Origin of the sequence: Anaerococcus obesiensis ph10 (assembly GCF_000311745.1) — a bacterium.
In the GTDB taxonomy this organism is placed as follows: Bacteria; Bacillota; Clostridia; order Tissierellales; family Peptoniphilaceae; genus Anaerococcus; species Anaerococcus vaginalis.
In genome coordinates this window covers 1-57671 of the sequence record NZ_HE978531.1, presented here as the reverse complement: position 1 = coordinate 57671, position 57671 = coordinate 1, and the positions used below count along the sequence as shown (strand labels likewise).

Genomic DNA, 57671 nt, shown 5'->3' with positions numbered 1-57671 from the left:
TAATTGAACTGGATAGTGTTTCATTCCCAAAACCCTATCACTTGCTTCTCTTACTGTTGCAAATGCCTCTACCAATAAATCATCAAGACTTTCGCCCTTATTTAATCTTTCTTTAAATTCATTAGTTTTATCTTGTAACTGTTTATCTGTTAATTTTTGCATATCTTCATCTAGTGCTAAAATTTTATCAACCAATTTTTGGTTGTTATCAATTTCTTTTTGACTAAATGATTTAAATATATTTAATAACGCCAAATCTTTCACCTCTAATTCTCTGTATATCCTACCCTTTTTATAAGCTTTTGGCAATAAGTTAGGATTAAACTATCACAAATATAATATTAAATGAAAATCAACAAATTGTAAAATAAATTTACAAATTTATTTATCATAATTTTCTTTTAAAAAATCAATCGCTTCTATATAACCATCAAATCCCTTGCCTTTAATAGTTTTTTTGGCAAAATATGAAACGTAAGATATTTTTCTAAAATCTTCTCTTTTATCTACATCTGTCAAATGCACTTCAACTGTTGGAATATTTACAGCTTTTAGTGCATCCAAAATTGCAATTGATGTATGAGTATAAGCTGCTGGATTTATTACAATTCCATCGTACAAATTATAAGCTTCTTGAATTTTATTTATAATTTGTCCTTCAGAATTTGATTGGTAAATTTCAATTTCAATGTCCTTATCTTCAGTGTATTCTTTTATATATTTTATTAAATCTTTATAATTTTTTGAGCCATAAATATTTTTTTCTCTAATTCCAAGCATATTTATATTTGGTCCGTTAATTATCAATATTCTCATAAAATTTCACCTCAATTTCCTTAGCACATTCCAGCAAATTATTATTTTCCACCTCAAAATCTTTAAAACTGTCATATAATTTTTTTCTCTTTTTATACAAGTCAAATAAATTATATTTTTTTGAAATAGGTCTTCCCTCCACTTCTAAATCTTCTAAATTTCTTTTTACTTCTACTATTAGAGAATTTTCTTTTAGGAAATAATAATTTTCTTTCCTTTCAACAACTCCTCCGCCACAGCTTATAATAAGAGAAGTTTTTTTTGAAATTTCTTTTATTATTTGGCTTTCTTTTCTTCTAAATTCATCTTCCCCATATTTATTAAAAAATTCTTCAATATTGCCATATTTTTTTACAAATTCTAAATCAATATCGACAAGTTTTCTATTCATATTTTTTGCCAAAATTTTTCCAAGACTGGTTTTGCCTACTGCTGGCATACCTATTAGGGCTATATTTATTTTTTCTTTATAAATAGATTTTTTTATTTTTTCAATCAGTGATTCATCAATTTTTTTATCCAAAAACAATTCGCTTGCTTTTACTGCTTGGGCAAGCAACATATCAAAACCTGTTGCATATTTTATATTTTTTTCTTTGGCACAAGCTATAATTTTTGTCATATATGGATTGTAAATTAAATCTACAACTGCCTCTAAATTTTTAAAATCATAGAGCTTAATTTCTTTTAAATATTTTCCATTATTTGGATACATTCCAACAGGAGTTGTATTTACTATAATATCAAAATCAAAATAATCTTTTACATCTTTAAAATAAGGTTTATATTTTCTTGACAAAAATACTATTTTTTTTGCCCCCTCATCTTTTAAAACTTGGCTTACAGTTTCTGATGAAGCACCCTTTCCTAAAATTAAGCATTTTTTATCTTTTACATTTATTTTATTTTTTCTCAAATTATAAGAAAATCCATAATAATCAGTATTGTAACCGTAAAGTTTTCCATTTTTATTTACAATTGTATTTACTGCTCCAATTTTTTCTGCTTTTTTTGAAACAAAATCTAGGTATTTCATTACTGTTTTTTTATAGGGAATTGTTACATTTATTCCTTTAAAATCTCTTCTTTCAAAAAAATAATCTAATTCTTCTTCGTTTTTTTCAAAATATTGGTAATCATAAAAGGCTATTTTTTCGTGAATTATTTTTGAATAAGAATGAGCTAAACTTTTTCCTAAAAGTCCATATTTTTCTTCTTCTTTTTGTAAATTTTTCGATTGATCCATAATTTCTTGAAAAATAGGAAGAAAATATTCGCCGTATTCAGGACTTTTCTCTTTTATTTTTTTTAAAATTTCTCGCTCTCTTTTTGGATCGTAAATTTTTTTATTGTGGGAAATTTTGTAGGCTCTAACTTTTTTTGAAAGGTCAAATCTTTTTTTCAATAAATTTATAATTTCTTCATCAATTTTATTAATTTGATTTCTAATCTCTTTTAAATCTTCCATTTAAGCTCCTAAATACTCAATTTTTCCTCCTAATTTTTCAAAAGTTTTAAAAAATGAAGGATAGGATTTGTTTACTGCCTTATAATTTTTTATAATAATATCATCTTTTGCCATTAAGGAAGCGATGCTTGCTGCCATTACAATTCTGTGATCATTAAAAGAATCGACTGTTCCAGATTTTATTTTCCCTGAAATTTTTAGATTATCTCCAATAATTTCGCATTTCGCTCCCAAATCATTTAGCATTTTTGAAGTTGATTCAAGCCTATCGCTTTCTTTAAGCCTCAATCTTTTTCCATTTGTAATATAAGACGTTTTATCTAAATATGTTAAAAGAAGAGCAAGTATTGGACAAAGATCTGGAATTTGAGAAATATCTATTTCAAGTGTCTTATTTTCATTTTTGCAATTTTTAATTTTTTTATAATATCTACAATTTCCCTATCTTTTTGCAAGGAATCTTCTTTCAAGTTGTTGATTTTTATTTTAGAATTTATAAGATTTGCCCCATAAAAAAAGGCAGCATTTGACCAATCGCCTTCAACATAATAATTATTAGGCGATTTTATTTGTGGATTTTTTATAAAATAAGAATTATTTTCTTCTTTTACATCTACATTAAAATCTTTCAAAACTTCTCTGCTTATATCAATATAGCCAAGCGATTCGGGTTTTTCTTTTAATTTTATCGAAGTTTTTCCAGATGATTTGCTTGACGCAAGCATAATTGCGGTAATATATTGACTGGATTTGTTTTCAAAAAATTCAAAATTTCCGCCAAATAAATTTCCCTTTATCGTATAAGGAATTTTATTAGATGAAATTTCAAGACCATGCTTTCTCAAATTTTTTATTAATTCATAATTTGGTCTTTGACTTAATCTTTCTTTTCCAATAATTTTTACTTCTTTGGCAAAATGATTTGCTACAGCTGTAAAAAAATCTTAGTGAAGAACCCGACTCGTACATATCTATTGTGGCTTTTTCTATTTTTTCTTTTGGAGGAGTAACTTTTACAAAATTTTCAAATTTTTCAATCCCAACTCCCAAATTTATTAAAGCATCAATAGTTACATTTATATCTTTTGAAAATTCATTAATATAAATATTTGTAGGATTTTCGCAAAGACCTGCCAAAATCAAAGCCCTATGTCCATAAGATTTTGAGGAAATGGCGTCAATTTCTCCTTCAAGCCTTGATGGATGAATTAAAATATTATCTGTTTTCATAAATTTTCCTCAAATCCTTTAAATCTATATTTAAAATTTCGCAAGTTCCAAGATTTCTCACAACAATTATATTTATCCTGTCATTTCTTGATTTTTTATCAACCATACAAACTTTTAATATTTTTTCTGTATCAAAATCAATTTTTTTATCAAGATTATATTTTTTCAACACTTTTATAAAATCATCGTAAAAACTTTCGTAAAAATTTTTAACCATAATTTTCATACCAAGAGCAACCGCATGGCCATGGCTTATTTCAAAATTTGAATTTTTCTCTATAGCATGAGCAAATGTGTGGCCATAATTTAAAATTTGCCTAATACCAAAATCTTTTTCATCATCTTTAACCACATCTTTTTTTATATCCAAGCATTTTTTTATAATTGATGGGAGATTTTCGTAAGTTTTACTTACATTTTCTTTTGAAATTTCATCAAAAATAGACTTATCTTTTATAATTCCATATTTTATAGCCTCAGCCAAACCATCATTAAAATAATAATCCGAAAGAGTTTTTAAAAAATCTGTATCAATAAAAACTTTTTTGGGTTGGTAAAAAGTTCCACACAAATTTTTTCCTGCCTTTAAATTTACGGCTGTTTTTCCTCCAACTGATGAATCAATTGCTGATAAAAAAGTAGTTGGAATTGAAATATAATCAATTCCTCTAAGATATAAAGATGCAACAAGCCCAGAAATATCTCCTACAACTCCTCCACCAAAAGCAATAATTAAATCATTTCTTCTGTATTGATTTTCAGCAGCAAATTCTAGAAGTTTTATCAGATTTTCTGTTGATTTTGAACTTTCTCCATTTTTTATTATAAATTCTTTATAAAAAAATCCATCAAGCTCTTTAATTAATTTTTCTTTGTGGATTTTATAAACTAAGTCATCGCTTATAATTAAAATTTTTGAATTTTTATAATTTTCTTTTAAATATGTATTTAATTTTTTTATAATATTTGAGCCTATTTCTATTTCATAGGGATTTATTAAATCTACACTTAATTTCATTACCACATCTTCTTTCTTATGTCATTTCCTTTTTTTAGTTGGGCTTTTAATCTATCTACGTCATTATTTTTCAAATCATTTTTTAATTCTTCCAAGTTTTCTATCATTGTATTTATGTCTTCAATCAAAAAATCCTTGTTTAATAAAAATAATTCTGACCATAAGTTTTCATCAATCTTTGAAACTCTTGTCATATCTTTTAAACTCCCAGCAGAAAATCCATCATGGTAAATGCTTTTTTGATTTAATACATAAGCATTAGAAATCACATGACATAGTTGAGATGTAAAAGAAATCATTTCATCGTGTTTTTTGGGACTTGCCTTTACAAATTTATTAAATCCAATTTTTTTAAATAAAGAAATTTCCTCATCATCTAAATCATCAACATAAATCATCGAAGCATTTTTGTATAAATCTTTTAAAGAAGATTCAAAGCCATAAACTTCTCTACCAGCCATAGGATGAATTGATTTATATACGAAAGAATATTTTTCTGATAATTTTTTTATATATGGATGCAAATTATTTTTTACTCCAGAAATTTCCATAACAGTTTTGGATAAGTATTTATAATTTTTTCCAACAAAATTTTTTATGGTTAATGGATTTAAACAAATAATTGTAAGATCCATTTTTTTTAATTCATTCTTATCTTCAATTATTTTTATACCAAAATTCTTGGCCGATTTTTTTGTTTTTTCATCAATATCATAGCCATAAACTATATTATCACTATACTCTATAAAAGCCTTAGCAAAAGAACCGCCCATTAATCCTAAACCAACTATAGCAATTTTTTTCATTATTTATCCCTCATATTTAAATATTTTTATTTATATTATATCAAAAAAATTTTAGTGAACACAAAAATACTGCTGCAAAATAATTTGCAGCAGCTAATTTATTTTATTCGGGAATAATTAATCCGTAATGTCCATCTTTTCTTTTATATACAAGTCTTGTTTTCATTTCTTCATCATCTAAGTATATAAAGAAATCATGGTTTAATAATTCCATTTGCATACAAGCTTCTTCATCGCTCATAGGTCTTAGAACTATTTCTTTTTGTCTTTTGATCTTTGGAATATTTTCCTCTTTTCCTTCTTCAATGTTATCAAAGGATTCAAATTTAATTGATTCACCATTTCTTCTATTTCTTTGTAATTTTGTTTTTTGTTTTCTAATTTGACGAACCAAAGCATCTATTACCTTATCAATTCCTGTTGAGAAATTATCATTTACTTCCTCAGCTCTTAAAATTGTTCCGCCTTTAAGAAAAATGGTTGATTCAACTTTTTTTAAATTACCTTCGGTAGAAAATTTGAGGTCCATTTCTTCTTCCTTGTTGAAATATTTGTCAAGCCTATCAAATTTTTCCTTAGCTTCTTCTTTTAAGCTTTCATAAACATTGATGTTTTTACCTTTAATATTTAATTTCATATTGAACCTCCGTCCTTTTGATATTATATATATACCCCCCTAAGTTTAATGTAAACCTTTAGTTTTTTCTTTATTAAAATTTATTGTATAATGAGATAAATGCAAGGAGGAGAAATGGAAAAAACAAAAATTAATGATATTTTAACTTATGATTTTTATTCAAGTCTTGAAATATCTAATGACGAAAAATATTTGGCTTTTTTAAAAACAAATGCCGATTTAGACGAAAATAAATACAATTCTTATCTTTATCTTTTTGATATAGAAAAAAATAAAAAATATAAAGTTTCTGACAATAAAAATATTGGAATCTTTATTTTTGATGAAAATGATAATTTAATTTACAAGGAAAAATCCGACGATAAATTTGATTATTTTTATAAAAAAGATAGGTCAATGGGAGTTGGAAGTTTAGAATTTAAAATTGATAAGAATGTTTCATATATCAAAGATTTAAAAAATGGATATTATTTGATAAAAGCTAGCGACAAATTAAAAGAGGACGAAAGGAAAAAACAAAAGGAAAATTCTTTTTATAAGGAAGTTAGCAAATTGCCTTTTTGGTTTAATGGCACAGGTTATATAAATAATCAAAAACAAAGTCTTTACCTTTTCAAAAAAGAAGATAAAAGTCTTCAAAAAATTAGAGATTTTGAAAATGAAAGTCTAAATGCTTTTGCAATAAATAAAAACGCAAATAAATTAGCTCTAGTTTTGGGAAAAAATGATAATAAAGTTTCAAGACTTAGAGATGATTTAGTAATTTTAGATTTAGAAAATAAGGAAGAAAAATTATAATCGAAAATAAATTTGCCTATTATGATTTATTTTTTAATGACAAAGATGAAATTATTTTTGTGGCAAGTGATATGAAAAAAGGCGGAATAAATGAAGATGCCTTTATCTACAAAAGCAATTTAACTGGAGAATATAAAAAAATAAGTCCTGATGATTTTGATAAATCTTTTGGCAATTCTATTGGTAGCGATGCAAGATACGAAGCTTATAGGACTTTTTTTTACAAAAACAATAAATTTTATTTTGTAGTTACAGAAAAAGAAGAATCAAAACTTTATTCCTTAGATGAAAATGAAAATATAAAACTGGAAATTTCTGGTTGCGTTGAAGATTTTGCAATAGCAAATGACAATATTTATTATTTTGCAATGACAGAAGATAGAATTTCCCACTTAAAAGAAAAGAAAAATAACAAAATTTTACTTGATAATAAAATAAATTCATCACTTGGAAAAATCGAAGAGTTTTTCTATGAATCAAACGGCGATAAAATTAGAGGATTTGTTCTTTTGCCAGTAGATTTTGATAAAAACAAAAAATATCCTACCATTTTATCAATCCACGGCGGACCAAAAACAGAATTTTCAAATATTTTCCACCACGAGCACCAAGTTTTTGCAAATGATGGATATATAATTATTTATACAAATCCACACGGTTCAAGTGGAAATGGCGTAAAATATTCTGATATTAGAGGAAAATATGGAACTATTGACTATGAAGATTTGATGAATTTTACAGATTTTGCTATAAAAAAATATCCACAAATTGATGAAAATAATATGGGAGTTTATGGCGGATCTTATGGTGGATTTATGACAAATTGGATTGTTTCACACACAAATAGATTTAAGGCTGCAAATTCTCAAAGGTCAATTTCAAATTGGACTTCATTCTATGGAGTTTCTGATATAGGATATTATTTTGCGCCTGACCAAACAGGAGCAAATCCTTGGGATAATTTAGAAAAAATGTGGGAGCAATCTCCTATTAAACACGCGAAAAATGTAAAAACTCCAACAATGTTTATTCATTCTGACGAAGATTATAGATGTCCATTAGAGCAAGGTCTTCAAATGTATACAAGAATAAAAGAAAATGGCGTTGATACAAAAATGTATATTTTTCACGGAGAAAATCACGAATTGTCAAGATCAGGAAAGCCAAAAGCAAGAATAAAAAGAATAGAAAAAATTAAAGATTGGTTTGATGGGTACTTAAAATGAAAGGAAAAATAAAATCAAAAAAACAAAAAAATTTATTTTTACCCTAATTGAAAGAGCAAAGTCCCACGATATTATGACCTTGGCGTCTTCTCTTTCCTATTATTTTTTGTCAGCAGCAATTCCCATGCTTTTGGTTTTGTTAAATCTTGTCACAAAATATATGAAAGGTAACGAAGATGTAATTGTAGAATTTATTGAGCTTTTGCCAGAAACAATAAGAGGTGTAATTTTGATGCTTGTAAAATCAATTATTAATTCATCATCAGTTTCAACACTTTCTACAATCACATTGATATTTGCCCTTTGGTCAGCATCAAAAGGAGTTTCAAAAATAATTCTTGCAATAAATGTAGCCTACGGACTTGAAGACGATCATTCCATGATAAAAAATAAAATATTTGGATTTTTGTATACATTTATCCTTATTTTTATCCTAATATTTTTATTTTTGCTAAGAATTTATTCAAATGGAATTTTAAATTTAATAGAAAATGTATTGCAACTTGTAAATTCGTCATTTTCTCTTGAAAAATTTACCTGGCTAATCAATTTAGTTTCAGGAATACTTCCGCCAATAATTTTAATTCTTGGTCTAAGCCTTTTATACAAGTGTGCGCCTTACAATAATTCAATAAAAATAAGCTTCAAAGACGCCTTTGTCGGCTCAATTTCTACAACAATTATGATTACCATAACAAGCTTTGCCTATTCATTTTTCTTAAATAATATGAGCAATATGTCTGTTATTTACGGAGCTTTGGCAGGAATTATAGCCTTATTAGTTTGGATGCTTTTATTTTCATTGACAATAATTTTGGGCGCAGAAATCATTGCAGCCTATATGAAAACAAAAAATAAATTTACAGGATTAAATTAAGAAAAAAATTTTAAAATTATTGAATCATAATATAAAAGCTTTTGGAGTGATTTAATGAAGAAAGAACTAAGACGTTATTTTATAAATAACAGAAAAAAAATCCCAAAAAACGATAAAAAAATTTGGGATGAAAAAATAAAAAATAAACTTATAAAAAGCGAATACTATAGAATTGCCAAGTCGATTTTTATTTATTATTCAACAGAAGATGAAATTAATACAAAAAAATAATAGAACAAGCATTTTTAGATAAAAAGGAAGTTTATATACCAAAAATTATAAAAAAATCTGAAATGATTCCAGTTTTGCTCACTTCATTTGACGATCTTATAGATGGAGCATATAAAATAAAAACATCAAAACTTGAAAAAAGTTTGGAAAAAATAGACCTTACCATAGTCCCAGGACTTTCCTTTGACAAAAATAAATTTAGACTTGGCTACGGCGGAGGATATTATGATTATTACATAAAAAATCATAAATCCTTTTACATCGGTTTATTTTATCAAATAAATAAATCTTACAAATTAAATTTTGATAATTTTGATCAAAAATTAGATTTAATAATTACAGATAAAAATATATTCTAAAGAAAAAACTCTAAAGTTTTAAATAAAGCTTTAGAGTTTTTGTTTATATTTTAAAAAATTATAGTTATTATAGAAAAAAAAGAAGCACAGATTATAAGTAAATTCCAAAATAAAGATTTGTTTTTATATACCAAAACAAAATTTACAAAAAATATAATATAAAAAACAAGCATAATGAACTTAGCTAAATTTTCAGGCACATTATATCCAAAATAAGAACTAACTATAATGAAAATCATAGCTATAGCGAAAATCGCCCTTATAGTTTTATAGTATAAATTATCCTTTAACTTTTCAAAATTCATATTATTTCCCCTCGTTATGAAAAATTTTTGAGTTTTTATTCTTGATTTATATTGTAATTTTATTATAAAGAAAATCGTAATCATTATCAATAGCTTTTTTAAAAATTTCTATTTAACTTCTAATAAAATTTTTTATTTAATTTCTAGTAAAAAATTTTTTTTAATTCAAAATAAAAAAAGACAGCAAAGATAAATTTTATACTTAACTATACTGCCTTTTTAATTTAAAATCTTAATATTTATTTTTTATTTTTTGGAACAAGTTTTTCCATTCCGCCCATATACATTTGAAGTGGTTTTGGAATTTTAACTGATCCGTCTTCTTGTAATAAGTTTTCTAAAAATGCAATTAACATTCTTGGAGGAGCTACTACTGTGTTATTTAATGTGTGAGCAAAATAATTTCCTTTTTCTCCTCTTAATCTTATTTTAAGTCTTCTTGCTTGTGCATCTCCAAGATTTGAACATGAACCTACTTCAAAATATTTTCCTTGTCTTGGGCTCCATGCTTCAACATCGCAAGATTTTACTTTTAAATCTGCCAAGTCTCCTGAACAACATTCGAGTGTTCTTACAGGAATTTCTAATGATCTAAAAAATTCTACTGTATTTTTCCATAATTCATCGTAAAATTTCTTTGAATCTTCAGGCTTACAAATTATAACCATTTCTTGCTTTTCAAATTGGTGGATTCTATAAACTCCACGCTCTTCAATTCCGTGAGCTCCAACTTCTTTTCTAAAACAAGGAGAATATGATGTCATTCTTAGTGGCATTTCATTTTCATCTGTGATTGAATTTATAAATTTACCAATCATTGAGTGCTCACTTGTTCCGATTAAATATAAATCTTCGCCTTCGATTTTATACATCATATCTTCCATTTCAGCAAAGCTCATAACGCCTGTAACAACGTCAGATCTAATCATAAATGGTGGAATGTGATATTCATATCCCTTGTCTATCATAAAATCCCTTGCATAAGAAAGAATTGCTGAATGAAGTCTTGCAATATCTCCTTTTAAATAATAAAAACCTGCTCCTGATGTATCTCTTGCAGAATCTAAATCAATTCCATTAAAACTTTCCATAATATCAACGTGATAAGGAACTTCAAAATCTGGAGTTACATTTTCGCCAAATCTTTCAATTTCTACATTTTCGCTGTCATCTTTTCCTATTGGAACTGAATCGTCAATTATTTGTGGGATAACTTGCATTTTTTCTTTTAATTGGTCTTGGAATTTTCTTGTATCTTCTTCGATTTGAACAAGTCTATCATTTATATCTGAAACTTCTTCTTTTACTTTTTCAGCTTCATCTTTTTTTCCTTGGCCCATAAGAGCACCAATTTGTTTTGAAGTTTTATTTCTTTTTGCTCTTAAATTGTCTCCTTCAGTTTTTACATCTCTTAATTTTTCATCAAGCTCAATTACTTCATCAACCAAAACTAATTTTTCATCTTGAAATTTTTTCTTGATATTTTCTTTTACAAAATCTGGGTTTTCTCTTACAAATTTTATGTCTAACATATTTCCTCCTAATTTTTTTACAATAAAAAAATCTCATCCCAAAAGGGACGAGATTATCGCGGTACCACCCAATTTAATGAAATAAATTCATTCACTTTAAATTTATAAGCTCAAAGACGGATTCATTAACTTTCGCCAAAGATTTTCACCAACCATCTTCTCTCTAAAGGTTATTTTTAATTACTACTTCTCATCACAGCTTTATTCAATTAATAGTAATATACTTTTATTTTTATTTTTTTCAAACATTAACAAATTTTTCAATAGCAATTTGAGGAAGTCCAATATCACAAACTACAGTTTTATCCCTAAAATAATTATCTTCATAAAGACCTTTTTTTAAAATTTGCATACAAACAATTAAGTCGCTATCAACATAAGATCCATAATTATTTTCCCCATTTGCATCAAAACCTGATGGCAAATCAATTGAAATCGTGTAGATATTTTTTTCATTTATCAAATCAATTATATTTGCATAAATTCCAGAAACAGGTCTATTCAAACCCGTTCCAAATATCCCATCAACAATCGTATTTACCCTATCAAGATTTTTTCTCAAAAAATTCATATCTTCAATTGTTTCAATCGAATAAATATTTTCTGTAAGATTTTTACAAGCATTATAATTTATTATAAAATCTTTGCTTGCCTTGTTTTTATTTCCAATAATATAAATATCACAATCTTTAGAAATGGCAAGTAAATTTCTAGCAAGAGCAAGTCCATCTGCTCCATTGTTTCCACAAGAAACAATAAGAGCAAAAGAGTGTCTTATATCAAGATTAATATTTTCCATTACAGAAAGTGCTGCTCTTTCAACCAAACACAAAGATGGAATTTTAATTTCATTTATTGCATAGCTGTCAATATTTTGCATGGTTTCACGATCTACTAAAAGCATATTTTACTCCTAAAATAAAAGTCTTAAATCTTCTCCAAAAATTTCCATTACATGGCTTGAACCAATAATTCTTGAAAAAATCCTATCTCCATAAAACTCCATTAGCTCATCTTCAGAATAATTTGATGAAAAAATAATTGGTTTTTTGTTAATCATCCTATCATTAACAATTTCAAATAAATTTGATTCATTAGAATTTCTATCATTTTCGCTTCCCAAATCATCAATAATTAAAAGGTCTGATTCAAAAATCAAATCATATCTTTCTTTTAATTCCTCTTTTCTTTCAGAAAAAGCATACAAATAATCATTCATAAAAGAAAATAATTTTGTAGCTGTAAGATAAAGAACTGAATAATTTCTATCCAAAATTTCCTTGGCAATAGAATTTATCAAAAAAGTTTTGCCCCTTCCTACATCTCCAAATATATAAAGATTTTTATAATTTTTTGAGAAATTTTCAACATACATTTTTGCATCATTTTGAATTCTAATTATGTTCTCGTAGGGACTAATTGGATAATCTTTGTAAAGATTTTTAGAATATAAATTTGCGTTAAATGTTCTAAAGTTTTCTCTTTGAACAAGCCTACTAATATTTGATTGGGAATATTTTTTCTCTATTATAAGTTTTTTTCTACACCTACAAATTTGAGTATTTACAAAACCTGTATCCTTACATATATCACAATGATAATGGATTTTTAAATAGTCTTTTGGGTAAGAATTTTCAAGTAAAATTTCTTCCTTTTGCCTATCAAGCTCTTTTAATTTTTTCTTTAATTCATCTACATTAATTCCTTCTTGAGCCTTTGTTATTGCCATTTGCCCAAGCGATGCAATAGTTTTGTCAATAACTTTAATTCTTGGAAATTTTTCATATATTTCTTTTTTTCTTTTTTCTTGTTCTTCTTTATTTTTTATTCTTCTTTTTTCAATTATTCTTGAAATATTGTCATTGGGACTCATCTTATATCCCCTCCTTCAAGAATTTTTTTAAATCTTTCTTCCCTTGCCTTTTGGGCATAAGATTTTTCATTTGGATTTTTATTTTTTGACCTATAAACTTTTTTTGCACTCTTATATTTTCTTGGAGATTTTTCTCTCATTAATTTCGCTCTTTCTTCTTTTATTTTTAAGTCATTTAAGGAAAAAATACTTTGATCTCTCCAAGTTTTTAAAAATCCCATTACATATTTTACATCAACATTATTTACTTCTTTTGCTTGCCTAAAAGCTTCTGTAACAAGCTCAGGATCTTGTTTATATTCATCTAAAGTTTCGTGAATTCTTCTAATATCTTGTGGAGTAAGCTGTCTTTGAATAATTCTTTCAACCTGATTAAACATTACAGATTTTCTTTTTGATGTATCAAGCATATTTTCGCTTGCATTTGCCTTTGAATTTCCAAAATAAGCTTGTCTTAGAGAAATTATTTCAAGATAAAAAGTCCCATCACCCCTATCTTTTTTCCTAAATACTCCCATATTTGTCCAATATGAAATTATTTCGTTCATTTTTTCATCATCAAAGGCAAGTTGTCTTTTTATTTTTTCTAAATCAACTTCTCCACTAGATTTTAAATCCTTATATAAAAGCAAAAAAACTTTTAGGCTATCTCCGTCTGCCATGGGTACGTATGTATTTAAAAACATATTTTCAAATGATGTTTCTCCCATATCCAAACTTAAATTTTGAATTTTAAATTCCAAATTATTACCTTCCATTTTTTCTTATTCTCATTTTTGTAATAAAACTATAAATTTTGCCATTTTTCATTAAAAAATATTGGTCGTCAGGATATATTTCTTGATTTTCAAAAATTTCTATTGTATCGCCACATTTTTTAAATCCTAATTTTTCATACAAAGAAATCGCTCTTTTATTAAAATTATTTACATCAAGATAAAGTTCATTAAATTTTAAATCCTCAAAATAATAATCAAGTAAGATTTTCATAGCCTTAAAACCATAACCTCTTGAAGTATATTGTGGATCAAAAACAATTCCCAATTCACTTTTTCTTAAAATCGGATTATAATTTTTTAGACCTATAAAGGCAATAAAACTATCATCGTCAATTTTTCTTACCGCAAAATATCTTTTCCTATAAATATTTACATTCATAAACCAAACTTCGCAATCAATTTGAGAAAAATTTCCATAATTATAGCCTTTTAATCTTTCATCCTCATTCATTGACCATTTTCTTAAATCATAAGCATCATCTAAGGCTAATTTTTTTAAATATATCTTATCGTCTTTTCCAATTATTTTCATTTTATTTTTCATCATGACTTAGGTCTTTAAAAGTTGTGCATTGTTTGTGGAAAAATAATTCCATAAGACCTGTTGGCCCATTTCTGTGTTTTGCCAAAATTACTTTTGCTACATTAGGATTATCATCTACGTCGTAATAATCTTCCCTATACAAAAGCATAACAACATCAGCATCTTGCTCGATTGCTCCTGATTCACGAAGATCTGATAAAATAGGCTTGTGATCAGATCTTTTGTCAGCCTCACGAGATAGTTGGGCAAGTGATAAAACTGGGCAATTTATTTCTTTTGATAAAGATTTTAAACCTCTAGAAATTTGTGCAATTTCTTGTTGCCTATTATCAAATCTTCCTTCCCCAGTCATAAGTTGCAAATAATCGATTACAATTAAATCAAGTCCTTCTTCTGCCTTTAATCTTTTACATTTACTTCTAAGCTCTGACAAAGTAATTCCTGCAGTTTCATCTACATATATTTCTTTTTCTTTTATTTTTGTAATTGCATTTATAATTTCAATCCACTCGTCAGCTTCCAAATTTCCTGTAATTATTTTTTCAAGATCAATCATTGAAACCATAGAAATTAATCTTTGATTTAATTGATAAGTTGACATTTCTAATGAAAAAAACGCAACAGATTTGCCAGCGTTTGCTGCATTCCATGCCATAGTAAGACCAAGAGCAGTTTTTCCCATTGCAGGTCTTGCTGCAAGTAAAATTAATTGGGAATTTTGAAGACCTGATAGTTTATCATCAACACTTGAAATTCCTGTCGTAACGCCAGTTATTTTTCCTTCATTTAAACTTAAAAGTTCAAGTTGTTTTATTGTTTCATCCATAGTTTCAGAAACTCTTACAAGACCCTTTTCAAGATTTTTTTGGCTTATTTCAAAAATTTTTGATTCTGCCATTTCTATAACTTCTTTAGCATCTTTTTTTTGTTCGTAAGATTTTCCAACTATTTCATCACACGCACCGATTAATGCTCTAAGGAGAGCTTTTTCTTTGACATTCTCACAGTATTGATCCATATTTGGAGTATAAAATGAGGAGAGTGTTATCTCTACAATAAACTGCTCTCCTCCAACTTCCTCCAAGATGTTTTCTGATTTTAATTTTGATATAAGACTTACTTCATCTATTTTTATATCTTTTTGATACATATTAACTAAAGTCTTATAAATTCTTTGGCATCTTGAATCATAAAACTCATAAGGCTTTACTAATTGTATAGCCTGATCTATGGTTTCACTTTTTGTAATTATACAACCAATTATAGCCATCTCTGAAGAAATATCACTAGGCATTTGCCTAAGATTTTCTTCCATTATTCTGCCTCAACCTTCACTTTTAATTTTGCAGAAACTTGTTGGTAAAGCTTAATTGTAACTTCATAATCTCCAAGTGAATCAATGTCAGCCTTGTCGATTTTTTTCTTATCTACTTCAATATTTTTTTCATCAAGAGCTTTTTTAATATCCATATTTGTAATTGAACCAAATAATTTTCCATTTTCTCCAGCTTTTACCTTGATTATAACTTCTGTTTTTTCAATTTTTTCTTTATTTTCCATTGCAGCTTTTATATTTTCATCTTCTTCTTTTTTTAGTTGTTTAAGATGTTCATCAAGCTTTGCTAAATTTTCTTTATTTGCTTCTACTCCAAGATTATTTGGTAAAATATAATTTCTAAAATAACCTTGCTTTACATTTACAACTTCGCCTTTTTTGCCGATTTTTTTAACATCTTCAGTTAATATTATCTTCATTTTTTTCAACTTCCTCCTCTAAATATTCTTTTATAGCTTTTTTAAGCATAATTTCTGCTTCTTCTATACTCATATCAAGTTGGGTTGCAGCTGAAGTTAAATGTCCACCTCCGCCAATTCTTTCTAAAATTAATTGAACTGAAATATCTCCCAAACTTCTTCCTGATATATGGATTTTATCATTTGATCTTGTCAAAACAAAACTTGCTTTAACACCTTTTATATTTAATAAATCATCAGCAGCTTGACTTGCTATTAAAGTTGAGCCATCCATTTCTCTATTAAAATGACCTATTGCAATAAAATCATTTACAACTGTCGAATCAGCTATTACTTCTGATTTGTATTTTACTATTTCAAAATCATCTTTGAACATTCTTTTTATTATAATTGAATCTGCTCCCCATCTTTTTAAAATTGATGCGGCTTCGAAAGTTCTTACTCCTGTTTGATAAACGAAATTTTTTGTATCAACAGTAAGTCCTGCAAGTAAAGCCTCCGCAACTGGAACTCTTGCCTTAAATGATTCATCAAAATAATTTAAAATTTCTGTTACAAGCTCGCTTGCACTTGAGGCATAAGGCTCAATATAAGAAATTGTTGCATTTCTTATATAATCATTTCCCCTTCTATGATGATCAATTATTACAATTTGTTCTGTCCTATCTATTAATGATGGAGCTTCTGTAGAATTTTTTCTGTGATTGTCTGTCACAATTACCAAAGAGCCTTGATCCATCAATTCCAAAGCTTTTATTTCTGTAACAACATTTTCTCTAAATCCTTCCAAATCTTCAACAGTTCTATTGTAAATATTTTCTATTGGTTTGTTTACTTCATTTAAAACAAAATAACATTCCTTGCCAATACTTTTTATTCCTTCATAAATTCCAAGAGCTGACCCAAAAGAATCCATGTCTGGATTATTATGTCCCATTACAAAAACTTTTGATGATGTTTCTACCATTCTTTTTAAAGCTTGTGATATAACACGACTTCTTACTTTTGAAATTTTTTCTGTTGCTTTTGATTTGCCACCAAAATATTCGTAATTATCGCCTTCTTTTATTACAACTTGATCGCCACCACGCGAAAGAGCAATATCTATTGAAATTCTAGATTCCTCATAAACATCAATAGGCTTTGAACCTGATAAACCTACACCAACAGAAAGAGTTGGTTGAATAGAATTTCCTTTTTTTACATCTCTTACCAAATCCAAAATTTTAAATTTACTATCATAAATTTTTTTGTAATCATCATAATGAATCATTACCATGTACCTATCATTTTCATATTTTCTTACCATGGCACCATATTTTTCAAAATAATTCATTATAATTCTATCAATTTCTCCAGTTAAAGATGATCTATCACTTGCCTTTGTAGATTGTCTTAAATCATCAAAGTTGTCAATATACATTGTCAAAACAACAAGGCGTCTGTCTTTAAATATCTTTTTGATATTCTCATCAGATGTATTATCAATTCCATAAACAAAAGTAAGCTCATCATCAAATTTTTCTCTTTTTATTGTAGAATAATAAAATTCATAAACCTTATCGTAAATATCAACAGTTATAGGATCCGTTGATTGTTTAGAAAAATCTATTTGGCTAAAATCTGTTATAAAATTATTTACACTTTTCCCTATTAAATTTTTCGCCTCAAACAATTCCTTAAAATTAGAATTATGCCACTTAATTGTTTTTCCATCTTCCAAAATAACAATAGGAAATGGCATTTGAAATACAACATTTTTAGTTATTTCATCAAAAGAATAATCCAACTCATCAATATATGCTTGGAAAAAATCCTCATTATTATCATCTATTTTTTTAATATAAAAATATAATAAAACTACAAGGATAAGTCCTATAGTTGCAAAAATTTTCTCATAAAAAAACAAGATTATCGAAATAATTAGAGGTAAGATTAGTATAAAAATATAATTTTCTTTCGTAAAATACCTTAATTTTTCCTTCATGCTATCCTCACTTTTTTTCTTAAATTCAAAAATATATCAATAAAACCTATTGTTGCTATAATATCTGATATGTAAGCAAAGAATATAAATAATAAAAACCAATTAATTATTCTTGCTACTTTGTTTTTCTTTAGTGATACAAAATAATCAATAAGCAAAACTCCATTTAGAAAAAATAATAATTTAAAAGCCATAATTGAATTTAACAAAATAAATTCATTTGAAAAAGATAAAATTTTACATAATATTACTGAAATAATTAGGCAAATAAAAATATCTCTTAAATCTTTTATATCAATTCTAATTGTGTTAATTCTTCTTAAATCCCTTATATTTTCATTTTTATAATTCAAATAATTTCTAACAAGTTTTAGTGAAATCATACTGTAAATCAAAGAAAAGAAAATAAAAACCAAAGGTATTGCTTTAAGACTTTTTCTTATTATTACTTTATTTATTTTGAAATTTTGATCTTTAAATATTTTTTCTGTTGCATCTACTAAAAAATTAAAATTAATATCTGACTTAGAGTAAAGATACCCAATAATTGTCAAAGATAAAACCGAAAAAATTATAGTAAGTACTTTCAAACTATACTTATCAGTTTTATTTTTCTTAATTAAATCATATAAAACATTTCCAAAAATTATCATAGGAGACATTAGAAAAATAGTCATCCTAATATTTAAAATTGCAGAAAATAAACCTGTCGTAAACAAAAATATCATTTTATTTTTATCATTTAATTCCCACAATTTTATGGCAGTAAAAATTGGAATAAAAAACGCAAATACCAAAAAACGAGTTGATAAAAATGCTAAAACAACATTTATTAAACCAAAAATTATTGCTCCTAATTTTTTATTTTTCTTTAAATAATCATTCATAAAAATCCTTTCTATTTTTTTAGGATGTTTATCACATAGATTATACGATTTTTAGCAAAAAAAAGCTAACCCAAAAAAATCAAAACAAAAAAATTAAATAATTTAAATTATTAATTAGCCTTTTCCATTAAAAATTCTATATTTCTCCTTATTTTTATTTTTTACTTATGGTATATTAAAATTAAGAAAAAGGAAATGATAGTATGGAAAATAATAAAAAAATAAGCCTCAGCATTCTTTCTGATATTCATATTTTGGCAAGATCTTTGATGGCTAATAATAAAGAATTTAATATGGCTATCAAATATGACAGAAAATTTTTGGTTGAAGGCGAAGGGCTTTTAAAAAAAGCATTAGAGCTTGCAAGTCTTAATGATAGCAAATATATAATAATTCCTGGCGATTTGACAAAAGATGGAGAAAAAAAATCACATCTAGAAGTTATGGAAATTTTAAAATCTTGGACCTATGAAAATCCACAAAGAAAAATATTTTTAATTCCAGGAAATCATGATATAAATAACAAGCAGGCTTTTGATTATAAAAACCTCAAAAAGACTGATTATATTGAACCTAGAGATTTTTTTGAAATATATGATTTTTTGTACAAAGATAAGGTTTTGGAATTTTATAAAAATTCTAATATTTTCAAATCTCATCTAGATTTTGTAAATAAAAAATTTAACAGAGATTTTAAATATTCTTATTATTGCCAAGGATATGGCTCTTATCTTGCAAGAATTGATAATAATTTAGAAAATAAAAATTCTCTAACTTTACTTTTTATTGACACTTCAATTTATTCTTGTGATTATGAACAAAATCATAAGGATGGCAAAACAAATGTGGTTGGAGCTCTTGATAAAAATGTTATGAAATGGGCGATTGAAAAAATTGATGAGGCAAAAGGTAGAAAAGATATGATTTTTGTAATATCTCATCATGCTTTTATTCCAAATTTTAGAGATCAAAGACTCGTCTTGGGACCTTTTATAATAAAAAATTGGAATGAAAAATATATTGACGATGATCCTAGAATAAATGATAAGCTTCCAATTGAAGTTTTGGCAGATATGGGGGTAAAATTTTTATTTACAGGTCACCTGCATGAAAATGGAACTGCAAAATATAAATCTGTTTTTGGAAATGAAATATTTAATATTCAAACTGGCTCAACTGTAACCTATCCTCTTCCAATAAGACACATTAATGTTTTGGATGATATAGAAGAATTTAATGGATTTTCTGTTGATTTAAAAACTCAATTAATCAAATCTTTTTCTTACGAAAATTTATCAGGAGAAACCATAAAAATAGAAAATTCAATTGCCTACGCTCTAGAAAATCAATTATCACTAAAAGATGTTTTGTTTAATTACGTTCATTCCATGGCAAAAAATCCTATGATTTCTGAAATGAATATTAAAAAATTTTTAATTGATAGGATAAACACAGCTTTAAAAATAAATCTTCCAAAAGAAGGATATATAGGAGAAATTTTAAAATTTTACAAGGATAAATTCCCAATTCATATTGAAAAATTAGGTTTTATAAATATTTTTGATGCAGATGGGGAAATGTTTATAAAAATTGATTCATACAGGTCTCACGCCATAATAAAAGCAAAAGACTTAGAAGAATGCCTAGAAATTTTGATTGAGCAATTTGAAGAAAAAATAATTACAACAGACAATATAATTTATTATTATGATAAGCTTATGAAAAAAGGTATTTCTATGCCAATTTCAAAAGATGGTCATAGCTTATATGATTTTTCAAATTATATTTATCAATACAAGGCGCTTGATGAAAAGACAACTCCATCTTATGTAGTTGAATTTATGGCAAAATTAAATAATCCAAATTATTCAATCACAGACCAAATAATTGATTATTGCCAAGATGAAATTAATGAAATTTTTGAATTTTTAACAAAAAATATAAGATTTGAAATTGATGGTTCAAAAGATAAATTTTTTGATAAATTAGTTTCTATAAAGGGAATATTTTTTAATAGTTTAATTAAATATTTAAAAAGAAAATCAAATAATTTGTTCGACCTTCTAACTTTTATTTCAAAATTTATTTTGAAAAAAAGAAGAGTTGAAGGAGTCGACCTTGCAAAATATATAGTAAATTATAAAAAAATCACAAATATAAAACAAAATTTAGGTAAAAAAATGCTAGGAAGAGCAAATCTTAGATCATATATAATAGATTTAGTAAAATCAATCAACAACGAAGTAATTGAAACTTACGAAAATGAAGATTTAAATGAAAGAGATCATTATTTTTCTTACGTAGAATACGAAGATGAATAAAAAACGGTGCTTTTGTAGAAATAATTTAATTCTACAAAAGCACCTATTTTTTTAATTAAAAATCAGATAAATCTGCTTTTCTTTTTTCAAGGAAAGCTGTCATGCCTTCTTTTTTGTCGTGAGTTTCAAAAGTTGATGCGAAAGTATTTGCTTCTAATTGAATTCCTGTGTGAAGATCAGATTCTACTCCAAGATTTATAACTTGTTTTGCAAGAGTAACTGCATAAGATGCTTTTGAAATAATTTTTTCTGCCATTTTTGTACAATAATCAATTAATTCTTCTTTTTCAACAACATGATTTACAAGACCAATTCTGTAAGCTTCGTCAGCTTTTATAGAATCTGTTGTAAAAATTAATTCTTTTGCAATTCCTTTTCCAACAAGTCTTGGAAGTCTTTGAGTTCCACCAAATCCTGGAATTATTCCAAGACCAACTTCTGGTTGACCAAATAGAGCATTCTTAGATGCAACTCTAATATCACAAGCCATAGAAATTTCACAACCACCGCCAAGTGCAAATCCATTTACAGCTGCAATCGTAACTTGTGGCATTTCTTCAAGCATATTAAAAGTTTCATAAGCAAGCATACTCATTGCTCTACCTTCTTGAGGTGTAGCATTTACCATTTCAGAAATATCAGCACCAGCTACAAAAGATTTTTCTCCGCCACCAGTAAGAATTAAAACTTTTACATCTTTTCTATCTCTTATATCTGAAAAAGTTTCATTTAATTCTTTTAAAGTTTCTGAATTTAAAGCATTTAAAGCTTTTGGTCTATCAATAGTTACATAAGCAATTTCATTTTTTACATCTACTTTTACGTTATTCATATTTTCTCCTTTAAGATTTTTTTAAAAACGCTTTCTATAAATTCATCTTATAACATTGATTAATTTTTGTCAAGCAAATATAGTAAATAGAATTATAAATTAATTCGAATTTTTTTAAAAATTTGCAAATAAAAAATTCCCTCATCGGGGAATTTTTTAAATATTTAAATATCCTTGTGATAACACTGGATCTTGGGTGAAATTAAAGTGCATTTTTAAAAGAGTTTTTTTGTCGCTGTCGTTTAAAATTATTGTTGAGTGAGCATCAAGTCCTTTTAGCTTATTTAAATTTTCTAGTGCCAAATGACTTACTGGATTGGTTGTTGCTGATATTGAAAGAGCTATCAATACATCGTCAACTGATAAGGACTCCTCTTTTTGTTTTAAAATATCTTCTTTTAATTTCAAAACCGGCTCTAATATATGTGGAGATATTAATGGAATTTCATCATTTATTCCAGAAATTTCTTTTAAGGCATTTAAAATACAAGCTGCTGGAGATGACATTAATTTTGATTTTTTGCCTGTAACAATTTTTCCACCACCAAGCTCAATTGCAAAAATTTCTGAATTTTTTCTTTTTGTTTTTCTCTAGCTTTTATGGCAACTATCCTATCTGATGATTCTAAATTTAGTCCGCTCATCAAAATTTCTATTTTTTCTACAGGTTTAAAGTCGGATTTTGCAAGTTTAAAATCTACTAGGGCATTGTAATATCTTCTTATTATTTCATTTTCACAGGCCTTTATTGTTTCTTTCTCATCGTCGATGCAAAAACCAACCATATTTACTCCCATATCAGTTGGAGATTTGTAAGGGCAAACTCCTGAAATTTTTTCAAACATTTGTTTTAAAATAGGAAAAGCTTCAACGTCTCTATTATAATTTACTGTTGTTTTTCCATAAGCTTCAAGATGATATGGATCAATCATATTTACATCATTTAAATCGGCTGTAGCTGCTTCATAGGCAATATTTACTGGGTGTTTTAAAGGAAGGTTCCACACCGGAAAAGTTTCAAATTTTGCATAGCCTGCGTTTATTCCTCTCTCATTTTCCAAATACATTTGTGAAAGACAAGTTGCAAGCTTTCCACTTCCAGGTCCTGGTCCTGTTATAACTACCAAGTCCCTACTTGTTTGTATATAATCATTTTTTCCAAAACCATCTTTGCTTATAATATGAGGAATATTATTTGGATAACCCTCAATATCATAAGTCTTATAATTTTTTATATTTAAACTATCAAGATATTTTCCATATTTTATAGCTGATGGTTGGTTATCGAATTGAGTTATTACTATTGAATTTACAAAAAATCCCAAATCCTCAAAAGAAGTTTTTAGCCTTAAAACTTCTGTGTCATAACCTATATCAAGATCTGATCTGATTTTATTTGATTCAATATCATTTGCGTTTATTACGATTACAATTTCTGTAATATCTTTTAATTTTTTTAACATTTGTAATTTAGAATCAGGCAAAAATCCTGGCAAAACTCTTGATGCGTGAGAATCATCAAATAACTTTCCGCCAAATTCAAGATACAACTTATCAAATTCTTTTATTCTTTCCTCTATTTTTTCCGACTGGATTTTTATATATTTATCATTATTAAAAGCTTTTTTTATCATTCCTACCTCCTAAATACAGATTATATTATATACTAGATGAAAAAATTTTTGAATATTTTTATAAAAAAAGATGCGAAATATCGCATCAATTTTTTAAAAAATTTTATTTTTCTTTTACTTCGTATTTGTCCCAATTTTCAGTTTTAAATGTATTGCCATCTTTGTCAATCCAGTAAGCTTCTGCATTAAATTTTTTGACTAATTCTTTTCCTTCTTCCAAATCTTTTATAAAAAGAGCTGTTGAAAGAGCATCTGCATAGGCAATATTATCTGTTATTACTGAAACAGATTTAAATTTTGTTGATGGATAATTTGTATCTGGATCTATAATGTGATGATATTTTTTTCCGTCAATTTCAAAATATCTTTCATAATCTCCACTTGTTACAACTGATGTCTTATTTACAGAAACTACTGAAGCATAAGGATGATCTTCTGATAGTGATGGATCTTTTATTGCAATTTTAAATTTCCCCGATGGTCTTGTAGGATTTTTTCCAATTATTGCAACATCTCCACCAACTGATAAAATTCCAGTTTGAAGTCCTTTTTCCATCAATTCTTTTTTTATTAATTCAGTTGCGTAGCCTTTTCCAATTCCACCAATATCAATTTGAACATTTTTATCATTAATGTATGCTGTTTGATTTTTTTCATCTATTTCTATGGCATCTATATTTCTATATTTTCCTGCTTCTTCGAGCTGTTTGTCTGATGGAAGCTTTATATTTTCTGGATCTTTTTCACTTTTTTCTCTTAAATCAAGCCATATTTTTAAAACTCTGCCGTATGCAATGTTTATATCGCCATCAGTTTCCTTGTACCATTTTTTTCCTTCTTTTAAAATATCAATTATTTTTTTGTCAACTTTGACTTTTTCTTTTCCAGCATTTTCGTTTATAGTGGAAAAATTATTTACCTTATCAAATTTATCATAATTATTAAATAATTTATGATATTCTGCCATTCTTTGTTCAACTAAATCTTTGTATTTGTTGAATTCTTCTTCATTTTTGCAATAAGCAGTAAAAGTTGTTATTGTGTCAAAGTATTCATAAATTGTTGCCTCAAATTTTTTCAATTGATTTTCGTCAACATTATTTGAATTGTTTGAAGAAATTTTCTTATCATCACTCAATTCACTTTTAATATTGCTTTTTGCTTCTGGTTTAACTTTTTCAATTTTTTTATTACATGATGAAAGTGCTAAACATAAGCCTAGCACTGCACAAGTCATTTTTATTTTTTATTTTTCAAAATCTAATCCCTATTATATAAATCTATTACTACCATATCTTTATTTACTTTAATATCTTCTTCATTTGCCCAATTTAATAAAATAGCTCCAGCAATTTTTTCTCTAAATTCTTGGAGTTTATTTTCAAGTCCTAGCTCATAAATCAAATCCAAAAATTCCTCGTCAGCTGAGTATTCATTATAATTTTCAAAAAGCCTGTCCCTATCGACGCTTCCCAAATAATCCATAAAAACTTCTCTTGCAAGTTTTTTATTTACAGCTTCGCGACCTGGCATACAAACAAATTCGTCCATATTATTTTCAATATCAATATAAGATTCTTCTATATCGTCATTGTTATCCATATCATCATTTATTCTTATCAAATCCAAAGTGTCAAGATTTAACCAAATATTTTTTAAATATGAATTATCCCAAATTGTCCATTTTTCTACCAACCAAGAAAGATTGATAGCCTCTTTGTTTCTACTCATTTTCTTTTATTTCAAAAACTACAGCCTCATATTCCCAAAGCTCTAGCTCAAGATTTTCCCCCTTATTAATTTTTATATTTTCTCTTTTATATTTATCTCCACCATATTTTTCAGAAAGACTATTAATTTTTTCAACAAAAATCAAATTTTCATCATAAAAAATCGGATAAGATTTTTTATAAGTATTAGTCATATTTAATACTACCAAAAATCTTTTATCATCTGCAAGTCTTTCGTAGGCAAAAACAGAATTTATATTGTCATCAACAACTTTCCACAAAAATCCTTTTTCATCAAAATCATTTTTGTAAAAACTTGGATTGTCCTTGTAAAGGAAATTTAAATCTTTCACAAAATTTTTAAAATCTGAATGTATTGGAAATTTTAAAATATCCCAATTTAAAGATTCATTTTCATTCCATTCATCAAAAGTTGCAAATTCATTGCCCATAAAATTTAATTTTTTGCCAGGATGAGTCATTTGATAAGTATTTAATAATTTTAATTGTTTAAACCTATCTTCATAAAAACCGTTCATTTTATTTATCATTGGTTTTTTTAGATGAACTACCTCGTCATGGCTTAAAGGTAGAAGAAAATTTTCTCTGTAAAAATAAAACATAGAAAAATTAATTTTTCCTTGATATATATGCCTGTTTATTGAATCAACCTCAAAATATTTGCAAGTATCATTCATCCATCCCAAATCCCACTTGTAATCAAAACCAAGACTATCTTGTGAATTTTTTCCTGTTACAAATTCATAAGATGATGAATCTTCTGCAATTTTCATGAAATTTGGATAATCATTTGAAAGATCTCTGTTCAATTCTTTTAAAAATTTAATATTATTAGGATTTACTCCCCTATTTTTATTTCCATCATAATAAATCATATTAGAAACTGCATCAATTCTTATTCCATCGAAATGACAATTTTCTATCCAAAAATTAATAGCAGATTTCATAAAACTTCTCACATGACCTTTTGAATAATCAAAATTCAAACTTCCCCATTCAGAATATTGCAAATCTTTATAATCAGATTCGTAAAGACTAGTTCCATCAAAATATTTTAGGGCATAATAATCTTCTGCAAAATGAACAATTACAAAATCAAAAATTACTCCAATATCATTTTGGTGGCAAATCTCTACAAATTTTTGCAAATCTTTTATAGAACCATATCTTGATGACATAGCAAAAAATCCTGAAACTTGATAGCCCCAAGAAGGATAATAAGGGTGTTCTGTAACTGGCATAAGTTCTATGTGAGTATAGCCCATATCTTTTACGTAAGAAATTAATTTATCAACTATATCCAAAATATTTGGCATAGAATTATATCTTAACCAGCTTCCCAAATGAATTTCATAAATATTTACTGGTTTATCCAAATTTTTTTCTCTTTTTTCCATCCATTTTTCATCAGAAAAATCATAAGATGTATCTATAATTTTTGTGGCAAATTCTGGAGACATATCAAAATATTTTCCATAAGGATCAAATTTTTCAAATCTATTTCCTTGACTTTCTATAACATATTTATAGTAATCGCCCTCTTTTGCCTTAATAAATTTATAAAAATATCCATACTTTTCATTTTTAAACATAGGAATTTCTTGCCAATTTGAAAAATCTCCTTTGATTAAAACCCTATCAGCTTTTGGAGCATATAATCTAAAAACATATCCATCATCTTTTTTTATTGATCCAAAAATTTTATGGCCCAACTTGGAATCGCCATTTAAGTAGGATTCTATTTTTTTATAATCTACATCAAGTAACTTCACTTCCATTTTATTCCTCAATCAAATCTTCGATATGCTTAATTAAAATATCTATTCCTCTAGTATTTTTTGCTCCTCTTGGAATTATTATATCTGCATATTTTTTTGTTGGCTCAACATATTTTTCGTGCATTGGCTTTACTTGTTTTATATATTGAGTCAAAACCGATTCCAAACTCCTAGATCTTTCTTTAGTATCTCTTAAAATTCTTCTTTGAAGTCTTACGTCACTATCCGCATCAATAAAAACGCAAGTATCCAAAATATTTCTTATTCTCTCATCATACAAAACCAAAATTCCTTCAATAAGAATTATCTTTTTTGGAACAACATGAATAGTTTCTTTGCTTCTAGTATGAATATTATAATCATAGGTTGGCATATCAATTTCTTTTCCAGCCTTTAAAGCCAAAAGATCCCTTAAAAACATTTCATTGTCAAAAGATTCAGGTTTATCATAATTTAATTTTTCCCTATCTTCAAAACTAAGATCATCATGTGATTTATAATAATTGTCATGTCCAATTACATACAAATCTTTAGAAAAATAATTTTTTATATATTCAACAATAGAAGATTTTCCACTAGCAGATCCGCCTGCTATCGCTATAATTTTTGTATCCATAATTAATTTACTTTATTTACGATTTTGCCATCAAGAAACTTATATAAATTATCAAAAACAATTTCACATCTAATATCCATAGCTTCTTGAGTTAAAAATCCTACATGATTTGTAAGCACTGTGTTTTTTGCATTTCTAAGCGGATAATTTTTATCAATCGGAGGTTCCATATCAAAAACATCAATGCCAGCTCTTAACTTATCTTCATTTAATAATTTTGCCAAATAATCATTGTCAACAATTGGTCCCCTTGCACAATTTATCAAAATTGCCTTATCTTTCATAAGATCAAGTTCATTTTTTCCAATAAAACCACAAGTTTCTTTGTTTTGAGGAAGATGAATTGTAACAATATCAGAATTTTTCAAAAGCTCATCAAGGCTAACATACTTTGCACCAAGATTTTTCACTTCATCTTTTTCACTTCGACTATATGCCAAAATATTTGCACCAAAAGCCTTAAATAATTCAATAACTCTTATTCCAATTTTTCCTGTGCCAACAACTCCAACAGTTTTTCCTTTTATAATTTGACCAATGACCTTAAAAGATTCATATTCATACATATTTTTTCTGTTTTCATTAAATTTTCTCATAAGAGAAATTGTAAGACCAAGCACTAGCTCAGCGACAGAATCATCAGAATATCCGCTGGCATTTTCTACAATAATATTTTTTTCATTGCATGCTTCAATATCAACATGATTAAAACCAGTAAATGCCACATCAATTAATTTTAAATTTGTATTTTCAATTACATTTTTTGAAAATTTATTATTTGTAATTATAGCCACATCGCTGTCTTTTAATCTTTCAATTATTTTTTCATCATCAGATGCGCTTTTTTTGAAATATTGAAATTCATGACCAAGTTTTTCTATTTTTTCCTTATGACTTTCAATTATTTTATCATCAACGAGCAAAGGATCTATTAAAGAAATCTTCATTTACGCCCCCTTTATATTTTATTAATAATTTTTTATCTTGATATTATTATACTATTATGTTAAATTTAATTAAAGAAAGGAATTTAATATGGCAGTTGGTATATCATTTAAAAATGGAAAATGCTTGGAGGCTATTGAATATTATTGCGATATGTTTGACCTTGATCCGCCTGAAAAAATAATCAGATATTCTGACTTTGAACAGTATAACTTTCCCGAAGAAATCCGAGATCGAATTTATAATTCAAAATTAGAAATTTATGGAAATAATGTATATTTATTTGACACAACTGATGATAAGCATTGGACAAGTGGAAATAATGGAAGGGTTGTTATTGAAACAAACAGCGAAAATTTATATAAAGCTTATTCAAAACTTGAAAAGGAATCAAAGGTATTAATGCAACCCCAAACAATTAATAAGAAATTATTTACAACCTTGATCGATAAATACAAGGTATTTTGGCAAATTATTGCTACAATTTAATTTATTTTAAAAAAGATTCTTACCCTTATTGGCAAGAATCTTTTTTCTTTTTATTTCTCAATTTTTTAAAAAAATTTTGCAAAAGCTCTAGGCTTTCTTCTTTCATCAAACCAAATTCTGCATCTAAATAATGCAATTGGCTTCTGTCTCCTGTAATATTTGTGTTTGAACCGCAAGCTCCTCTTTTTACATCGGCAAGACCTATAACTAATCTTTTTATTCTTGAATTTATTATTGCTCCAGCACACATGGAACAAGGCTCCATTGTTACATACATTGTGCAATCTTCTAATCTAAAATCTCCAACATACTTGCTCGCCTTATCAATCGCAAGAATTTCTGCGTGTTTCAATGCAGATTTTCCTTTGTATGTATAGTTGTGACTTCTTGCAATTATTTTTTCATCTTTTACAATCACACAACCAATTGGAACTTCGTCTTCTAATCTTGCAAGCTTTGCCTCATTTATGGCTTCTTTCATATAAAAAATATCATCCATTTATTTCTCCACAATTTTAAATTATTTTAAAGTTTTTTTCAACAAAAAAAGCTATCGCTCATTTTTTTAAAATTTGCAATAGCTAAAAATATTTGGCGTCCTGAAGAGGATTCGAACCTCCGACACCCGCCTTAGGAGGGCGGTGCTCTATCCAGCTGAGCTACCAGGACCTACCCCAATAGTATAGCAGAAAAGATAGAAAAAGTAAAACTTTTTCTATCTAGCTATAATACATTCTACCAAAAAATTGCAAGCATCTGATACTGTTCTTTTTACTCTAGTAAAGTTTGATGCCTTTTGTTGATCTTTTTTGCTTATCAAATTAACTTCGTATGCTTTGTCCTTATATTTTATGTAAGCCTTGCCGAGTTTTTCATTTTTTTTGATTGGTGCTTTTATATCTTTATTAATTTTAATTTTCACACTTGGCATTGCTTTGTCTTTAATTATAAAGCCAACTGTTTTTTCTGGATATAATTCTACATATCCTTCTTTTACGGAATTAACTTTTATTGAATCGCTAGGCAAATCTTTATCTGTAAGTTTTTTATAATTAAAATATCTTGAAACGTAATAGATTAAATCGGTCATAGCTGAATTTCTAAATTCATTTTCTTCAGCTCCCATCACGATTCCTATTGCCCTAAATTCATTTTTTGGATCAAATTTGTTCATATCGATGGTTGTTGTTAAACAATGACCTGCTTCTTCTGTTGTTCCTGTTTTTAATCCATCAACGCCTTTTATTTCGTCCCTAAGTGGAATAGTTGATTTTTTGTGAATATCTTTTTTGTTATCATTAATCTCATTTATTTTTGAATATTCTAAAACATCTGGATACTTGTCAACAATTATTCTTGTAAGTTCAAATAAATCTTTTGCAGATGATGAATTTTGTTTATCATCTTCTGTATTTATTCCTGATGCATTGTAATATTTTTGACTTTTCAAATTTAATTCTTGAGCTTTTTTATTCATATCATTGGCAAAATTAGCTTCACTTCCTGAAATTGTACTTGCCAAAAGATTTGCACAATCATTGCCACTAACTACCATAAGACCTGTGAGCAATTCTTTTATTGTGTACTGTTCGCCTTCTTTAATTCCCATTGCAGAATATTCTGGCCCTGTTAAGTCTTCGGCTTCCTTAGTCCCCTTAACCTTTGTATCAAAAGAAATTTTTCCACTTTCGATTGCATCTCTTGCAAGTAAAAATGTCATAAGCTTACTCATTGATGCTATTGGATAAGTTTGATCTGCATTTTTTTGATAAAAAATATCTCCACTTTCTTGATTTCCAATCAAGTACGCTTTTACAAATTTATCAGCACCAACAATATTATCTCCGTCTTTTGCTACCGTATCATCAGCAAAAGTTTTGATTGGAGAAAATATAAACAAAAACGCCAATAAAAATGCTATAATTTTTTTCCTTTTCATTCATCCCCCTATACTTGTAGCGATTCCATTTTTTTGTAATTTTTTCTCAAAAGCTTTAGTGTATAAACATCATCTTTTTTTGGATAAGAAAAATCGAATTTTTCAGAAAGTTGCATACCAATTTTTCTAAACAATTGGCAAGCTGCAAAAATTGCCCCATAAATTTCAGTAATATCATTTGTTTTAAAGGTCAATAACAATTCTTCCTTAATATCAGCTTCCAAAGTATGAATTAAATTTTGTCCATACTCCCCAGCATCTTTGCCCTTATTAAATTTATCAATTATATACCAATTTAATAATTTATATAGATAATCCCTTACACTTTGCATTCTATAACCTGCACTAATAAGATCTCTTGACATAAGATTAAAAGAAACATCCAAACAGCTTGAAAAAAAGTTCTTACAACACTCATCAAATTCAAATTCACGAGCAAGACTATAAACAATATTTTTCTCACCAATTTCTTCTTCTAAATTCATTTTATCACAAATAAATTCAATACTTCCCGGACACAATTTTATAAAATCATTTGCCTTATCTTCCAAAATTAAATTTATGGAAATTTTTGTAGAATCATTAGTATAAAGTTCGAACTTTGTAAATTGTTGATTTTTTTTATCAAGCTCAAAAGAATCTTTTCTTTTATTAATCATTGCATAATCATCAAAAATATTTTCCAAATCTTCTTTGATTTTTGAAATAATAATATCACTCAAAACAAGATAAATATTTGCAAAATATTCATTATTATTATCTTCCTTTACAAAAAAAATCGCCTTGACTTTTTCATTAGATTTGGAATAATCTTTTAATTTTTCTATAATATAACTTTTCATAACCACATCTTTCTTTCTTACAAACAATTCTCCTATAAACTAATTTTACCACAAATTATAAATCTTTATAAGAAATAATTATTTATAAAATTTTAAAAAATCTTTCAAAACATTTGCAGTCATTCCCCATATAACAGGTTTTGTATTATAAAAATAAAAAGTATGGTATCTTTGCCAAAAATTATAATTTTTTCCATTAGGAATTTTTTCAAAAGGAAAATCATCTGGCAAATCCATTTTGAGTTTTGCCGTATATTTTTCTGGAGGATTTTTTTTCAAATAATCAATAGAAACCGTAAAAATAGAATCAACTTCCATATTATAAGAAATATTTTCAAAATTTTTATTAATTCTTCCATAATAAGCTTTGATTAGCCTATTTGAAGAAGACAAAATCATAGAAGAATAACCAATCAAAGAAACATCTTTTTCATCTAAATTTAATTCTTCCCTACATTCCCTAATGGCAGCCATCTCAAATTTTTCTCCTTCATTTACTCCACCACCAGGAAAAGAAACTTCGCCAGCTTGAGAAATGAGATTACTCCTAACTTCAAATAAAATATGGTCTTTCCCATCAATATTAATTATAGGAATAAAAACAGCATATTTAGATAATTTTTTATAAAATTCATCATCAACTTGTAAATTTTTCATAAATTTTTTCTCCTTATAATCACTATACTATTTTTAAAATATTTTCTATCCTACACATTTATAAAAATATGAGTATAATGAAGACAAATAAGAAATAAGGAGATATTATGTGGAAAGAATTTAAAGAATTTATTTCAAAGGGAAATGTAGTTGACTTGGCAATAGGTCTTATCATGGGCTCTGCTTTCACTGCAATTGTAACTGCTGTTGTAGATGGAATTTTGATGCCAATTATTTCAGGACTTACAGCAGGAGTTGATTACGAAGATTTGGCAGTTAATTTTTTTGGAGCAAAATTACAAATAGGTAGCGTTATTAATGCAATTATTACATTTTTAATTATTTCATTATTCCTATTTTTAATTGTAAAAGCATTGAACAAGGCAAAAAAAGAAGAAGTTGTAGAAGCTACAACAAAAATTTGCCCTCATTGTAAATCAGAAATTAATATAGAAGCAACAAGATGTCCTCATTGTACATCAAAGCTTGAAGGGTTTTCTGAAGAAATTAAATAATTTTAAAAAAATAAAGCAGGCTCAAAGCCTGCTTAAATTATTAACAAAGTATACAAATCCTTATGCTAAGAATATCATACGTAAAAAATTGATTTGATTTCAAATTATAAAATTCGTCAAAAATCGCACTCTAAAATTTAAAGCAATGATAATTTATTAAATAAAATAAATTCAATTAAATTTCTATTCTTCGTTATATTCCGAGGGATAAATATTAAAATCGTGCCACTGGCACAATTTTAAGCTATTTATCTGTTCTCGCGTTAGCGAGTTTGCGATTTTAGAATTTTGAAATTTAGAAATCAACAATTTTTGGAGTCAGATATTCGTGCTTGAGGGTTTGTCTACGCTATTAGCAGGCATAAAGCCTGCTTTTTTAATAAAAAATTTTATCTTCTTTTTTCTTTAACGTAATCACAAGAATTACATTTTATTTCATCAGTTGATCTATTTTTTTTGTGGACTAAAAGGTCTCCGCATTTTGGACATTTCTCTCCTGTTGGTGGATCCCATGTTGCGTAATCACATTTTGGAAAATTTGAACAGCCGTAAAATCTTTTGCCCTTCTTAGAAACTTTTTCTATTATTTCTCCATTTTCACATTCTGGACATTTTACTCCTGTTGTTTTTATAATTGATTTTGTAAAATCGCATTCTGGGAAATTTGTACATCCAATAAATTTTCCATTTCTTCCGTGTTTTTCTGCAAGCGGATGGCCACACTTTGGACATTTTTCATCCAAAACTTTATCTTTTACCTTATAATCTGTCCTATCTTTTGAAACTTGTTTTAAATCTTTTTCAAATCCTTCATAAAAAGATTTTAAGACATCTTTCCAATAAACTTCATCTTGAGCAATTTTATCAAGTTCATCTTCCATTTTCGCTGTGAATTCTACATTTATTATGTCGTCAAAACTTTCTTGTAAAAAATCATTTACTCTTATTCCAAGTTTTGTCGGAAGAATTTTTCTTTGTTCAAATTCTACATAATTTCTTGAAATAATTGAAGCTATTGTTGATGAATAGGTTGATGGTCTTCCTATTCCATATTCTTCCAAAGTTTTTACAAGACTTGCCTCTGTGTAATTTGCTGGTGGCTTAGTAAAATGTTGGTCTTTTTTAATGTCAAGTGCTTTTATAATATCTCCCTTTTTTAAATCTGGTAGGATATTTTCATTTTCTTTTGCATTTGAAACTTTCATAAACCCATCAAACAAGGTTATTTTTCCATTTGTTTTAAAAATCACTCCATTTGAATCAAAAGAAAGAGATGTTGACAAATATTCGTAATCTGTCATTTGACTTGCAACAACTCTTGTCCAAATTAATTTGTAGAGTTTATATTGTTGGTCTGTTAAATATTCTTTTACACTTATTGGATCATTGTAAATTGAAGTAGGCCTTATTGCCTCATGAGCATCTTGACTTGTTTTTGATTTTTTTGAATAAGAATTTCCTTTTGATGCGTATTTTTCTCCAAATTTTTCCTTAATATATGATAAACTTTCTCCAATAATTTCATTTGAAAGTCTTGTGGCATCTGTTCTCATATAAGTAATTAGACCGACTCTTCCCTTTTCTCCTAAATCAATTCCTTCAAATAATTGTTGGGCAAGAGACATTGTATATTTTGTAGAAAATCCTAATTTATTTGAGGCGTCTTGTTGTAAAGTTGAAGTTGTATATGGCTTTTGTGGTTTTCTTTTCTTTTTTGTTTTTTGAATATCTACAACTTCAAACTTGTCCTTATCAATCCTATTTAGGATTTTTTCTGCCCCATTTTCATTTGAAATTTTCATTTTTTTGGATTTTGATCCATAAAATTCTGATTCAAATTCAATTTTATCTTCTTTGTGCTTGGCTGTAATTGTCCAATATTCTTCAGGAACAAAAGAATCAATTTCTCTTTGCTTATCTACAATTAGTTTTAAAGCAACTGATTGGACTCTTCCTGCAGATAGACCAGATTTTACTCTTTTCCACAAAATTGGAGAAATTTCATAACCTACTATCCTGTCCATAATTCTTCTTGCTTGTTGGCTATCTACCAAATTTTGGTCGATTTTTCTTGGATTTTTTGATAGCATTTTTTTACATTATTTTTTGTTATCTCATGAAATTCTACTCTGTTTAATTCATTTTTATCAAGTCCCAAAAGATATTGCAAATGCCAGCTTATTGCCTCGCCTTCCCTATCAGGGTCTGTTGCAAGATAAACTTTGTCTACGCTTTCTGCTTCTTTTTTTAAGGCATTGATTGTTTTTGCCTTTCCACGAACTTTTATATATTTTGGTTCAAAATTATTTTCTATATCCACTCCAAGTTTAGACTTTGGCAAATCTCTAAGATGACCATAAGTTGCTCTTACCTTATAATTTGAGCCCAACATCCTAGTGATTGACTTAGCCTTTGTTGGAGATTCTACTATTACTAAATTTTTTGCCATTTAATCCCCTTTACACACATACTCATTGTTTCCCATATTTTCTATATAATCATTTAATTCCAAAAATATCAAAATATAATTTACATCCTCAATCGAAATGGATAGATTTTGCGAAATCTCATCTGCATTTGAAGATGGCTTGTCGATTATATACTTTACTACATTTGCCGCATCTTTATCAAGTCCATCAAGATTAATTTTGTTTTTCTTATTATTTATATTTTTAAAATCTTCAATTTCATCTATTATATCACTTGCATCCATTACAAGTTTGGATCCTTCTTGAATTAATTTGTTGCATCCCTTTGAATAAATCGAATTTATATTTCCTGGAAGACAAAACACTTCCCTTCCCTGTTCAAGGGCAAAATTTGTTGTAATCATAGTTCCAGATTTCTCCTTTGCCTCAATCACACAAACTCCCTTGCTAAGTCCAGAAATTATCCTATTTCTTCTTGGAAAATTGTAGGCATTTGGCGGAGTTTCTAAGGGAAATTCCGAAATTATTACTCCCTTTTCTTGGATTTTTTCATACAAATATTTATTTGCCTTGGGATAAATTATATCAAGACCTGAGCCAATTACTCCAATAGTTTTAATATTATTTTCAAGACTTACCTTATGGCTAATTGCATCAATTCCATAAGCAAGACCTGATACAGTCCTAATATTTGTATCCTTAAAACCTTCTACGATTTTTTTACAAGCCCATTTCCCATAATCAGTACATTTTCTTGCACCAACAAAGGCTATGGCGTTTTTGTCCTCTTTTTCCAACTTTCCCTTGTAATAAAAAAGAGCAGGCCTGTCATCTATGTAGGATAAATTTACCGGATAATTATCATCGTATATGGTAGAAATTTTATAAGGACCATTAAAAACTTTTTGTCTATAAGCTTTAAAATTTTCTAAATTCTTAGAAGAAAATATCTTTTCCTTATTTATCTTAGATAAATTTTCAAAAATTTTCCTATCAAGGTCAAAAAAATTATCCATATCAAGATTTTCACAAAAATCCAAAATTATTTTGTTTTGTAAATTTATAAAATTAAAATATAATAACAAATCTTTTTTGTCCATCTAATCACCAAAAGCGTTTTTTATGTAATGAATTGTTTTATTTTCAAGATAAACTTCGCACACATCAAAAGAGATCAAAAATTCGCCCAAATCTTTTTCCATAATATAGGCTTGGGCTGTTTTTTTGATTCTTTCTTGTTTATAATAATCAACATCCAAACTTGCAGGCTTAAATTCATCATTTTTTCTTGTTTTAACTTCCACAAAGGTCAAAATATCATCTTTTATTGCAATAATATCAATTTCTCCGTAGGGTTTTATGAAATTTCTATCCAAAATTTGGTAACCTTTTTTCTCCAAATATTTTAAGGCTATATCCTCCCCAAAATCTCCTATTGTTCTTTTTTTGCTTTTCATAGAAAAGATAATTGCCTTTCATAAAATTTTCTTAAAAAAGTTTTTCTATGAATTGGACATTCCCCATATTTTTCAAGACCATCGTAGTGTTTTTTTGTTCCATAGCCTGCGTTTGTTTCAAATGAATAATGAGGATAAATTTTTGAGAAATTTTCCATTATTTTATCCCTTCTAACCTTAGCAAGAATTGATGCACATGAAATAGAATATTCATACAAGTCGCCCTTTACTATATTTAATTGTTTAATATCCGTATCAATTCTTTCAGCATCAATCAAAACAATTTGAGGCTTTTTTTTAAGACCTTCTAGGGCATCTTTCATAGCAAGTTTCGTTGCCTCTTTTATATTAATTTTATCAATAAGGATATTATTTGCATAACCAAAAGAATAGGAAATCGTATCATCTATAATTTTTTGGTAGAGTTCTTTCATTTTCTTTTTTGATAATTTTTTGGAATCTGTGACTCCTTTAATATGAGAATCTTTTTTCATTATAACTGCACAAGCCACAACAGGTCCTGCCAAAGGCCCCCTTCCAACTTCATCTATTCCTGCAATCAATTCATATTTTTCATGAATTTCATTTTTTATTTTATCATTAAATTCAGAATATCTAGGCTTTTTCAATTGTTATCCTTCCAAGTTTTCCACTTCTAAAATCATTAAAAATTAAATTTGCACATCTTGTATAATCAACTTCGCCTTTTCTAATAATTGCCCCTCTTTTTATCCCGATTTCTTCATAAATTTCAAGAGCAGTTTTATTAGAATCTATCTTATACCTTTCTTCCAAATTTTTTGGATAAAATTCTTTCATAAATTCAATAAATTTAAGGCACAATTCCTCAATATTTAAAATTTCATCCTTAATTGCATTTGTAAAAGACAAATTAAGTCCTGTTTGCCCATCAAATTTTGGCCACAAAACACCAGGTGTATCCAAAAGCAAAATATTTTCTTTTGTTTTTATCCATTGTTTTTGTTGAGTAACTCCAGGTCTATTTCCAACCCTTGCTCCCTTTCTTTTTGCAATATTATTTATAAAAGTAGATTTCCCAGAATTTGGAATTCCTACAACCATCATCCTAATATTTTCATTTTCAATATTTTTTTCTTCATTTTTTTTAAATTTTTCAAAAAGAATTTCTTTTGCAATATTATAAATTTCTTTTGTATTTATTTTTTCTTTTGCATTCATTTTTATCGCTTTTATTCCATCATCAGCAAATTTTTTTATCCATTTTTCATTTTCAACTGGATCTGAAAGATCAGTTTTATTCATTATAATAATTCTATCTTTTTTTTCAGTTATTTCAGTAATCAATGGATTTCTTGAAGATTTTGGAATTCTTGCATCTATTACTTCTAAAACTATATCAACAAGTTTTAAAGAATTTTTAATTTCTTCTTTGGTCTTTTTCATATGACCCGGATACCAATTTATATTCATATATCCTCCTAATCTTTATCTTATATTTTATCACAAATATTTGTGTTTATATAAAATAAAAAAGAGCCTTTCGGCCCTTATTTTTAATAATTTGTTTTTTCTTTAACTTTTGCAGCCTTACCTTGACGTCCTCTTAGGTAATTTAGTTTTGCACGTCTTACCTTACCACGTCTAACGATTTTGAATGCTTCAAGTCTTGGTGAGTGATAAAGGAATGTTCTTTCTACTCCTACACCATAAGAAAGTCTTCTAAGTGTGAAAGTTTTTCCAAGATTTCCTTCATTTATTTTGATTACTACTCCTTCAAAGTCTTGGAGTCTTGTTTTGTCTCCTTCTTTGATTCTGTAGCTTACTCTTACAGTATCTCCAACTCTAAAGTCTGGATTATCTTCACGTAGTTGTTCATTTTCTATTTTTTTGATTAATTCCATCGTGATCCTCCTTGATATATCTATCGTATAAATCTCTTCTTACTCTTTTGGTTTTTTGAAGAGATGATTTCTTTTGCCACTCTTCTACTAATTTATGATTTCCACTATAAAGTTCTTTTGGAACCATATATCCATTAAAATTTCTAGGCTTCGTGTACTCATCATATTGTAGTAGACCATTGTAGTGTGAATCTGTAACTAATGATTCTTTTTTCCCAACAACTCCCCCAATAAATCTTGAAAGAGAATCTATTAACACCATGGCAGGGATTTCGCCACCGGTTAAAACATAATCTCCAATTGAAACTTCATAATCAACATAGTGATTGGTAATTCTTGCATCTATTCCTTCGTAATGACCGCAAATTATTACCAAGTCTTCAAAATCTGCAAATTTGATTGCTAATTTTTGGTTTAGGATTTCTCCTGCTGCAGACATGTAGACTACTTTTGATTTTGAACTTTTATTTGCTATTAGAGCATCATAAATCGGTTGAGGCCTCATAAGCATTCCTGCTGCCCCACCAAAAACTGTATCATCAACCCTGTTGTGTTTGTCTTTGCTATAATCTCTTATATCAACAAGATTAATTTCAATAAGTCCTTTTTCAATTGCCTTTCCTATAACTCCATAGCTTTTTAGAAATTCGAATGATTCGGGAAAAAGTGTAAGTATAGTTATTTTATTCATAATCTTTGAAGTTTTCTACTTCTATTTTTTTATTTTCTAAGTCAACATTTTTTACTGTAGCATTTAAGGCTGGAAAATAAATTTCTTTTCCGTCTTTTTCTATTACATAGATATCATTTGGATAAACTCCAGTGATGACATCTTTTATAAAACCAAGTTCTTGATTTTTTTCATAAACTTTTAGGCCAATCAAATCAAATAAATAATATTCTCCATCATTTAATTTTTCTAAGTCCTTATCCTCAATAGTAAGTTCGTGTCCAATAAACTTTTCTACCTCATTAATATCATCATATTCCTTGAGTTTTATGATGATACTACCCTTATGCTTAAAAGATGATTCGATTGTAACTAAATTTCCATCAAGTAAAAGTTTTGATCCTTTTTCAAATCTTTTTTCATTATCTGAATAAGATTTTATTTTTAGATTTCCTTTTATCCCGTGTGTTGTAAGTATCTCTGCTACAGTTATTTTCATATTCTTATATTAACCTTAACATCTTCTTTGACTGCACAAGCACGAGCAATAGTTCTAATGGAATTAATAATATTTCCACCCTTTCCTATAACTCTTCCCTTGTCTTTTTCTGCTACGTTAATTTTTATGTTAACTTCTCCGTTGTCTTCTTCTAATATTATTCCTACAGCATCTTTGTCTTCGACAAGTTCTGTAACTATTAGTTTGACTAATTCTTTCATTTTATTATGCTAAAACGTTGTTGTCGTTAAATAATTTTTCAACAATAGAAGTTGGTTTTGCACCATTTTTAATCCATTGTTTAGCTTTTTCGTTGTCAATTTTAAATTCTTTTGGTTCAGATACTGGATTGTATGTTCCGATTTCTTCGATGAATTTTCCATCTCTTGGACTTCTAGAATCTGCTACAACTACTCTGTAAAATGGTCTTTTCTTTTGTCCCATTCTTTTTAATCTAATTTTAACTGCCATCATAACCTCCGTATTTTTTAGAAGAAAGGCATATTGAATTTTCTTTTGCCTTTTCTTCCCTTTTTCATATTAGTAAATTGTTTCATCATTTTCTTTAGTTCTTTGAATTGCTTTAATAATTTATTTAATTCATTCATATCAACCCCAGAGCCTTTGGCAATTCTTTCCTTACGGCTTTTGCCAATAATCTCAGGTTTTTCTCTTTCTTCTTTTGTCATAGAAGATATTAAAGCTTCAATCCTTACAAATCCTTTTTCATCAACATTTACATTTTTTAGCATTTTGTTGTTTACTCCAGGAATCATAGCAAGTAAATCTTCAAGCGGTCCCATATTTCTTATTTGATTTATTTGTTCAACAAAATCATCAAGAGTATAGGATTGGTTTCGCATTTTTTCTTCAAGCTCTCTTGCATCTTTCAAAGAAACTTGCTTTTCTGCCTTTTCAATTAGGGATAAGACATCTCCCATGCCAAGAATTCTTGATGCCATCCTGTCTGGATGAAAGGCTTCAAGATCATCAAGCTTTTCGCCTGTACCAATAAATTTAATTGGCTTTCCTACAACTTGTCTAATTGAAAGAGCTGCTCCACCTCTTGCATCTCCGTCAAGTTTTGTTAGAATAACGCCAGTAATATCAAGATATTCATCAAATGTTTTTGCAACATTTACAGATTCTTGTCCAACCATGGCATCAACTACCAAAAGTATCTCGTCAGGTTTTACAACTTTTTTAATATTTTTAAGCTCATCCATCAAATCTTCATCGATTTGAAGTCGTCCAGCCGTATCCATTATAACAACATCATTGTTATTTCTTCTAGCATATTCTTTTGCTTCATTTGCAGTTTGAACAGGATCTTGCTTTCCCTTTTCAAAAACTTCAACCTCAGCTTGTTTGCCCACAACTTTCAATTGTTCAATTGCCGCAGGTCTGTAAACATCAAGAGCTACTAAAAGAGGATTTCTGCCTTCCTTTTTTAATTTCCTGACAAGTTTTCCAGAGTGAGTTGTCTTACCTGAACCTTGCAAACCTACCATCAACACAACGTGAGGAGTAGATCCCTTTAGCTCAAGTTTAGAATTTTCCTTACCCATAAGATTTGTAAGTTCTTCATTTACAATCTTAATTACAGTTTGACCTGGAGTAAGAGATTCCATGACATCTTGACCCATAGCTCTTTCTTTTATTTTTTTGACAAACTCCTTAACTACTTTGTAATTAACGTCAGCCTCAAGCAAAGAAAGTTTTATTTCTCTGGCTACATTGTCGATGTCTTTTTCGCTTAATTTTCCTTTTCCTGTAAGTTTTCCTAAAGATTCTTGTAACTTCTCAGAAAGATTTGAAAAAATCATATTTTCACATCCTAAATTTTATTTATCATTTCATCGATCATATCCATAGCTTCACTTTGATTTGAACTTTCGATCAACTCTCTTAACAAAGACAAATCTTCTCTTAATTGATTTTTTTTCTTATTAAAGAAAGCTCATTTTCAAACTCAAATAACTTGTCAACAGACCTTTGAATCATATCAGAAATTGCCTGTTTTGATTTATTGTTATTTTCTGCTATCTCGTTTAATGATAAATCTTCATTGTAATAACAATTTATGACGTCTTTTTGTTTTTCATTTAAAAGAGAGCCATAAGTGTCAAACAATCTTGCAACTTGTACTAATTTTTCCATATTCTCACCCGTCAAGTATTTTTCTTGACCTATAAAGTATACTAGCAATTCAATCTAATGTCAAGACTTTTTCTTGACTATTTTTTTCTTGAATTTTCAATCTTAAATAAAATTTTTTCAAGCAAAATTAATTTAAAATTTGAAAATATTTTTAATTCTAAAAATTTTCAAAATATTTTAAAATTGAAAATAAAAAATTCCCCAAAAGCGTAGATAAAACCTCAAGCACGAATATCTGACTGCAAAAATTATTGATTTTTGAATTTTAAAATTCAAATCAAAACAATTATTTCCGTATGATATTCTTCGCATGAGTATTTTTATAATTTGTCAAAAGTCTGATTCCCTATTTATTTTTATAAATTTTATTTTGTACAATTATTTTTTAATATTATTTTCAATAAAAGACAATATTTTGATATTCAAAGAAAAAAATTTTTGTTATCATATTTATGATAATGATTATTGTTATGAATTATTTCCTTTGAATTTTTATTTTTAAATTTGCTTTTTTAAATTTTTTTATTTAAATGATTTGAAATTTAAAAAATTACTATTCAAATGAAAATCAAATAATCATTATTTATTAAATTATAATTTAATAGAAAAAATTTAACATTATGGAGGTTTAAATTTTGAAAAAGAATAAAAAATTCGCTACTGCCCTAATTTTGGCTATGGGCTTGGGGGTTGTTAATCCCGTTTATAATTCTTACGCATCTAATAATGATGAAAATATGGTAGAATATAGAGAAAATTCTACTGGCTTTGCTGATAATTTAAATGAAAAAAATCTTGAAAATGAACTTAGCAAGGCACAAAAAGAATTAGATCTTGCAAATGAAAATTTAAAAGCTAAAGAAAATGAAAAAATAGAACTTGATAAAAAAGTTTTATCTTTACAAAATGAACTTAATAAAGCCAATGAAAATAAGAAAAAAGCTGATAATGATTTTATTTCTGCTTACAAAAAACAAAGTGAGGCAAGTGACGAATATATAAATCTTAGCGAAAAAAAGAATAAACAAGTTGAGGCTGACAAAAATTTAGCCAAAGCAAAAGAAGAACTTAATATCGCTAAAAATCAACAAGAAAAAGCAAAAGAGAATTTAAATTTAGCTCAAAAAAATGCTGACGAAAAGAAAAAAGCCCTAGACTTGGCAAATAATAAGCTTGATGATGCTAAGAAAAATGAGAAAGCTCAAGAAGATATTTATGAGAATCAAGCAAAGAAAAAAGCAAGTGATGCCTTGGAGAAAAAAGATAAGGCAAAAAAAGATTTAGACCAAGCGAAAAAAAATTCTGATAATTTTTTGGAAGATCAAAAAGAAGATTTGACAGAAAAAAATCAAAATTATGATAAATCGAAATCAAAAGTTGATGATTCACGCAATTCTTTAAATTCTCAAAATGAAGATTTGGATAAACTCTATGCGTCTATTAAAAATTATGAAAAAGACAAGACTGATATAAGCGATAAAAAGTCAGAACTTAAACAAAATTTGCTAGAAGCCAAAGAAAATATTAAATGGCTTCAGCCGAATAGTGATGGGTATAAGGCAAAACAAAATGAAATTGATGATTTAAATAAGCAAATAGAAGAAATTGATAAAATTTGCAAAAAAATTACCGAAGATTACAAAAATTTATATAAAGAGGCTGAAAAAGAATTTGACATATTTAGAAATTATAATACTAATTTCAATGATCTCAAAGAAAATATCAAAGAAAAAAGCCAAGCAAATGCCAAAAATATTGTAATACAAGAAATTTTAGATGGAAAATTAAACAAGGATAATCTAGAAGAAAAAGCTAAAGCTGCAAATAATAAATTAGGTGACTTGTATTTAAAAAGAAATGGCAAAGGACATGATTACGAAATGATTAATGATGAATTCCACAAGGCTTGGATGAATTTATCACATGCATGTGAAGTTTTGCAAGAGCAAAAAAATATTGCTTACGATTCAAGTAGAGATGAGATTTTCAAAAAAGAAGCCAAAAAACTTATAAAAAAATATTCCGAAGAATTTGAAAATAATCTTGCAATATTAAAGGAAAAACTTCCTCTATTAAAAGAGAAAGCTGATATTTATTTAGAGTCTTTGGAAGAAGTTGAACAAGCAGAAGCTTATGCAAAAGCTTTAGAAAGTGCAAATATTTTGCTTGAACAAGTAGATAAAAATAAAGAAAATCTTAAAAATTTAACCGATTCTTTCAACCAAGCTAATGCCCAATACGAACAAGCACAAAAAGAATTAGAAGAAGCAAAAAATCTCCTAGATTCTAAGAAAAAAGAAATTGAAGCAAATAAAAATTTGATAGCAAAGGCAAACGAAGACCTAAACACAGCCAGCGAAAATTTGAATAAAACAAAAATCCAAAAAGATCAAGCTGACAAAAAGGTCAAAGAACTTGAAGATTTGATAAAAAATCTTACAAATAATTTGCCAGAAAAAATAGACGATGAAAAAATAAATGAAGCTAAGGAAAAATATAATAAAGCAAAAAACGAAGCTCAAAAAGCTCAAGAAATGCTTGAAAAAGCACAAAAAGAAGAAGATGAAATCAAAGCTAGACTTAATAAAGCACATGATGAAAAAACACAATTGCAAAAAGATATAGACAAGGCAAAAGATAACCTTGATTTAGCAAAAGATAATCTTAAAAATAAAAAAGACGCCCTAAGCTTACAAAAAGAAAAAGAATCTATCCAAAAAGCAAAAGCGTCGCTTGAAAATTTATTAAAAACTAGCAAGAAAATAAATGATAAAAATTTAAATAAGGTAATTGAAGAAATAGAAAAAGCTCTTAAAGGCGAAAATCTAACAATAAATGATATTCTTTCATTAAATAACAAATTAACCGACGCCTTAAATAATGTAAAATCAAAACCAAACGATCAAACCCATACATCAAATAATCCTAGTGACAAGGAAAAAAATAAAAATCATCCAGACGAAAAAAATAAAAAACAAGAAGATAAAAACAAAAGAAAGACTCAAGGAATAACCTCTCCAAAAACAGGAATTGAAAGCCTATCCTTTGCAGGAACTTCCTTGGCACTTTCCCTATCAGCTCTTTTTGCTTTAAAAAAGAAAAGAAAATAAACTCACAAACTCTTTAATATATTTTTAAAAAATGAGTATCAACCAAGGTCTTAAAGGCTAGGTTGATACTCATTTTTGAATTTTTAATTTTTTAAAATATTAAATTTTATTATTTTCTTTTACTTTTAAATAAACCTAGGCTTGATGCTCCTAATAAGCCCAAAATTGCTGATAGGCTGCCAACTCCTGTTTGTACATTTTCTCCAGCATTATTTACTTTATTGCCTGTATTTGCTGTGTTTGCTGTATTTGTTGTGCCTGTTTTTTTATTTTTTCTGTTAGGATTTTTTTGCTAGGATTTTGTGGTTTTTGATTTGCCATATCGTCTATGATTTTTACTAAATTTTCATCATAAGCATCTTTTTCGCCCTTCATTGACAAAATATTTCTTGCAAAATATTCTTTACCATAACCAAGTATTTTTCCCATTTCTTCCCAAGTTGTTGCTTTTTGTAATTTTTCATATTTACGTCTCATAGCATCAACTTCTTCTTCAGGAGCAGGAGGTTCTCCATTTATACCATTCATTATTTCAAAACCCAAAAAACCTAACTCTCCTTGTTTACATTTTTCAAAAGCACCCTTTTCATTTAAAAGTTCACTCATTTTATATTCTTTAGGTTTTACTTTCTTTTCGTCTTTTGGTTTTTCTTCGTTAGTTTCTGGATTTTCTGTTTTGTCATCTGGTTTTCCTGTTTCGCCGTCTGGCTTTTCTTCTCCGCCTTCTGGTTTTTCTGTTTCGCCGTCTGGCTTTTCTGTTTCGTCATCTGGCTTTTCTTCTCCCTTTTCATTTACTGGAGCTTTCTTTATAGTAATTTTTTTATCTTCTACAGTTGGTTTTTCTTCTGTTTTTACTGTTTCACTAGTTTTAGCTGGCTCTTTTAAGATTTTTTCTAGTGTTTTTTCTTCATTTGCTTTTGCATCAGGAATTAATAAGCTTACTCCTAGTGCCAAGGCTAGACTTGCGCTTATAATTTTCTTATTTTTGTTCATAAATTTTCTCCTTTTATTTATTTTTTTAAATATTTATCCATAAAGGAAAATTCGAAAATTTCTAAACTATTTCCAATAAAAAACATGGGCAAATTAATCAATTTTACCCATGTTTTTGGTCTTTATTTTTTATGGTCTTAGCCAATCTGGCAATTGTTGACCTTCTTTTTCTTCTTTACTGTCTTCTTTTTTTGGATTTGCCTCTTTAAATTCTTCTACGTTTGATGAATCCATTGTAAATTTGAAATCTATTTCTTTTTTCTCGCCTGCTCTTACAATTTGAATTTTGCAAGTATCTCCTACGCTATAATTTAATAGAATCTTTTTTAGGTTGGACATATCTTTTACTTTTTGTCCATCTATTCCTGTAATTATATCGCCTTTTCTGAAATAATTATTCGCATCATCTGAGATTGATTGTACAAATACTCCGTCTTCACTTCCTACGTTTTTGCTATCTATATTATTGTATTGTAAAAGTAAATCCAAATTTATTCCTGTAATTCCCAAATATACTGAATTAAATTTGCCGTTTTTGGCTATTTCTTTTATAACTTTTTTTGCCAAATTTACTGGAATTGCAAATCCTATTCCATCAGAATTTCCTGCCTTTGCTGTATTAATTCCTATAAGTTGTCCTTTTGAATTTAGCAAGGCTCCTCCTGAATTTCCGGAATTTATTGCAGCGTCTGTTTGCATTAATCCATCCATTTGTGCTCCATTTTGGAATGAAACTGTCCTATCAAGTCCTGAAATTATTCCGCTTGTAACTGTTGATTGTAATTGAAGTCCTAATGGATTACCTATTGCTACTGATTTATCTCCTACTTTTACTGTATCGCTATCGCCTAAGTCGATTGGTTTTAAATTATTTGCCTCGACTTTTATAACTGCAAGGTCCAAGGTTGTATCATTCCAAACAAGTTTTGCTTTTTTTGTTTTATTATTTGAAAACAAAACATTGATTTCGCTTGCATCTCCATTGCCTACAACGTGTGAATTTGTCAAAATATATCCATCTTTTGTAACGATTGAGCCTGAGCCGACTCCTTCAACATAGCCTGTTTGTTGACCTAAAATTGTATTTTGTGTAGTTTTTGTTTTTGTTGTAATTCCTACAACAGAATCTATACTTTTTTCGACAACTGCTCTTTCCATTGTCATCTCATCGTTTGTTGTTATATTTACTACATTATTTTTTTTGGTATTTGAATTTGTATTAGCTTCTTTTTTATTATTATCTGATGTTTTTAATGAGCTACCCAAAAGTGAAAAAACTAAAAATCCACCCAAAACAGCTCCTATAAGTCCTGAAAGAAAATTAGAAAATCCACCAGAACCACGATTTCTTCTAGCCATCTATTCCTCCTTATTATTCTTTCCTATATTATTATATAAAAAATTGTAAATAATATGTTATAGATAAGTATAAATTTGATTTTGTAAATTTCTTTAAATGATTCTTCTAAAATTATTTTTAATTTTTTATAATTAATTTCTTATTTATTTTTTTGAAATAAAAAACAAACCCAGAAAAATCTGAGTTTGTTAGTTTTGTTTTTATTACATTACAGCCATTGCAATTGATAAAATTACAATATTTGCAATCATTACTATAAAGAATGGTTTCTTTACCCATTTCAAATATGTTGAATATTCTACTCTTGCTGCTGCAAGTCCACCCATTACAACTCCTGATGTTGGTGTAATAAAGTTTACAAGTCCACAAGCGCCACAGAAAATCATGATCATTATGTTAGGGTCATATCCTAATTGATGAGCAAGAGATCCCATGATTGGAATTGATAATGCTGCAAGTCCTGATGTTGATGGTACTAAGAATGATAGTAACATGTAAATCAAGTATGCAAGTGGTGCGAATACAAATGGAGAAACTCCTCTTAGCAATTTAGCTGAATTTTGTAGGATGTAGAAATCTAAGTGAGTAGAGCTCATTACTACTGTAATTCCTCTTGCTACTGCTATGATTAAACCTACTGATAATAAATCAGCAGCTCCTGCGATAAATCCATCTACAAATTCTTTTTCGCCAATTTTTGCAACTATAGCTATTACTATACTAGATAGGGTAAATAGTGCTGCTAAGTCTTTGAAGTACCAATATCCTAATGGATTACCTGTCAAGAAATCTGACCAACCAAATGCTTTCAAATAAGCTTCTTCGTCTCCGTGGAAATTGATGTCTACATAAGAAATTAATGATATAATCATTATTGCAAATGTTATAGCAAAAACTGTTAATACAGCTTTGTGTGTTCCAGTAAATTCTAATTCTTCTCCGTTATCGTTAGAGAAATATTCTTCCATAGCGTTTTTTTCGTCAGCGCTTAGAACGGAAGATTCTTTGTTTTCTAATAATTTTTTAGCATAATTCAATACAAATTTTATAACGATTAAATCTGTTGACAACCAAAGGATAACACCTATAACCATTACTGTTGTTGCATTAGATTTTATACCAACTGATTCTAATGCTCCCATAGCTGCTGATGTAGCGAATGGGTTGATTGTAGAACCTAGTACTCCGGCTCCAGCTCCAAGTAGAACTGTTCCTACTGCTACCATTGTATCAAGTCCAGCTGCTACCATTGCTGCTGTGATTAATGGATAAAAACCAATTGTTTCTTCTGCCATTCCGTATGTTGATCCACCAACTGAGAATAGGAACATTAATACTGCAATTAGTCTTCCTTCTTTACCTTTGTTTTTTCTTACTAAGGAACGAATTCCTGCTTCCATAGCACCAGTACTCATTACTATACCGATGAATCCACCAATACATAAAATAAATATAATTAGATCTGCGGCATCCATAAATCCATTTGGAATAGCCATAATAAAGTCACTTAAACTAGCACTTTGTACAGTAACTGTTTCTCCAGCTTTAACTGCATTTATAAGATCTTCATATTTGCCTGGGTCTAATGATTTAATAATATCTGAATCGATTGCTTGACCACTAGCTAATAAAGTTATTAAACATACAGCAGCTAGAACTATCATCAAGATAGAAAATGCACTTAGTGATTTTTTCTTACCTTTTTTCATAGTATTCTCCTATTTTTTTATTATAGTACCTGTCTTTCCTTCTAATGCTTCAGCTGCTTTTTCTAAAGATGTAATTAGTGCAAGACCTTGTTCTGATTTTTCAACAAATTCTAAACAAGCTTCTACTTTTGGTAACATTGAACCAGGAGCAAAGTGTCCTTCTTCAATATATTTTTTAGCTTCATTAACAGTCATTTCTTTGATTTCTTCTTGATTTGGTTTGTTGAAATTGATCATAACTCTATCAACTGCTGTTAATATTACTAACATATCAGCATTTAATTCTTTTGCTAATAATGCAGATGATCTATCTTTATCTATTACAGCTGGCACACCTTGTAATCCTTCTTCTGTATCTATTACCGGTACACCACCTCCACCAACTGTTATTACTATATTACCATTTGAAACCAAATTTTCCACAACATTTATTTCAATGATTTCTTTAGGTATTGGGCTTGCTACAACTCTTCTGTATCCCCTACCTGCATCTTCTACGTATTCGTAGCCGTTTTCTTCGTGTTTGGCTTCAGCTTCTTCTTTTGTTAAGAAACTTCCTATTGGTTTAGTTGGTTTATTGAAAGCTTCATCATCTTTGTCAACTAAAACTTGTGTAACAACGCAAGCTATTTCGGAATCTTTGCCTCTGTTTTTTAATTCATTTCTTATTGATTGTGATAAATGATAACCAATGTATCCTTGGCTCATTGCGCCACATTCTGGAAATGGCATTTCAGGTGTATTTCCACCTTTGTTTGCTGAAAATTCCATTGCGTTATTTATCATTCCTACTTGTGGACCGTTTCCGTGTCCTACTGCTACATCGTAGTTTTCTGATAAATCTACTATTGTTTTAGCTGTCTTTTTTACTAATTCTAATTGCTCTTGAGGGGTATTGCCTAAAGCATTACCCCCTAGAGCGATAACTAATCTTTTTTTTGTCATCTATTAAATATATCCGTTTCTATTTTTATTTTTTCTATTTTAATGTTGCATACATAATTGCTTTGATTGTATGCATTCTGTTTTCTGCTTGATCAAATACTTTACTTTGTTTTCCTAGGAATACTTCGTCTTTTACTTCCATTCCATCAAGGTCATATTTGTCTCCGAATTTTTCGTTTACATCTATACCTGTTGTTGTGTGAAGATCGTGGAATGATGGTAGGCAGTGTAAGAAGATTGCATCATCATCTGCTAAATCCATAACTTTTTGGTTTACTTGGAATGGATGAAGTAATTCAATTCTCTTTTCCCAAACTTCTTTTGGTTCTCCCATTGATACCCAAATGTCTGTATAAACTGCGTGAGCACCTTTTGCTGCTTCTTCTACGTTTTCTGTAAATTCTACTTTTGAACCGTGAACTTTTGCAAATTCTTTTGCTTCTGCAATTAATTTTTCATCTGCCCATAATTCTTTTGGACCGCAACCTGTGTAGTTGATTCCAAGTTTAGCACATGCTACCATTAATGAGTTGCTTACGTTGTTTCTGCAATCGCCCATAAATACAAAATTTAATCCTTTTAGGTAACCAAAGTTTTCTTTGATTGTAAGCATATCAGCAATCATTTGTGTTGGGTGGAAATCATCTGTAAGACCATTCCATACTGGAACTCCTGAATATTTAGCTAATTTTTCTACTAATTCTTGGTCAAATCCTCTGTATTCGATTCCATCATAAAATCTTCCCAATACTTTTGCTGTATCTTCGATTGATTCTTTGTGTCCCATTTGGCTTGAACCTGGATCAAGGTATGTTACTCCCATTCCTAAGTCCATTCCAGCTACTTCAAATGAACAACGTGTTCTTGTTGAAGTTTTTTCGAATAATAATACTATATTTTTTCCTTCTAGATATCTATGTGGTGTTCTTGTTAATTTTAATTTTTTGAATTGTTCACCTAGATCTATTAGGTATTTGATTTCATCTTCTGTTAGGAATTTTAATCCTAGTATACTTTGTCCTTGTAAATTTACTGGCATATTATTATCTCCTTATTTTGAAATTTTTTCAATATTTTATATTATAACTTTGTTTAAATTTTGTAGACTAACTTACTTCTTATAGTTCTCTTTCTAATGGCATTGACATACATCTTGGACCACCACGACCTACTGTTAGGTTTGATGCATCTAATTCTAATACTTCAATACCTTCTTTTCTTAGTACTTCGTTTGTTACTGTATTTCTCTTGTAAACTAAAACTTTTCCTGGAGCAAGTGTTAATGTGTTTGAACCATCATTCCATTGTTCTCTTTCTGCAGCTATTGGGTCTCCACCACCACATGGGATTAGACGTACTTTTTCGATTCCTAGTGCTTTTGCTAAGATTTCGTCTAATTTTCCTGAAGCTGTTTCAATGTGTAAATCATTGTTTGCTTCATCTTTTGTTATGATTTTAACTTCCATTTCTTTGATTATAGCTGGATGGTATGTGAATGCATCGTAATCGATTTGTGTAAATACTGTATCTAAGTGCATGAATGCTCTGTTTTCATCGATTTTTAATGCGTAGATTTTTTCAATCTTGTTTTCATTTTCTCCAAAGAATAATTTTTTAGCTAATACTTTGATTGCTTCATATTGTGTTCTTTGTGAAATACCAATTAATAGTGTTGTTTCATTACCGTTGAATGTATCTCCACCTTCTATATGGTATTCGTTATCTCTACCATAAAGATTTGGAACATTTCCTTTGTATTCTGGGTGGAATCTAAAGATATAATCACAGTAGATTGTTTCTCTATTTCTTGTTACAGAATACATTCTATTGATAACTGCACCGTTTCCTACTGATGCAAATGGATCTCTTGTAAAGTATAGGTTTGGCATTGGGTTAATTGCAAGATATGATTTTCCTACAACCATTTCATGAAGATCTTCTTCTGTGAAAAGTCCTAGTTCTTTTAATGTTAAACCAGCCATTGTTTTTTCAACAAATTCTTTTGTATCTTCAATTTTTTCTAAATATTCTTTAGCTTTTGCAAGGATTTCTTTATCTTCGCATCCTGTTTCACTTAAATATTGTTCTAAGAAAGTTTCTCTTAAACCTTCGTTAGCATCTAATGTTTCTGTCATTAAATCTTCAAGATAAACAACTTCTACTCCATTATCTCTCATGATATTTGTAAATCTATCATGTTCTTCTTGAGCTAATGCTAGATCTGGAATATCATCGAATAATAGTTCTTCAAGAGTTGATGGAGTTAAATTTAATAATTCATCTCCTGGTCTGTGAACCAAAACTCTTTTTAGTGGTTTAATCTCGCTTGTTACTTGAATCTTTTTCATAATTCCTCCTAAAATATATATAAATAGAGTGTATCTCTTTACTTGAATAAAGTTTCGTTTTGATTTTTTCATTCAAGATAAATTTTAGAGCCACTCATATCGTTTACATCAATAGTATACTCTAACCGTTTCATTTTTACACGACAAATTTCGGATAGTTTATTGTAAATTATATTCAAATGAAAATGTTTTTATAAGTGTTTTTATGAAAAATTATTAATAAATGGCTAAAAATTAGTAAATTAGCTTAAAATATTATATAATATAAGTATATATCAAACTAAAATTAAAGAGGTTATTTATGGTTATAAGTAATATACAAACCAAAATTTCTGCAATTTCAGATTTATCAAAAATATGTAATTTTGAAGTAGAATTTCAAGACAGCTCTACCACTACTTTAATTCACAGTACAGCAAGACTTCTTTTGTTCAAAAAAGGCAAGGGAAAATTTATGATAAACGGGGTTGAGTATCTAATCGAAAAAAATACCATGATTTCTATTCTGCCTTGGGATATTACAACTATCACTGATGTTACAGAAGATTTGGAATTTTACAAAATCGTATACAATTTTCAAATTATAAATGACGATTTGAAAAATATTTGTAATTTTAGGAAAAATCAAATAAATTCTATAGAAGTTTTATCAAAAAATCCTATAAAAATTCTTGATAGCAAGGCTTTTCATGATATGAAAAATTCCTTTATTGAAATCAAAGACGAAGTCGGAAATGACTCTTTCCAAGAAGAAATTGATGAAAAACCATATTCTGATGAATATCTTATTTCATCAATTATAAGAATTTTAATTAAATTTTTAAGATTTGAAAACAAAAATGAAATAAGTACCAAGCAAAATTATGAACATCAAATTCAAATTAATCAAATTCTTAGGTATATGTATTCCCACATGAGCGAAAAATTAACACTTGACAGACTTGCCTCTACATTTTTCATTAGCAAATCAAGTCTTACAAAATATTTAGAAGAAAACATTGGATTTACTTTCTCAGAATTATTAAATAGGATTAGATTTTCAAAAGCAATCGACTTACTAATGTTTTCTGAAAAAAGTCTAAATGAAATTGCAAAACGCGTTGGCTATACAGACTCATCACACTTTACAAAAATATTTGAAAATACTGAAGGAATCAATCCTGGCGAATTTAGAAATTATTACAATATTAAACAAGTTAGTCTCAAACAATCTGAGGCAAAACTTCTTGATAGTGTTATAAATTATGAAATCAAAAACTATACTGACACAGATCTTACAATTGGAAAAGTAGCCAAAGAATTTGGCATTTCAACATCTGAAGTAAACAGATTAATTTATTTCCAATTTGAAAAAAATTTCTACGAATATTTAGATTTTCTTAGGATTTCAAAAGCATGTGAAATGTTAAAAACAACAGATTTAAAAATAATAGATATAGCAATGAAAGTCGGGTATAATTCAACAAGAACTTTCCAAAGAGCCTTTAGCAGAATAATTGGTGTATCCCCTAATAAATTTAGGACAACAATAAACTACCAAGACTCTGAAGGAAATATAATATAGTAGGAAAAAAGAAAAGGAGAAAATTATGAAATTTATAGCAAGCGAATCTTTTTGGGATTTATTCCCTGAAGCAGAAATAGGACTTATCCTATTTAAAGACATAAAAATGGAAGAAAAATCAAATAGAGAAATAAGAGACGAACTTGATAATGCAAACGAAAAAGCTCTAGATTATCTTACAAAACCAGTATTTAGCGAAAATCCAGTAATAAAAGTGTGGAGAGATGCCTTTAAATTATTCAAAACAAAAAAAGGAGCACGCTGTTCAATAGAAGCCCTATTAAAAAGAGTGGCAAAAGACAAAGACGTTGGAAGTATCAATCCACTAGTTGACATTTACAATGCTGCATCATTAAATTATGCCCTACCATGCGGAGCTGAAGATATAGACAAATTTGTAGGCGATGTAAAACTTGAAATCACAGAAGGAAATGATCCTTTCCAAGCTATAGGAGATGACAAAGACTCCCCAACCCTAGAAGGCGAATTATGCTATAGAGATGAAAAAGGCGCAATTTGTAGATGTTTTAATTGGAGAGATTGCCAAAGAACAATGATAACAGAAGATACAAAAAACGCAATACTTTTTATGGAAAACATAGATCCAGATAGAAAAGACGATTTGAAAGAAGCAATAAACTATCTAGCAGAAAATTTAGAAAAATATTTGGAAGGAAAAGTAGAAATTCACTTTTTAACAAAAGATAATCCAAGCATAGAAATCAAATAGAAAAAAATGTCTGTTGCAAAATAAAAATAATCAATAATTAGAGAAATTCAAAATTTCAAAGACTTAATATTGATTATAAAAAAATTTTGCAACAGTTTTTTTATGCAAATTTACAAAAAATAAATCAACGCATATAAAGATAAATACAAAATAATTAGAAAAAATAAAAAAGCAATAAAAAAGACCTCTAGCAAAACTAAAGATCTAAAATTCTGGCGCGGCATTGAGGATTCGAACCCCAGGCCTACTGGTCCGTAGCCAGTCGCTCTATCCAACTGAGCTAATACCGCTCAATATTTTTTATAAAAATATTGGCGCGCCTGAGAGGAGTCGAACCTCTGACACACGGATTAGAAGTCCGTTGCTCTATCCAGCTGAGCTACAGGCGCAAATTAAAAATATAATCTAAAAAGATATTTGGCGCGCCTGAGAGGAGTCGAACCTCTGACACACGGATTAGAAGTCCGTTGCTCTATCCAGCTGAGCTACAGGCGCATAATTAAAAATATAAGTTTATTAATATCTTAACAATATAATATGGTACTATCATTACCTACTGTAATATAGATTATACCACAAAATTTTAAAAATAAAAATAATTTATAAAAAAAATGGAGCGGGTGAAGGGAATCGGACCCTCGCAACCAGCTTGGAAGGCTGGGGCTCTACCACTGAGCTACACCCGCATAAAATTGGAGCGGAAGACGGGATTCGAACCCGCGACCCTCGCCTTGGCAAGGCGATACTCTACCACTGAGCCACTTCCGCAAATAATATAAAAGGAAATAACAAAGTGAAAGCTAAAATAAATTATTAAATTAGCAAGCACCCAATTCCTATTTTTATTTTTAATAAACGTTAAAATTTATAATATAAAGGAAAACCTTAATATGGAGCTGATGATAGGACTTGAACCTACAACCTATTGATTACAAATCAATTGCTCTACCAATTGAGCTACATCAGCAAAATGGATTTCAATTGAAATCCAAGTCCTAAATTAAAAGGACAAATATCTGGCGACTTAGATGGGACTCGAACCCACGACCTCCGCCGTGACAGGGCGGCATTCTAACCAGCTGAACTACTAAGCCATAATTAAAATAGCCTAATATTAAAAATATTATGGTGGAAGTAACAGGGCTCGAACCTGTGACCCCCTGCTTGTAAGGCAGATGCTCTCCCAACTGAGCTATACTTCCATTAGGTGACCCTACTGGGATTTGTATCTGATAAATTATCCAGTAGATGATTTATCCCGAAAACTACATAAATATGTAAATAAAGTTTTCGTGTCCCATGTGAGGTTTAAAATCTAAAAGATTTTAAATCTTCAAGATGAGCCCTTGGGCAAATCTGAAGAACAATACCGTCGTGACACGGTGGTTTCCCTCTAAAACGAAGGATAAATCTCTTTTTAATATAAAGATTAAAAGTCGGCTTGTTGACAAAGTTGCTAGCAACTTTGAAACACCGCGACATCTGACCTTCATACCATTTGCTTTGCAAATGGTGATAGGTCATTATGGTGACCCTACCGGGATTTGAACCCGGGATACCGCCGTGAAAGGGCGATGTCTTAACCGCTTGACCATAGGGCCTCAATCATTATTATATTCATTAAACATACTTTTTTTTAACTTGCAGCAAGCTACAAATGTCTTAGTCAGCTTGTTGACAAAGTTGCAAAAAACTTTGAAACACCGCGACATCTGACCTACCATCAATTTATTTCATAAATTGGGTTAGGATCATAAACCGCTTTCTAGACCTATCCCAATGAGCGTAAGCAAATTGTTGGAAGGTCTGATGCAACTCATTTCCCAGGAGGCTTTAGCCGACTGGCTAGAAATGATCTGCTGACCATAGGGCCATAAAATTATAAAAAAATATAAGTGGTGACTCCACCGGGATTTGAACCCGGGATACCAGCGTGAGAGGCTGGTGTCTTAACCACTTGACCATGGAGCCTAAAAGCTCCATGCTGGTTAATAAGCTAAGAGCTTATAAAAAAATGGTAGCGAAGAAGAGACTTGAACTCTTGACACTCCGGGTATGAACCGAATGCTCTAGCCAACTGAGCTACTTCGCCACATGGTTGCGGGAGTAGGATTTGAACCTACGACCTCCGGGTTATGAGCCCGACGAGCCACCAAGCTGCTCCATCCCGCGCTATAATAAATGCTAAGTTATGAGCTACTTGAAGCTATATCTATTTAAAGAAACATTGGCGCTCAGGGTGGGGCTCGAACCCACAACCTACCGGTTAACAGCCGGGTGCTCCACCATTGAGCTACCTAAGCACTCTAAATAAAAAAATCTTATATAAATACCTTCTATTATTAAAAATAGAAGATATTTTTATAA

General features: G+C 28.5%; 55 protein-coding genes, 14 tRNA genes, 3 pseudogenes and 1 other annotated feature (1 of these 73 running past the window's edge). Of the genes and pseudogenes, 11 read left to right on the top strand and 61 right to left on the bottom strand.

All coding sequences use genetic code 11. The annotated features are described in order from the left end of the window. From secA to hpf, 9 genes and pseudogenes are all read right to left on the bottom strand, one after another. A pseudogene (gene secA, locus HGAG_RS10270) lies at positions 1-255 on the bottom strand (preprotein translocase subunit SecA) (it extends 2459 nt beyond the left edge of the window). Positions 256-381: 126 nt separating this feature from the next. Next, a complete protein-coding gene (gene aroQ / locus HGAG_RS00360; RefSeq protein WP_019117431.1) occupies positions 382-816 on the bottom strand; it encodes a type II 3-dehydroquinate dehydratase in 435 nt (144 codons plus the stop codon). Further along, positions 797-2284, bottom strand: a complete 1488-nt coding sequence (locus HGAG_RS00355) for a shikimate kinase (RefSeq protein ID WP_019117430.1) — start codon at positions 2282-2284, stop codon at positions 797-799. The genes aroQ and HGAG_RS00355 overlap by 20 nt, the downstream gene beginning before the upstream one ends. Then, the gene (locus HGAG_RS12255) at positions 2285-2632 is read right to left on the bottom strand and encodes a 3-phosphoshikimate 1-carboxyvinyltransferase (protein WP_280101251.1); all 348 of its coding nucleotides are present in this window, start codon (positions 2630-2632) and stop codon (positions 2285-2287) included. Between the two features lie 29 nt (positions 2633-2661). Continuing rightward, positions 2662-3180, bottom strand: coding sequence for a 3-phosphoshikimate 1-carboxyvinyltransferase (locus HGAG_RS12250; protein ID WP_280101249.1), 519 nt, complete (start codon positions 3178-3180; stop codon positions 2662-2664). Continuing rightward, a complete protein-coding gene (locus HGAG_RS12245; RefSeq protein ID WP_280101234.1) occupies positions 3143-3514 on the bottom strand; it encodes a 3-phosphoshikimate 1-carboxyvinyltransferase in 372 nt (123 codons plus the stop codon). Before HGAG_RS12245 ends, HGAG_RS12250 begins: the two co-directional genes overlap by 38 nt. Beyond that, positions 3501-4532 carry a 3-dehydroquinate synthase gene (gene aroB, locus HGAG_RS00345; RefSeq protein WP_019117429.1) on the bottom strand — a complete coding sequence of 344 codons (1032 nt, stop codon included), beginning with the start codon at positions 4530-4532 and terminating at the stop codon, positions 3501-3503. The genes HGAG_RS12245 and aroB overlap by 14 nt, the downstream gene beginning before the upstream one ends. After that, positions 4532-5338 (bottom strand): prephenate dehydrogenase, encoded by an 807-nt coding sequence (locus HGAG_RS00340; RefSeq protein ID WP_019117428.1) that lies wholly within the window; start codon positions 5336-5338, stop codon positions 4532-4534. Before HGAG_RS00340 ends, aroB begins: the two co-directional genes overlap by 1 nt. A gap of 103 nt (positions 5339-5441) precedes the next feature. Beyond that, positions 5442-5975 (bottom strand): ribosome hibernation-promoting factor, HPF/YfiA family, encoded by a 534-nt coding sequence (gene hpf, locus HGAG_RS00335; RefSeq protein WP_004839118.1) that lies wholly within the window; start codon positions 5973-5975, stop codon positions 5442-5444. A gap of 114 nt (positions 5976-6089) precedes the next feature. Between hpf and HGAG_RS11780 the strand changes: the two genes are divergently transcribed. From HGAG_RS11780 to HGAG_RS10255, 5 genes are all read left to right on the top strand, one after another. After that, positions 6090-6773 (top strand): hypothetical protein, encoded by a 684-nt coding sequence (locus tag HGAG_RS11780; protein ID WP_244263780.1) that lies wholly within the window; start codon positions 6090-6092, stop codon positions 6771-6773. A gap of 71 nt (positions 6774-6844) precedes the next feature. Beyond that, a complete protein-coding gene (locus HGAG_RS11775) occupies positions 6845-7999 on the top strand; it encodes an alpha/beta hydrolase family protein (RefSeq protein ID WP_244263779.1) in 1155 nt (384 codons plus the stop codon). 73 nt (positions 8000-8072) lie between these two features. Then, complete coding sequence (locus HGAG_RS00325; protein WP_019117427.1) at positions 8073-8876, top strand: YihY/virulence factor BrkB family protein; 804 nt, start codon at positions 8073-8075, stop codon at positions 8874-8876. A gap of 54 nt (positions 8877-8930) precedes the next feature. Beyond that, positions 8931-9107, top strand: coding sequence for a 5-formyltetrahydrofolate cyclo-ligase (locus HGAG_RS12350; protein WP_341871691.1), 177 nt, complete (start codon positions 8931-8933; stop codon positions 9105-9107). Continuing rightward, positions 9104-9466 (top strand): 5-formyltetrahydrofolate cyclo-ligase, encoded by a 363-nt coding sequence (locus HGAG_RS10255; RefSeq protein WP_341871705.1) that lies wholly within the window; start codon positions 9104-9106, stop codon positions 9464-9466. Before HGAG_RS12350 ends, HGAG_RS10255 begins: the two co-directional genes overlap by 4 nt. A 544-nt stretch (positions 9467-10010) precedes the next feature. Here HGAG_RS10255 and serS read toward each other — a convergent pair. From serS to HGAG_RS00270, 9 genes are all read right to left on the bottom strand, one after another. Further along, positions 10011-11303: a serine--tRNA ligase gene (gene serS / locus HGAG_RS00310; protein WP_019117425.1), complete on the bottom strand. Its 1293-nt coding sequence runs from the start codon at positions 11301-11303 to the stop codon at positions 10011-10013. A 40-nt stretch (positions 11304-11343) separates the two neighbouring features. Beyond that, positions 11344-11509 (bottom strand) — a binding site (T-box leader). 35 nt (positions 11510-11544) lie between these two features. Then, positions 11545-12207: an NAD(P)H-hydrate epimerase gene (locus HGAG_RS00305; protein WP_019117424.1), complete on the bottom strand. Its 663-nt coding sequence runs from the start codon at positions 12205-12207 to the stop codon at positions 11545-11547. A 9-nt stretch (positions 12208-12216) separates the two neighbouring features. Next, a complete protein-coding gene (locus HGAG_RS00300; protein WP_019117423.1) occupies positions 12217-13176 on the bottom strand; it encodes an ATP-binding protein in 960 nt (319 codons plus the stop codon). Further along, on the bottom strand, positions 13173-13934 hold the full coding sequence (locus HGAG_RS00295) for a DnaD domain-containing protein (protein ID WP_004839125.1): 762 nt from the start codon (positions 13932-13934) through the stop codon (positions 13173-13175). Before HGAG_RS00295 ends, HGAG_RS00300 begins: the two co-directional genes overlap by 4 nt. After that, entirely contained in the window at positions 13924-14487 is a 564-nt protein-coding gene (locus HGAG_RS00290) for a GNAT family N-acetyltransferase (protein WP_026074018.1), read from the bottom strand. The genes HGAG_RS00295 and HGAG_RS00290 overlap by 11 nt, the downstream gene beginning before the upstream one ends. Position 14488: 1 nt before the next feature. Then, on the bottom strand, positions 14489-15814 hold the full coding sequence (dnaB, locus tag HGAG_RS00285; protein ID WP_019117421.1) for a replicative DNA helicase: 1326 nt from the start codon (positions 15812-15814) through the stop codon (positions 14489-14491). Next, complete coding sequence (gene rplI / locus HGAG_RS00280) at positions 15814-16254, bottom strand: 50S ribosomal protein L9 (RefSeq protein WP_026074017.1); 441 nt, start codon at positions 16252-16254, stop codon at positions 15814-15816. Before rplI ends, dnaB begins: the two co-directional genes overlap by 1 nt. Continuing rightward, positions 16235-18241 (bottom strand): DHH family phosphoesterase, encoded by a 2007-nt coding sequence (locus HGAG_RS00275; protein WP_019117419.1) that lies wholly within the window; start codon positions 18239-18241, stop codon positions 16235-16237. Before HGAG_RS00275 ends, rplI begins: the two co-directional genes overlap by 20 nt. Beyond that, the gene (locus tag HGAG_RS00270) at positions 18238-19128 is read right to left on the bottom strand and encodes a DUF2232 domain-containing protein (protein WP_019117418.1); all 891 of its coding nucleotides are present in this window, start codon (positions 19126-19128) and stop codon (positions 18238-18240) included. Before HGAG_RS00270 ends, HGAG_RS00275 begins: the two co-directional genes overlap by 4 nt. A gap of 203 nt (positions 19129-19331) precedes the next feature. Between HGAG_RS00270 and HGAG_RS00265 the strand changes: the two genes are divergently transcribed. Beyond that, entirely contained in the window at positions 19332-21449 is a 2118-nt protein-coding gene (locus HGAG_RS00265; protein ID WP_019117417.1) for a metallophosphoesterase family protein, read from the top strand. Between the two features lie 55 nt (positions 21450-21504). Here HGAG_RS00265 and HGAG_RS00260 read toward each other — a convergent pair whose 3' ends face one another. From HGAG_RS00260 to HGAG_RS00230, 7 genes and pseudogenes are all read right to left on the bottom strand, one after another. Further along, positions 21505-22281 carry an enoyl-CoA hydratase-related protein gene (locus HGAG_RS00260; protein ID WP_004839134.1) on the bottom strand — a complete coding sequence of 259 codons (777 nt, stop codon included), beginning with the start codon at positions 22279-22281 and terminating at the stop codon, positions 21505-21507. A 156-nt stretch (positions 22282-22437) separates the two neighbouring features. Continuing rightward, positions 22438-23915, bottom strand: a pseudogene (locus HGAG_RS10250) (DUF1846 domain-containing protein). A 103-nt stretch (positions 23916-24018) separates the two neighbouring features. Continuing rightward, entirely contained in the window at positions 24019-25152 is a 1134-nt protein-coding gene (locus tag HGAG_RS00250; protein WP_019117416.1) for an FAD:protein FMN transferase, read from the bottom strand. A gap of 23 nt (positions 25153-25175) precedes the next feature. Then, complete coding sequence (locus HGAG_RS00245; RefSeq protein WP_004839137.1) at positions 25176-25646, bottom strand: hypothetical protein; 471 nt, start codon at positions 25644-25646, stop codon at positions 25176-25178. Continuing rightward, on the bottom strand, positions 25639-27444 hold the full coding sequence (glgB, locus tag HGAG_RS00240) for a 1,4-alpha-glucan branching protein GlgB (RefSeq protein ID WP_019117415.1): 1806 nt from the start codon (positions 27442-27444) through the stop codon (positions 25639-25641). Before glgB ends, HGAG_RS00245 begins: the two co-directional genes overlap by 8 nt. Before the next feature lies 1 nt (position 27445). Next, on the bottom strand, positions 27446-28060 hold the full coding sequence (gene udk / locus HGAG_RS00235; protein ID WP_019117414.1) for a uridine kinase: 615 nt from the start codon (positions 28058-28060) through the stop codon (positions 27446-27448). A gap of 2 nt (positions 28061-28062) precedes the next feature. After that, the gene (locus tag HGAG_RS00230) at positions 28063-29007 is read right to left on the bottom strand and encodes an NAD(P)-dependent oxidoreductase (protein ID WP_019117413.1); all 945 of its coding nucleotides are present in this window, start codon (positions 29005-29007) and stop codon (positions 28063-28065) included. An 88-nt stretch (positions 29008-29095) separates the two neighbouring features. Between HGAG_RS00230 and HGAG_RS00225 the strand changes: the two genes are divergently transcribed. Further along, on the top strand, positions 29096-29494 hold the full coding sequence (locus HGAG_RS00225; protein WP_019117412.1) for a VOC family protein: 399 nt from the start codon (positions 29096-29098) through the stop codon (positions 29492-29494). Between the two features lie 25 nt (positions 29495-29519). Here HGAG_RS00225 and HGAG_RS00220 read toward each other — a convergent pair whose 3' ends face one another. From HGAG_RS00220 to HGAG_RS00200, 5 genes are all read right to left on the bottom strand, one after another. After that, complete coding sequence (locus tag HGAG_RS00220) at positions 29520-29993, bottom strand: nucleoside deaminase (protein WP_004839142.1); 474 nt, start codon at positions 29991-29993, stop codon at positions 29520-29522. Positions 29994-30086: 93 nt separating this feature from the next. Next, positions 30087-30163, bottom strand: a tRNA-Arg gene (locus tag HGAG_RS00215). Positions 30164-30209: 46 nt separating this feature from the next. Beyond that, positions 30210-31433, bottom strand: a complete 1224-nt coding sequence (locus HGAG_RS00210; protein ID WP_019117411.1) for a D-alanyl-D-alanine carboxypeptidase family protein — start codon at positions 31431-31433, stop codon at positions 30210-30212. 8 nt (positions 31434-31441) lie between these two features. Continuing rightward, positions 31442-32275 carry an aminoglycoside 6-adenylyltransferase gene (locus HGAG_RS00205; RefSeq protein WP_019117410.1) on the bottom strand — a complete coding sequence of 278 codons (834 nt, stop codon included), beginning with the start codon at positions 32273-32275 and terminating at the stop codon, positions 31442-31444. A gap of 78 nt (positions 32276-32353) precedes the next feature. Next, the gene (locus HGAG_RS00200) at positions 32354-32932 is read right to left on the bottom strand and encodes an NUDIX hydrolase (RefSeq protein ID WP_019117409.1); all 579 of its coding nucleotides are present in this window, start codon (positions 32930-32932) and stop codon (positions 32354-32356) included. Between the two features lie 107 nt (positions 32933-33039). Between HGAG_RS00200 and mscL the strand changes: the two genes are divergently transcribed. After that, on the top strand, positions 33040-33447 hold the full coding sequence (mscL, locus tag HGAG_RS00195; RefSeq protein WP_019117408.1) for a large conductance mechanosensitive channel protein MscL: 408 nt from the start codon (positions 33040-33042) through the stop codon (positions 33445-33447). A gap of 389 nt (positions 33448-33836) precedes the next feature. Here mscL and topA read toward each other — a convergent pair. The 12 genes and pseudogenes from topA to ylxM all read right to left on the bottom strand — a co-directional run bounded on the left by topA (position 33837) and on the right by ylxM (position 42545). After that, a pseudogene (topA, locus tag HGAG_RS10245) lies at positions 33837-35896 on the bottom strand (type I DNA topoisomerase). Continuing rightward, positions 35897-36976, bottom strand: coding sequence for a DNA-processing protein DprA (gene dprA / locus HGAG_RS00185; RefSeq protein ID WP_019117407.1), 1080 nt, complete (start codon positions 36974-36976; stop codon positions 35897-35899). Then, entirely contained in the window at positions 36977-37333 is a 357-nt protein-coding gene (locus tag HGAG_RS00180) for a YraN family protein (RefSeq protein WP_019117406.1), read from the bottom strand. Next, positions 37330-37962 (bottom strand): ribonuclease HII, encoded by a 633-nt coding sequence (locus HGAG_RS10240; RefSeq protein WP_019117405.1) that lies wholly within the window; start codon positions 37960-37962, stop codon positions 37330-37332. Before HGAG_RS10240 ends, HGAG_RS00180 begins: the two co-directional genes overlap by 4 nt. Then, positions 37949-38785 carry a ribosome biogenesis GTPase YlqF gene (gene ylqF / locus HGAG_RS00170; protein WP_019117404.1) on the bottom strand — a complete coding sequence of 279 codons (837 nt, stop codon included), beginning with the start codon at positions 38783-38785 and terminating at the stop codon, positions 37949-37951. Before ylqF ends, HGAG_RS10240 begins: the two co-directional genes overlap by 14 nt. Before the next feature lie 83 nt (positions 38786-38868). Beyond that, positions 38869-39216 (bottom strand): 50S ribosomal protein L19, encoded by a 348-nt coding sequence (rplS, locus tag HGAG_RS00165; protein ID WP_004816243.1) that lies wholly within the window; start codon positions 39214-39216, stop codon positions 38869-38871. Continuing rightward, positions 39188-39907 (bottom strand): tRNA (guanosine(37)-N1)-methyltransferase TrmD, encoded by a 720-nt coding sequence (gene trmD, locus HGAG_RS00160; protein WP_019117403.1) that lies wholly within the window; start codon positions 39905-39907, stop codon positions 39188-39190. The genes rplS and trmD overlap by 29 nt, the downstream gene beginning before the upstream one ends. Next, positions 39900-40385 carry a ribosome maturation factor RimM gene (gene rimM, locus HGAG_RS00155; RefSeq protein ID WP_019117402.1) on the bottom strand — a complete coding sequence of 162 codons (486 nt, stop codon included), beginning with the start codon at positions 40383-40385 and terminating at the stop codon, positions 39900-39902. Before rimM ends, trmD begins: the two co-directional genes overlap by 8 nt. Further along, complete coding sequence (locus tag HGAG_RS00150; RefSeq protein ID WP_019117401.1) at positions 40382-40606, bottom strand: KH domain-containing protein; 225 nt, start codon at positions 40604-40606, stop codon at positions 40382-40384. Before HGAG_RS00150 ends, rimM begins: the two co-directional genes overlap by 4 nt. Positions 40607-40610: 4 nt before the next feature. Next, positions 40611-40856 (bottom strand): 30S ribosomal protein S16, encoded by a 246-nt coding sequence (rpsP, locus tag HGAG_RS00145; protein ID WP_019117400.1) that lies wholly within the window; start codon positions 40854-40856, stop codon positions 40611-40613. A gap of 17 nt (positions 40857-40873) precedes the next feature. Then, complete coding sequence (gene ffh / locus HGAG_RS00140) at positions 40874-42211, bottom strand: signal recognition particle protein (protein WP_019117399.1); 1338 nt, start codon at positions 42209-42211, stop codon at positions 40874-40876. Between the two features lie 103 nt (positions 42212-42314). Further along, positions 42315-42545, bottom strand: coding sequence for a YlxM family DNA-binding protein (ylxM, locus tag HGAG_RS10235; RefSeq protein WP_019117398.1), 231 nt, complete (start codon positions 42543-42545; stop codon positions 42315-42317). A 635-nt stretch (positions 42546-43180) separates the two neighbouring features. Here ylxM and HGAG_RS00120 point away from each other — a divergent pair. Continuing rightward, positions 43181-45655, top strand: a complete 2475-nt coding sequence (locus HGAG_RS00120) for a coiled-coil domain-containing protein (RefSeq protein WP_019117396.1) — start codon at positions 43181-43183, stop codon at positions 45653-45655. Positions 45656-45868: 213 nt separating this feature from the next. Here HGAG_RS00120 and HGAG_RS00115 read toward each other — a convergent pair whose 3' ends face one another. From HGAG_RS00115 to arcA, 6 genes are all read right to left on the bottom strand, one after another. Next, entirely contained in the window at positions 45869-46648 is a 780-nt protein-coding gene (locus HGAG_RS00115) for a hypothetical protein (protein ID WP_019117395.1), read from the bottom strand. A 129-nt stretch (positions 46649-46777) separates the two neighbouring features. Then, positions 46778-48007 (bottom strand): S1C family serine protease, encoded by a 1230-nt coding sequence (locus tag HGAG_RS00110; protein ID WP_019117394.1) that lies wholly within the window; start codon positions 48005-48007, stop codon positions 46778-46780. A gap of 204 nt (positions 48008-48211) precedes the next feature. After that, on the bottom strand, positions 48212-49717 hold the full coding sequence (locus HGAG_RS00105) for a YfcC family protein (RefSeq protein ID WP_019117393.1): 1506 nt from the start codon (positions 49715-49717) through the stop codon (positions 48212-48214). A gap of 9 nt (positions 49718-49726) precedes the next feature. Then, positions 49727-50662: a carbamate kinase gene (arcC, locus tag HGAG_RS00100; protein WP_004839169.1), complete on the bottom strand. Its 936-nt coding sequence runs from the start codon at positions 50660-50662 to the stop codon at positions 49727-49729. A 34-nt stretch (positions 50663-50696) separates the two neighbouring features. Beyond that, complete coding sequence (gene argF, locus HGAG_RS00095) at positions 50697-51701, bottom strand: ornithine carbamoyltransferase (protein WP_019117392.1); 1005 nt, start codon at positions 51699-51701, stop codon at positions 50697-50699. Between the two features lie 79 nt (positions 51702-51780). Next, a complete protein-coding gene (gene arcA, locus HGAG_RS00090; protein WP_019117391.1) occupies positions 51781-53010 on the bottom strand; it encodes an arginine deiminase in 1230 nt (409 codons plus the stop codon). A gap of 301 nt (positions 53011-53311) precedes the next feature. Between arcA and HGAG_RS00085 the strand changes: the two genes are divergently transcribed. Continuing rightward, positions 53312-54574 carry a helix-turn-helix domain-containing protein gene (locus HGAG_RS00085; RefSeq protein ID WP_019117390.1) on the top strand — a complete coding sequence of 421 codons (1263 nt, stop codon included), beginning with the start codon at positions 53312-53314 and terminating at the stop codon, positions 54572-54574. Positions 54575-54599: 25 nt separating this feature from the next. Further along, a complete protein-coding gene (locus HGAG_RS00080) occupies positions 54600-55304 on the top strand; it encodes a B3/B4 domain-containing protein (protein WP_019117389.1) in 705 nt (234 codons plus the stop codon). 213 nt (positions 55305-55517) lie between these two features. Here the strand turns inward: HGAG_RS00080 and HGAG_RS00075 are convergent. The 13 genes from HGAG_RS00075 to HGAG_RS00015 all read right to left on the bottom strand — a co-directional run bounded on the left by HGAG_RS00075 (position 55518) and on the right by HGAG_RS00015 (position 57607). After that, positions 55518-55594 (bottom strand) — tRNA-Arg (locus tag HGAG_RS00075). A 22-nt stretch (positions 55595-55616) separates the two neighbouring features. Continuing rightward, positions 55617-55693: transfer RNA gene (locus HGAG_RS00070), tRNA-Arg, on the bottom strand. 29 nt (positions 55694-55722) lie between these two features. Then, a tRNA-Arg gene (locus HGAG_RS00065) sits at positions 55723-55799 on the bottom strand. Positions 55800-55916: 117 nt separating this feature from the next. Continuing rightward, positions 55917-55990, bottom strand: a tRNA-Gly gene (locus tag HGAG_RS00060). 7 nt (positions 55991-55997) lie between these two features. After that, positions 55998-56072 (bottom strand) — tRNA-Gly (locus tag HGAG_RS00055). Between the two features lie 123 nt (positions 56073-56195). After that, positions 56196-56271 (bottom strand) — tRNA-Thr (locus HGAG_RS00050). A 50-nt stretch (positions 56272-56321) separates the two neighbouring features. Further along, a tRNA-Asp gene (locus tag HGAG_RS00045) sits at positions 56322-56398 on the bottom strand. A gap of 32 nt (positions 56399-56430) precedes the next feature. Further along, a tRNA-Val gene (locus tag HGAG_RS00040) sits at positions 56431-56506 on the bottom strand. Between the two features lie 324 nt (positions 56507-56830). Continuing rightward, positions 56831-56905: transfer RNA gene (locus HGAG_RS00035), tRNA-Glu, on the bottom strand. Positions 56906-57200: 295 nt separating this feature from the next. Next, a tRNA-Glu gene (locus HGAG_RS00030) sits at positions 57201-57275 on the bottom strand. 44 nt (positions 57276-57319) lie between these two features. After that, positions 57320-57396 (bottom strand) — tRNA-Met (locus tag HGAG_RS00025). 3 nt (positions 57397-57399) lie between these two features. Then, positions 57400-57476: transfer RNA gene (locus HGAG_RS00020), tRNA-Met, on the bottom strand. Positions 57477-57532: 56 nt separating this feature from the next. After that, a tRNA-Asn gene (locus tag HGAG_RS00015) sits at positions 57533-57607 on the bottom strand. Positions 57608-57671 lie beyond the last annotated feature (64 nt).

Excerpts from the sequence above, each read along its gene's own strand:
- aroQ (WP_019117431.1), bottom strand. The coding sequence starts at position 816 with ATGAGAATATTGATAATTAACGGACCAAATATAAATATGCTTGGAATT.
- HGAG_RS00355 (WP_019117430.1), bottom strand. The coding sequence starts at position 2,284 with ATGGAAGATTTAAAAGAGATTAGAAATCAAATTAATAAAATTGATGAA.
- HGAG_RS12245 (WP_280101234.1), bottom strand. The coding sequence starts at position 3,514 with ATGAAAACAGATAATATTTTAATTCATCCATCAAGGCTTGAAGGAGAA.
- aroB (WP_019117429.1), bottom strand. The coding sequence starts at position 4,532 with ATGAAATTAAGTGTAGATTTAATAAATCCCTATGAAATAGAAATAGGC.
- HGAG_RS00340 (WP_019117428.1), bottom strand. The coding sequence starts at position 5,338 with ATGAAAAAAATTGCTATAGTTGGTTTAGGATTAATGGGCGGTTCTTTT.
- hpf (WP_004839118.1), bottom strand. The coding sequence starts at position 5,975 with ATGAAATTAAATATTAAAGGTAAAAACATCAATGTTTATGAAAGCTTA.
- HGAG_RS11780 (WP_244263780.1), top strand. The coding sequence starts at position 6,090 with ATGGAAAAAACAAAAATTAATGATATTTTAACTTATGATTTTTATTCA.
- HGAG_RS11775 (WP_244263779.1), top strand. The coding sequence starts at position 6,845 with ATGAAAAAAGGCGGAATAAATGAAGATGCCTTTATCTACAAAAGCAAT.
- HGAG_RS00325 (WP_019117427.1), top strand. The coding sequence starts at position 8,073 with ATGACCTTGGCGTCTTCTCTTTCCTATTATTTTTTGTCAGCAGCAATT.
- HGAG_RS12350 (WP_341871691.1), top strand. The coding sequence starts at position 8,931 with ATGAAGAAAGAACTAAGACGTTATTTTATAAATAACAGAAAAAAAATC.
- serS (WP_019117425.1), bottom strand. The coding sequence starts at position 11,303 with ATGTTAGACATAAAATTTGTAAGAGAAAACCCAGATTTTGTAAAAGAA.
- HGAG_RS00305 (WP_019117424.1), bottom strand. The coding sequence starts at position 12,207 with ATGCTTTTAGTAGATCGTGAAACCATGCAAAATATTGACAGCTATGCA.
- HGAG_RS00300 (WP_019117423.1), bottom strand. The coding sequence starts at position 13,176 with ATGAGTCCCAATGACAATATTTCAAGAATAATTGAAAAAAGAAGAATA.
- HGAG_RS00295 (WP_004839125.1), bottom strand. The coding sequence starts at position 13,934 with ATGGAAGGTAATAATTTGGAATTTAAAATTCAAAATTTAAGTTTGGAT.
- HGAG_RS00290 (WP_026074018.1), bottom strand. The coding sequence starts at position 14,487 with ATGAAAATAATTGGAAAAGACGATAAGATATATTTAAAAAAATTAGCC.
- dnaB (WP_019117421.1), bottom strand. The coding sequence starts at position 15,814 with ATGGAAGAAAATCTTAGGCAAATGCCTAGTGATATTTCTTCAGAGATG.
- rplI (WP_026074017.1), bottom strand. The coding sequence starts at position 16,254 with ATGAAGATAATATTAACTGAAGATGTTAAAAAAATCGGCAAAAAAGGC.
- HGAG_RS00275 (WP_019117419.1), bottom strand. The coding sequence starts at position 18,241 with ATGAAGGAAAAATTAAGGTATTTTACGAAAGAAAATTATATTTTTATA.
- HGAG_RS00270 (WP_019117418.1), bottom strand. The coding sequence starts at position 19,128 with ATGAATGATTATTTAAAGAAAAATAAAAAATTAGGAGCAATAATTTTT.
- HGAG_RS00265 (WP_019117417.1), top strand. The coding sequence starts at position 19,332 with ATGGAAAATAATAAAAAAATAAGCCTCAGCATTCTTTCTGATATTCAT.
- HGAG_RS00260 (WP_004839134.1), bottom strand. The coding sequence starts at position 22,281 with ATGAATAACGTAAAAGTAGATGTAAAAAATGAAATTGCTTATGTAACT.
- HGAG_RS00250 (WP_019117416.1), bottom strand. The coding sequence starts at position 25,152 with ATGACTTGTGCAGTGCTAGGCTTATGTTTAGCACTTTCATCATGTAAT.
- HGAG_RS00245 (WP_004839137.1), bottom strand. The coding sequence starts at position 25,646 with ATGAGTAGAAACAAAGAGGCTATCAATCTTTCTTGGTTGGTAGAAAAA.
- glgB (WP_019117415.1), bottom strand. The coding sequence starts at position 27,444 with ATGGAAGTGAAGTTACTTGATGTAGATTATAAAAAAATAGAATCCTAC.
- udk (WP_019117414.1), bottom strand. The coding sequence starts at position 28,060 with ATGGATACAAAAATTATAGCGATAGCAGGCGGATCTGCTAGTGGAAAA.
- HGAG_RS00230 (WP_019117413.1), bottom strand. The coding sequence starts at position 29,007 with ATGAAGATTTCTTTAATAGATCCTTTGCTCGTTGATGATAAAATAATT.
- HGAG_RS00225 (WP_019117412.1), top strand. The coding sequence starts at position 29,096 with ATGGCAGTTGGTATATCATTTAAAAATGGAAAATGCTTGGAGGCTATT.
- HGAG_RS00220 (WP_004839142.1), bottom strand. The coding sequence starts at position 29,993 with ATGGATGATATTTTTTATATGAAAGAAGCCATAAATGAGGCAAAGCTT.
- HGAG_RS00210 (WP_019117411.1), bottom strand. The coding sequence starts at position 31,433 with ATGAAAAGGAAAAAAATTATAGCATTTTTATTGGCGTTTTTGTTTATA.
- HGAG_RS00205 (WP_019117410.1), bottom strand. The coding sequence starts at position 32,275 with ATGAAAAGTTATATTATAGAAAAATTAAAAGATTATTCCAAATCTAAT.
- HGAG_RS00200 (WP_019117409.1), bottom strand. The coding sequence starts at position 32,932 with ATGAAAAATTTACAAGTTGATGATGAATTTTATAAAAAATTATCTAAA.
- mscL (WP_019117408.1), top strand. The coding sequence starts at position 33,040 with ATGTGGAAAGAATTTAAAGAATTTATTTCAAAGGGAAATGTAGTTGAC.
- dprA (WP_019117407.1), bottom strand. The coding sequence starts at position 36,976 with ATGGACAAAAAAGATTTGTTATTATATTTTAATTTTATAAATTTACAA.
- HGAG_RS00180 (WP_019117406.1), bottom strand. The coding sequence starts at position 37,333 with ATGAAAAGCAAAAAAAGAACAATAGGAGATTTTGGGGAGGATATAGCC.
- ylqF (WP_019117404.1), bottom strand. The coding sequence starts at position 38,785 with ATGAATATAAATTGGTATCCGGGTCATATGAAAAAGACCAAAGAAGAA.
- rplS (WP_004816243.1), bottom strand. The coding sequence starts at position 39,216 with ATGGAATTAATCAAAAAAATAGAAAATGAACAACTACGTGAAGATAAT.
- trmD (WP_019117403.1), bottom strand. The coding sequence starts at position 39,907 with ATGAATAAAATAACTATACTTACACTTTTTCCCGAATCATTCGAATTT.
- rimM (WP_019117402.1), bottom strand. The coding sequence starts at position 40,385 with ATGAAAATAACTGTAGCAGAGATACTTACAACACACGGGATAAAAGGA.
- HGAG_RS00150 (WP_019117401.1), bottom strand. The coding sequence starts at position 40,606 with ATGAAAGAATTAGTCAAACTAATAGTTACAGAACTTGTCGAAGACAAA.
- rpsP (WP_019117400.1), bottom strand. The coding sequence starts at position 40,856 with ATGGCAGTTAAAATTAGATTAAAAAGAATGGGACAAAAGAAAAGACCA.
- ffh (WP_019117399.1), bottom strand. The coding sequence starts at position 42,211 with ATGATTTTTTCAAATCTTTCTGAGAAGTTACAAGAATCTTTAGGAAAA.
- ylxM (WP_019117398.1), bottom strand. The coding sequence starts at position 42,545 with ATGGAAAAATTAGTACAAGTTGCAAGATTGTTTGACACTTATGGCTCT.
- HGAG_RS00115 (WP_019117395.1), bottom strand. The coding sequence starts at position 46,648 with ATGAACAAAAATAAGAAAATTATAAGCGCAAGTCTAGCCTTGGCACTA.
- HGAG_RS00110 (WP_019117394.1), bottom strand. The coding sequence starts at position 48,007 with ATGGCTAGAAGAAATCGTGGTTCTGGTGGATTTTCTAATTTTCTTTCA.
- HGAG_RS00105 (WP_019117393.1), bottom strand. The coding sequence starts at position 49,717 with ATGAAAAAAGGTAAGAAAAAATCACTAAGTGCATTTTCTATCTTGATG.
- arcC (WP_004839169.1), bottom strand. The coding sequence starts at position 50,662 with ATGACAAAAAAAAGATTAGTTATCGCTCTAGGGGGTAATGCTTTAGGC.
- argF (WP_019117392.1), bottom strand. The coding sequence starts at position 51,701 with ATGCCAGTAAATTTACAAGGACAAAGTATACTAGGATTAAAATTCCTA.
- arcA (WP_019117391.1), bottom strand. The coding sequence starts at position 53,010 with ATGAAAAAGATTCAAGTAACAAGCGAGATTAAACCACTAAAAAGAGTT.
- HGAG_RS00085 (WP_019117390.1), top strand. The coding sequence starts at position 53,312 with ATGGTTATAAGTAATATACAAACCAAAATTTCTGCAATTTCAGATTTA.
- HGAG_RS00080 (WP_019117389.1), top strand. The coding sequence starts at position 54,600 with ATGAAATTTATAGCAAGCGAATCTTTTTGGGATTTATTCCCTGAAGCA.